This window comes from Leisingera sp. ANG-S5 (assembly GCF_000813925.1).
GTDB lineage: Bacteria > Pseudomonadota > Alphaproteobacteria > Rhodobacterales > Rhodobacteraceae > Leisingera.
In genome coordinates, this window is record NZ_JWLH01000003.1 from 1 (window position 1) to 56,487 (window position 56,487).

At 63.3% G+C, this 56,487-nt stretch carries 55 protein-coding genes (1 of these 55 only partly in view); 39 read left to right on the forward strand and 16 right to left on the reverse strand.

Annotation, left to right across the window (positions count from 1 at the left end):
• Positions 1-280: 280 nt before the first annotated feature.
• Positions 281-1,561, forward strand: a complete 1,281-nt coding sequence (locus tag RA25_RS04695) for a DUF3422 family protein (RefSeq protein ID WP_039170551.1) — start codon at positions 281-283, stop codon at positions 1,559-1,561.
• Positions 1,562-1,636: 75 nt separating this feature from the next.
• On the opposite strand, the gene RA25_RS04700 is transcribed toward RA25_RS04695, so the two are convergent.
• From RA25_RS04700 to RA25_RS04710, 3 genes are all read right to left on the reverse strand, one after another.
• A complete protein-coding gene (locus tag RA25_RS04700) occupies positions 1,637-2,608 on the reverse strand; it encodes an ABC transporter permease (protein WP_019296024.1) in 972 nt (323 codons plus the stop codon).
• On the reverse strand, positions 2,601-3,608 hold the full coding sequence (locus RA25_RS04705; protein WP_019296023.1) for an ABC transporter permease: 1,008 nt from the start codon (positions 3,606-3,608) through the stop codon (positions 2,601-2,603). Before RA25_RS04705 ends, RA25_RS04700 begins: the two co-directional genes overlap by 8 nt.
• Positions 3,609-3,754: 146 nt before the next feature.
• Complete coding sequence (locus tag RA25_RS04710) at positions 3,755-5,458, reverse strand: peptide ABC transporter substrate-binding protein (protein ID WP_039171181.1); 1,704 nt, start codon at positions 5,456-5,458, stop codon at positions 3,755-3,757.
• A 338-nt stretch (positions 5,459-5,796) separates the two neighbouring features.
• On the opposite strand from RA25_RS04710, the gene RA25_RS04715 reads away from it, so the two are divergent.
• The 4 genes from RA25_RS04715 (at position 5,797) to RA25_RS04730 (ending at position 11,373) form a co-directional block, all read left to right on the forward strand.
• Positions 5,797-7,617, forward strand: a complete 1,821-nt coding sequence (locus tag RA25_RS04715) for an ABC transporter ATP-binding protein (protein ID WP_039170552.1) — start codon at positions 5,797-5,799, stop codon at positions 7,615-7,617.
• 2 nt (positions 7,618-7,619) lie between these two features.
• Complete coding sequence (gene argE / locus RA25_RS04720; protein ID WP_039170553.1) at positions 7,620-8,801, forward strand: acetylornithine deacetylase; 1,182 nt, start codon at positions 7,620-7,622, stop codon at positions 8,799-8,801.
• Positions 8,802-9,008: 207 nt separating this feature from the next.
• Complete coding sequence (locus RA25_RS04725; RefSeq protein WP_039170554.1) at positions 9,009-10,175, forward strand: M20 aminoacylase family protein; 1,167 nt, start codon at positions 9,009-9,011, stop codon at positions 10,173-10,175.
• Between the two features lie 34 nt (positions 10,176-10,209).
• On the forward strand, positions 10,210-11,373 hold the full coding sequence (locus RA25_RS04730; RefSeq protein WP_039170555.1) for a M20 aminoacylase family protein: 1,164 nt from the start codon (positions 10,210-10,212) through the stop codon (positions 11,371-11,373).
• A 95-nt stretch (positions 11,374-11,468) separates the two neighbouring features.
• On the opposite strand, the gene RA25_RS04735 is transcribed toward RA25_RS04730, so the two are convergent.
• The 3 genes from RA25_RS04735 to moaA are packed head-to-tail and all read right to left on the reverse strand — an operon-like array spanning position 11,469 to position 14,846.
• Positions 11,469-12,527, reverse strand: a complete 1,059-nt coding sequence (locus RA25_RS04735) for a glycosyltransferase family 4 protein (protein WP_039170556.1) — start codon at positions 12,525-12,527, stop codon at positions 11,469-11,471.
• A complete protein-coding gene (locus RA25_RS04740) occupies positions 12,527-13,834 on the reverse strand; it encodes a 3-deoxy-D-manno-octulosonic acid transferase (protein WP_039170557.1) in 1,308 nt (435 codons plus the stop codon). The genes RA25_RS04735 and RA25_RS04740 overlap by 1 nt, the downstream gene beginning before the upstream one ends.
• 1 nt (position 13,835) lies before the next feature.
• On the reverse strand, positions 13,836-14,846 hold the full coding sequence (moaA, locus tag RA25_RS04745; protein ID WP_039170558.1) for a GTP 3',8-cyclase MoaA: 1,011 nt from the start codon (positions 14,844-14,846) through the stop codon (positions 13,836-13,838).
• 91 nt (positions 14,847-14,937) lie between these two features.
• On the opposite strand from moaA, the gene RA25_RS04750 reads away from it, so the two are divergent.
• Positions 14,938-15,390, forward strand: a complete 453-nt coding sequence (locus RA25_RS04750; RefSeq protein WP_019296014.1) for a hypothetical protein — start codon at positions 14,938-14,940, stop codon at positions 15,388-15,390.
• Positions 15,391-15,474: 84 nt separating this feature from the next.
• Here the strand turns inward: RA25_RS04750 and RA25_RS04755 are convergent, their stop codons facing one another.
• From RA25_RS04755 to glmU, 4 genes are read right to left on the reverse strand one after another with little or no spacing between them, the layout of a single operon-like run.
• Positions 15,475-16,155, reverse strand: coding sequence for a DNA alkylation repair protein (locus tag RA25_RS04755; protein WP_039145383.1), 681 nt, complete (start codon positions 16,153-16,155; stop codon positions 15,475-15,477).
• 21 nt (positions 16,156-16,176) lie between these two features.
• The gene (locus tag RA25_RS04760) at positions 16,177-16,719 is read right to left on the reverse strand and encodes a pyridoxamine 5'-phosphate oxidase family protein (RefSeq protein ID WP_039170559.1); all 543 of its coding nucleotides are present in this window, start codon (positions 16,717-16,719) and stop codon (positions 16,177-16,179) included.
• Positions 16,720-16,722: 3 nt separating this feature from the next.
• The gene (gene glmS / locus RA25_RS04765; protein ID WP_039170560.1) at positions 16,723-18,546 is read right to left on the reverse strand and encodes a glutamine--fructose-6-phosphate transaminase (isomerizing); all 1,824 of its coding nucleotides are present in this window, start codon (positions 18,544-18,546) and stop codon (positions 16,723-16,725) included.
• Positions 18,546-19,901, reverse strand: a complete 1,356-nt coding sequence (glmU, locus tag RA25_RS04770; RefSeq protein WP_039170561.1) for a bifunctional UDP-N-acetylglucosamine diphosphorylase/glucosamine-1-phosphate N-acetyltransferase GlmU — start codon at positions 19,899-19,901, stop codon at positions 18,546-18,548. Before glmU ends, glmS begins: the two co-directional genes overlap by 1 nt.
• A 131-nt stretch (positions 19,902-20,032) precedes the next feature.
• Here glmU and RA25_RS04775 point away from each other — a divergent pair, with 131 nt between their 5' ends.
• Together RA25_RS04775 and RA25_RS04780 are read left to right on the forward strand one after the other, a co-directional pair.
• Positions 20,033-20,695 carry an HAD-IA family hydrolase gene (locus RA25_RS04775; protein ID WP_039170562.1) on the forward strand — a complete coding sequence of 221 codons (663 nt, stop codon included), beginning with the start codon at positions 20,033-20,035 and terminating at the stop codon, positions 20,693-20,695.
• Positions 20,696-20,774: 79 nt separating this feature from the next.
• Positions 20,775-21,968, forward strand: coding sequence for a DegT/DnrJ/EryC1/StrS family aminotransferase (locus tag RA25_RS04780; RefSeq protein ID WP_039170563.1), 1,194 nt, complete (start codon positions 20,775-20,777; stop codon positions 21,966-21,968).
• On the opposite strand, the gene RA25_RS04785 is transcribed toward RA25_RS04780, so the two are convergent.
• Complete coding sequence (locus RA25_RS04785) at positions 21,956-22,414, reverse strand: CreA family protein (RefSeq protein ID WP_039170564.1); 459 nt, start codon at positions 22,412-22,414, stop codon at positions 21,956-21,958. The two genes, RA25_RS04780 and RA25_RS04785, sit on opposite strands and share 13 nt — an antisense overlap.
• Positions 22,415-22,718: 304 nt before the next feature.
• Here RA25_RS04785 and RA25_RS04790 point away from each other — a divergent pair, with 304 nt between their 5' ends.
• The gene (locus tag RA25_RS04790) at positions 22,719-23,879 is read left to right on the forward strand and encodes an isovaleryl-CoA dehydrogenase (RefSeq protein ID WP_019296006.1); all 1,161 of its coding nucleotides are present in this window, start codon (positions 22,719-22,721) and stop codon (positions 23,877-23,879) included.
• 96 nt (positions 23,880-23,975) lie between these two features.
• Here the strand turns inward: RA25_RS04790 and RA25_RS04795 are convergent, their stop codons facing one another.
• The gene (locus RA25_RS04795; protein ID WP_039170565.1) at positions 23,976-24,578 is read right to left on the reverse strand and encodes an OmpW/AlkL family protein; all 603 of its coding nucleotides are present in this window, start codon (positions 24,576-24,578) and stop codon (positions 23,976-23,978) included.
• A gap of 149 nt (positions 24,579-24,727) precedes the next feature.
• Here RA25_RS04795 and RA25_RS04800 point away from each other — a divergent pair, with 149 nt between their 5' ends.
• The 30 genes from RA25_RS04800 to RA25_RS04945 all read left to right on the forward strand — a co-directional run bounded on the left by RA25_RS04800 (position 24,728) and on the right by RA25_RS04945 (position 53,121).
• A complete protein-coding gene (locus RA25_RS04800) occupies positions 24,728-26,254 on the forward strand; it encodes an AMP-binding protein (RefSeq protein ID WP_039171183.1) in 1,527 nt (508 codons plus the stop codon).
• Entirely contained in the window at positions 26,254-26,757 is a 504-nt protein-coding gene (locus RA25_RS04805; protein ID WP_039170566.1) for a hypothetical protein, read from the forward strand. The genes RA25_RS04800 and RA25_RS04805 overlap by 1 nt, the downstream gene beginning before the upstream one ends.
• 100 nt (positions 26,758-26,857) lie before the next feature.
• Positions 26,858-28,462 (forward strand): carboxyl transferase domain-containing protein, encoded by a 1,605-nt coding sequence (locus RA25_RS04810; RefSeq protein WP_039170567.1) that lies wholly within the window; start codon positions 26,858-26,860, stop codon positions 28,460-28,462.
• A gap of 9 nt (positions 28,463-28,471) precedes the next feature.
• The gene (locus RA25_RS04815) at positions 28,472-30,409 is read left to right on the forward strand and encodes an acetyl-CoA carboxylase biotin carboxylase subunit (RefSeq protein ID WP_039170568.1); all 1,938 of its coding nucleotides are present in this window, start codon (positions 28,472-28,474) and stop codon (positions 30,407-30,409) included.
• 78 nt (positions 30,410-30,487) lie between these two features.
• Complete coding sequence (locus RA25_RS04820) at positions 30,488-31,345, forward strand: hydroxymethylglutaryl-CoA lyase (RefSeq protein WP_039145405.1); 858 nt, start codon at positions 30,488-30,490, stop codon at positions 31,343-31,345.
• 20 nt (positions 31,346-31,365) lie between these two features.
• Positions 31,366-32,148: a crotonase/enoyl-CoA hydratase family protein gene (locus tag RA25_RS04825; protein WP_019295999.1), complete on the forward strand. Its 783-nt coding sequence runs from the start codon at positions 31,366-31,368 to the stop codon at positions 32,146-32,148.
• Between the two features lie 233 nt (positions 32,149-32,381).
• Entirely contained in the window at positions 32,382-32,747 is a 366-nt protein-coding gene (locus RA25_RS04830; RefSeq protein ID WP_019295998.1) for an NADH-quinone oxidoreductase subunit A, read from the forward strand.
• The gene (locus RA25_RS04835; protein WP_019295997.1) at positions 32,738-33,271 is read left to right on the forward strand and encodes a NuoB/complex I 20 kDa subunit family protein; all 534 of its coding nucleotides are present in this window, start codon (positions 32,738-32,740) and stop codon (positions 33,269-33,271) included. Before RA25_RS04830 ends, RA25_RS04835 begins: the two co-directional genes overlap by 10 nt.
• Before the next feature lie 18 nt (positions 33,272-33,289).
• On the forward strand, positions 33,290-33,895 hold the full coding sequence (locus RA25_RS04840) for an NADH-quinone oxidoreductase subunit C (RefSeq protein WP_019295996.1): 606 nt from the start codon (positions 33,290-33,292) through the stop codon (positions 33,893-33,895).
• Entirely contained in the window at positions 33,895-35,118 is a 1,224-nt protein-coding gene (locus RA25_RS04845; protein ID WP_193386823.1) for an NADH-quinone oxidoreductase subunit D, read from the forward strand. The genes RA25_RS04840 and RA25_RS04845 overlap by 1 nt, the downstream gene beginning before the upstream one ends.
• A complete protein-coding gene (locus tag RA25_RS04850) occupies positions 35,118-36,299 on the forward strand; it encodes an NADH-quinone oxidoreductase subunit E (protein ID WP_039170569.1) in 1,182 nt (393 codons plus the stop codon). Before RA25_RS04845 ends, RA25_RS04850 begins: the two co-directional genes overlap by 1 nt.
• Before the next feature lie 44 nt (positions 36,300-36,343).
• Positions 36,344-36,571 (forward strand): DUF5337 domain-containing protein, encoded by a 228-nt coding sequence (locus RA25_RS04855; RefSeq protein ID WP_019295993.1) that lies wholly within the window; start codon positions 36,344-36,346, stop codon positions 36,569-36,571.
• A 6-nt stretch (positions 36,572-36,577) separates the two neighbouring features.
• Positions 36,578-37,876 (forward strand): NADH-quinone oxidoreductase subunit NuoF, encoded by a 1,299-nt coding sequence (gene nuoF / locus RA25_RS04860; RefSeq protein WP_039170570.1) that lies wholly within the window; start codon positions 36,578-36,580, stop codon positions 37,874-37,876.
• A gap of 3 nt (positions 37,877-37,879) precedes the next feature.
• Positions 37,880-38,296 carry an MAPEG family protein gene (locus tag RA25_RS04865; RefSeq protein ID WP_039170571.1) on the forward strand — a complete coding sequence of 139 codons (417 nt, stop codon included), beginning with the start codon at positions 37,880-37,882 and terminating at the stop codon, positions 38,294-38,296.
• A gap of 2 nt (positions 38,297-38,298) precedes the next feature.
• Complete coding sequence (locus RA25_RS04870; protein WP_241477361.1) at positions 38,299-38,658, forward strand: hypothetical protein; 360 nt, start codon at positions 38,299-38,301, stop codon at positions 38,656-38,658.
• Between the two features lie 101 nt (positions 38,659-38,759).
• Positions 38,760-39,164, forward strand: a complete 405-nt coding sequence (locus RA25_RS04875) for a DUF5333 domain-containing protein (protein WP_039171186.1) — start codon at positions 38,760-38,762, stop codon at positions 39,162-39,164.
• Positions 39,165-39,167: 3 nt separating this feature from the next.
• Positions 39,168-41,192 (forward strand): NADH-quinone oxidoreductase subunit NuoG, encoded by a 2,025-nt coding sequence (gene nuoG, locus RA25_RS04880; RefSeq protein WP_039170573.1) that lies wholly within the window; start codon positions 39,168-39,170, stop codon positions 41,190-41,192.
• Positions 41,189-41,575 (forward strand): hypothetical protein, encoded by a 387-nt coding sequence (locus RA25_RS04885; protein ID WP_039170574.1) that lies wholly within the window; start codon positions 41,189-41,191, stop codon positions 41,573-41,575. Before nuoG ends, RA25_RS04885 begins: the two co-directional genes overlap by 4 nt.
• Positions 41,576-41,581: 6 nt before the next feature.
• Positions 41,582-42,619, forward strand: coding sequence for an NADH-quinone oxidoreductase subunit NuoH (gene nuoH / locus RA25_RS04890; protein WP_027237100.1), 1,038 nt, complete (start codon positions 41,582-41,584; stop codon positions 42,617-42,619).
• 3 nt (positions 42,620-42,622) lie between these two features.
• Entirely contained in the window at positions 42,623-43,117 is a 495-nt protein-coding gene (nuoI, locus tag RA25_RS04895; RefSeq protein WP_019295985.1) for an NADH-quinone oxidoreductase subunit NuoI, read from the forward strand.
• 12 nt (positions 43,118-43,129) lie between these two features.
• Positions 43,130-43,366, forward strand: coding sequence for a hypothetical protein (locus tag RA25_RS04900; protein WP_039170575.1), 237 nt, complete (start codon positions 43,130-43,132; stop codon positions 43,364-43,366).
• The gene (locus RA25_RS04905; RefSeq protein ID WP_019295984.1) at positions 43,363-43,794 is read left to right on the forward strand and encodes a carboxymuconolactone decarboxylase family protein; all 432 of its coding nucleotides are present in this window, start codon (positions 43,363-43,365) and stop codon (positions 43,792-43,794) included. The genes RA25_RS04900 and RA25_RS04905 overlap by 4 nt, the downstream gene beginning before the upstream one ends.
• Positions 43,791-44,393, forward strand: coding sequence for an NADH-quinone oxidoreductase subunit J (locus tag RA25_RS04910; protein ID WP_039170576.1), 603 nt, complete (start codon positions 43,791-43,793; stop codon positions 44,391-44,393). Before RA25_RS04905 ends, RA25_RS04910 begins: the two co-directional genes overlap by 4 nt.
• Positions 44,394-44,397: 4 nt before the next feature.
• Positions 44,398-44,703 (forward strand): NADH-quinone oxidoreductase subunit NuoK, encoded by a 306-nt coding sequence (nuoK, locus tag RA25_RS04915; protein WP_008553673.1) that lies wholly within the window; start codon positions 44,398-44,400, stop codon positions 44,701-44,703.
• A gap of 6 nt (positions 44,704-44,709) precedes the next feature.
• Positions 44,710-46,842 carry an NADH-quinone oxidoreductase subunit L gene (gene nuoL / locus RA25_RS04920; protein WP_039170577.1) on the forward strand — a complete coding sequence of 711 codons (2,133 nt, stop codon included), beginning with the start codon at positions 44,710-44,712 and terminating at the stop codon, positions 46,840-46,842.
• A complete protein-coding gene (locus RA25_RS04925; protein WP_039170578.1) occupies positions 46,842-48,392 on the forward strand; it encodes an NADH-quinone oxidoreductase subunit M in 1,551 nt (516 codons plus the stop codon). The genes nuoL and RA25_RS04925 overlap by 1 nt, the downstream gene beginning before the upstream one ends.
• A 15-nt stretch (positions 48,393-48,407) precedes the next feature.
• Positions 48,408-49,847 carry an NADH-quinone oxidoreductase subunit NuoN gene (gene nuoN / locus RA25_RS04930; RefSeq protein ID WP_039145425.1) on the forward strand — a complete coding sequence of 480 codons (1,440 nt, stop codon included), beginning with the start codon at positions 48,408-48,410 and terminating at the stop codon, positions 49,845-49,847.
• Between the two features lie 68 nt (positions 49,848-49,915).
• Positions 49,916-50,662: a biotin--[acetyl-CoA-carboxylase] ligase gene (locus RA25_RS04935; protein ID WP_039170579.1), complete on the forward strand. Its 747-nt coding sequence runs from the start codon at positions 49,916-49,918 to the stop codon at positions 50,660-50,662.
• A 12-nt stretch (positions 50,663-50,674) separates the two neighbouring features.
• Complete coding sequence (locus RA25_RS04940) at positions 50,675-51,457, forward strand: type III pantothenate kinase (protein ID WP_019295977.1); 783 nt, start codon at positions 50,675-50,677, stop codon at positions 51,455-51,457.
• Positions 51,454-53,121 carry a ribonuclease J gene (locus RA25_RS04945; protein WP_039170580.1) on the forward strand — a complete coding sequence of 556 codons (1,668 nt, stop codon included), beginning with the start codon at positions 51,454-51,456 and terminating at the stop codon, positions 53,119-53,121. Before RA25_RS04940 ends, RA25_RS04945 begins: the two co-directional genes overlap by 4 nt.
• Before the next feature lie 207 nt (positions 53,122-53,328).
• Here the strand turns inward: RA25_RS04945 and RA25_RS04950 are convergent, their stop codons facing one another.
• The 4 genes from RA25_RS04950 to RA25_RS04965 all read right to left on the reverse strand — a co-directional run.
• The gene (locus RA25_RS04950) at positions 53,329-53,523 is read right to left on the reverse strand and encodes an RSP_7527 family protein (RefSeq protein ID WP_019295975.1); all 195 of its coding nucleotides are present in this window, start codon (positions 53,521-53,523) and stop codon (positions 53,329-53,331) included.
• A 189-nt stretch (positions 53,524-53,712) separates the two neighbouring features.
• The gene (locus tag RA25_RS04955; RefSeq protein ID WP_039171187.1) at positions 53,713-55,125 is read right to left on the reverse strand and encodes a DEAD/DEAH box helicase; all 1,413 of its coding nucleotides are present in this window, start codon (positions 55,123-55,125) and stop codon (positions 53,713-53,715) included.
• Positions 55,126-55,308: 183 nt separating this feature from the next.
• Positions 55,309-56,250, reverse strand: coding sequence for a glycosyltransferase family 2 protein (locus tag RA25_RS04960; RefSeq protein ID WP_039170581.1), 942 nt, complete (start codon positions 56,248-56,250; stop codon positions 55,309-55,311).
• Positions 56,251-56,351: 101 nt separating this feature from the next.
• Positions 56,352-56,487 carry the 3' portion of a peptide chain release factor 3 gene (locus tag RA25_RS04965; protein ID WP_039171189.1) on the reverse strand. The gene runs 1,472 nt beyond the window's last position, so 136 of the gene's 1,608 nt are visible here — the last part of the coding sequence; the start codon falls outside the window, past its right edge; it ends in the stop codon at positions 56,352-56,354.

The following is a 56,487-nucleotide window of genomic DNA, read 5'->3' on the forward strand; positions in this document are numbered from 1 at the left end:
TGTTCTATGGCGATGCAAAGGCCAGTCTCGACACACTGCTGGGCCTGGTTCAGTAAACAGGACATCAAACCAACAGAAAAGGCGCTCCATCCGGGGCGCCTTTTCCTTTGCCGCTTCTTCCTTGTCCCAAGTACCCCGGGGGAGGCCGCAGGCCGGGGGCAGCGCCCCCAGATGGTGCTTGTGTATACCGTTGCATTCAGCTAACGTGTTGAAATAAAACATTTCTGTACATGTTTTCCCGGCTGCAGTATGGTCCGCGGCATTGCCCCGGAGACCAAGAATGCCGCCGATCCAGGATCACCCGCTGCGCTACCAGCTGACCAATGAGCTGCACGCCCGCCCGTTCCCGACCATGACCAGCCCTTGCACGGTGGTCTACCTGGCTGTGAAACAGCCGCAAGAGGCCGTGCACCGCGACCGGATGCAGGACATGCAGCACCTGATCCAGCTGCTGGACCGCCACGGCGCGCCGCATCCCAAACCGGGGGCGACCCACCATACCGCCCAGATCGGGCGGCACATGCTGAAGTGGGAGCAGCACACTGAGTTTGTCAGCTACACCGTCTACAGCGACGGCGTCAGCACGCGTGCCTTCGACCCCGCGGATTTTGATGTCTTCCCGGTCGACTGGCTGGCAGTGGCGCCGGGCCAGCGGATCACCTCGGCGCTGATCCGGGTGGTGCCGCGCGCCGCGCCGGCGGTGCTGAAAACCACCATGCACGACTGGTTCGTGCCGGAAAGCCTGACCGCTTCGCAGGTACTGGACGACAGCGCCGTGGTGGCCGGTGATTTCCGCATCGACCCGGCGGGCCATGTGCGCTTTGCCATCTTCCCAAACACCGATACCGGCGCCCAGCGGGTGGGCCGGATCGTTCAGAGGCTCTGCGAGATCGAGACCTACCGGGCGATGTCGATGCTGGGCTTTTCCCGCGCTCGCGGCCTGTCGCCGGTGATCGGAAAGCTGGACAGCCGTCTCAGCGAGATGATGGCGGAGATGACAAGCGGCACCAAGCCTGCTGAGGAGATCCTGACCCAGCTGCTGGCAGTTTCGGCTGAGCTGGAGGCGATGGCGGCGCAATCCGCCTTCCGCTTCGGGGCGACCGGCGCTTATGACGCGCTGGTCAGCCAGCGCATCAGCCTGCTGCGGGAAGAACGCCACGAGGGGTTCCAGACCTTTGCTGAGTTCATGCTGCGACGGTTTGATCCTGCGATGCGGACGGTGAATTCCACCGAGAAACGGCTGGATACGCTGGCCAGCCGGGCACGCCGGGCAGGGGAGCTGCTCAGGACCCGGGTGGATGTGGAACGCTCCGCCCAGAACCAGGCGCTGCTCGCGAGCATGGACCGCCGCGCCGATATCGCGCTGCGCCTGCAGCACACTGTCGAAGGCCTGTCGGTGGTGGCGGTCAGCTACTACGCGATATCGCTGGTTTCCGACTTCCTGTTCCCGCTGGCCGAACGCTACGGGATGACCAAGAAGGTGCTGATCGCCGCTGTCACTCTGCCGGTCATTGGCCTGGTGTGGCTGGGCATCCAGCGGATCCGGAAGAAGCTGCACTGAGCACTGCCGCAAGAGTGCCAAAGCGAAGGGCCGCCCAGTGGGGCGGCCCTCTTTCGTTTCTGCGGCGCGCTCTGATCAGCGGCCCCGGATCCGCGGGTCCAGCGCGTCGCGCAGACCGTCGCCCAGGTAGTTCACACTCAGCACCGTCAGCGAGATCGCCATGCCGGGCCAGAACACCCGCTCAGGATACTGCTGCAGGTAGTCGGTGGCATCAAACAGCAGCCGTCCCCAGGTCGGGAAGTCCGGCGGGAAGCCGAGGCCAAGGAAAGACAAGGACGACTCGGTGATGATCGCGGTGGCAATGCCCAGGGTGGCCGAGACCATGATCGGCGACAGCACGTTGGGCAGGATGTGCCGTGTGATCAGCCCGCTGTTGGTGGTGCCGATGGAGCGTGCCGCCATCACGAACTCGCGCTCTTTCAGCGCCAGCACATCGCCGCGCACAATCCGTGCGGTGGGCATCCAGCTGGTCACCCCGATGGAGATCACGATCAGGATGAAAATCCCCTGTTCCGGCCCGAAGGCGGCGTTCAGCGGCTCACGGAACAGCAGCATCATGACCAAGAGCAGCGGCAGCAGCGGCAACGCCAGGAACAGGTCGGTCAGGCGCATCAGCGGTCCGTCCAGTTTCTTGAAGAAACCGGCCATCACCCCGATGAAGGAGCCTAGGAACAGCGCCAGCAGCATCGCCGTCAGCCCGACTGAGACCGAGGTTGCGCCGCCTGCCATCATCCGGGCCAGCATGTCGCGGCCCAGCTGGTCGGTGCCGAAGGGATGCGCCCAGCTCGGGCCCTGATTGCGGGCGCGGATGTCGATTTGGGTGGCCTCAAGGTCCCACACCAGCGGACCGGCATAGACCGCCAGGATGATCAGCAGGAACAGCGCCCCGCCCATCAGCGCGCCGCGGTGGGACTTGAACTGGTCCCAGACGTCCAGCCACTGGCTGCGCGGCGGCTGGTGCAGCTCTTCCATCTGCCCGGCGGCCGGAACCGCGGTCGAGGCCGGAGCCATGCCTTCATCCGGCACAAAGCGTTCCTTGTCAGTCATAGCGGATCCTCGGGTCAAGAATGCCGTACAGCACGTCGGCGATCAGGTTGAACAGCACGATCAGCACCGCAAAGATGAAGGTGAGCGTCTGCACCATCGGCAGGTCGTTGGCCTGGATGGCGCCGATCAGCAGCTGGCCGATGCCGTTCACCTTGAACACCTGCTCGGTGATGATGGCGCCGCCAAAGATCGACGGGATCCCCAGCGCAATCACCGTGACCACCGGGATCATCGAATTGCGCAGGACGTGAACCATCACCACCACATATTCGCTGAGGCCCTTGGCGCGGGCGGTGCGGACATAATCCTGATTGAGGTTGTCCAGCATCGAGGCGCGCATGAAGCGGCTTAGCTGCGCGGTGATCTGCAACGCCAGCACCATCACAGGCATGATCATCTGCTTCAGCTGGTAGACAAAGCTGTCCCAGCTGTCGACCACATGGGTGGTGTCATAGATCGACGGGAACCAGCCCAGCTGCACCGAGAAAATCACGATGACCAACACGCCCGAGAAGAACGGCGGCACCGAGAAGCCGACCATCGACACGAAGGTGCCCATCTGGTCGAACCAGCTGTACTGGCGGTAGGCGGAGTAGATGCCGATCGGCAGCGCGATCAGGATCGCAACCACATAGGCAGTGCCAACCACCCACAGGGTCTGCGGGATACGCTGGACCACGATGTCCATCACCGGCGAGCGGGTCTGCCAGGAGATCACCCGCAGCTGGCCTTCGGCGAGGCTGGTGCCGAAGATATTGTCGATCAGCACCTGCGGCTCGATCCAAAAGAATTGCACCAGCCATTTCCAGAACCGGATATGCATCGGCTCGCCCAGGCCCAGGGCCAGGCGCATCTTTTCTTTGACTTCAGCGGGGACGGTCAGGGGAACCTGCGCCATCGGGTCGCCGGGGGCGAGCTCCAGGAGCAGGAAGATCACGAGGCTGATGAACAGCAGTGTCGGAACTGCCAGGATCAGCCGCCGGATTGTAAAGGTCAGCATCTGCTAAGCGCCTTTGCAACTTGTATTGAATTCGGAACAGGCGGGGCGGGGTCCCCGCGTCCAGGCCATGCACAGCAGCCGGTGGCAGCCCCTGCAGATGGCAAGGGCCCCGGCGTCGCGCCGGGGCCCGGAGAAGCAAGCAGTGCTTACTTGATGCGGTACCAGTCAGCTGCGTTCCACAGCTCGCTGTCCCAGACGTTCAGGTCGACACCGCCCAGGGTATTGGAATGCGCCGACAGGCGGCCGCGGTGCACCAGCGGGATCATGCCGCCGTTTTCGACCATGATGTCGTTCAGGCGGCGGCCGATTTCGGCGCGCGCTTCCAGGCCGGCGGTCTTGGCCAGTTCGGCGTGCAGCTGATCGAACTCCTCGTCGCAGAAGCGCGAGATGTTCTCACCCTGCCACTGGGATTCCGGCTTCGGCGCCTTGTCGCACAGGCCGTTGCCCAGATAGGACTGCGGGTCGGTGCCGTCGAAGTTGTTGGCGTACATTTCGACGTCGGCATAGAAACGCTGGAAGGTGTCGGGCGAACCCGGGTCGCCGCCAAAGAAGACGGAGGCGTTGACGTTGCGCAGCTCGGTTTCAATGCCGATCTGGCTCCACCACTCCTTGATCAGCGCCTGGAAGTCCTGGCGCACGGCGTTGGTCGAGGTCTGGTACAGGATCTTCATCGGTTTGCCGTCCGGGGTCTCCCGCACGCCGTCGCCATTGGTGTCCTTGTAGCCTGCCTCTTCCAGCATCGCCTTGGCGCCTTCGATGTCCTGTGTGTCGCACTGGAAGGTATCAGACGCAAAGGCAGCAGGTGCAGGCACCCAGTTGCAGCTGACCTTGCCGGCCTTGCCATAGCCGATTTCCACCAGCAGCGGACGGTCGATGGCCATCGACATCGCCTTGTAGACCGCCGGGTCTTTCAGGAACGGGTGCGGATGCTTGGCTGTGGCGCGCTCGCCTTCCGGCAGCTCCGGCGACGGGTCGGTCTGGTTCAGCATGATGCGTTCCACCAGCGAGCCGAAGCCCGCAACCGGCTTGCCCTTGCCGCCTGCTTCCATCTGCGCGATCACTTCCGGCGCCAGCTGCAGGTTCCAGGCATAGTCGAACTCGCCGGTTTCCATTACGGCGCGGCCGGCCGCGGTTGCGTCCCCGCCGCCCTTGAACAGCACCTTGGCAAAGGCCGGCTTGGCCGGGTCGCGGTAATTCGGGTTGGCGGACATGGTGATCACGTCGTTCGGCTTGAACTCATCCACCACAAACGGGCCGGTGCCGATCGGGCCAAAGTTCGCTTCGGTGCATTCCGGTGCCTTGGCGCCGGTGCAGTTCTCGAACTGGGCCTTTTGCAGGATCGGGCTTTCGCCGCCCACAAACGGGCCGTAGGGGAAGGGGGTCGGCTTGTCGAAGGTGACCTTGACGGTCAGATCGTCCACCACCTCGACACCGGTAACGCCCTGGAACTTGGTCAGCTGGGCACAGCCGCCTTCGGGGTGCATGCAGTAATCGGCGGTGAATTTAACGTCATGGGCGGTGAAGTCGGTGCCGTCGGACCATTTGATGCCCGGTGCAACTTTCCAGGTGATCGAGGTCAGGTCTTCGCTGACGCCGCCGTTTTCCACGGTCGGGATTTCCGACGCCAGATAGGGGATCATGTTGCCCTGCGGGTCATAGCGCGCCAGCGGCTCGATCACCAGCGAGGCCGATTGCACATCCTTGGTGCCGCTCGACAGGAACGGGTTCAGGATCGACGGCGCCTGCCAGTAAATGATGTTGACCTGGCCGTCGGACCCGCGCTCAGCAAAGGCTGCAGGTGCCAGAGAGACCGCGGCAACGGCACCCATCAATAGGGATTTCAATTTCATCACACACTCCTTGTCGGACACGTTTCGTGTCTTTTTGTTGCCCGGGCCCGATCAGGCCCGGAGGGTTGCCGCATTGCTGCGGAAGTGTAGCTCTGGGCCTGCAAGCAAAGGGAAAACCTTGAGACTATAACCTCTTAACACCTTGCCGGACGCACCGGCACGTGACAGCCTGCAGGCAACCACAGGGGTATCGAAACGCTTTTGCCGGGAAATTGCAAATTCCAATTTCGAAGGGGCCATGCATTATTTGCATGAGCATTTTTGTGCAAAGTAGAGTTAACTCCGGAACCTGAGGCCGTCTTTTCAGGCGGGCCAGGCAAGAAAAACAGGGAGCCGTCATGCTGGACAACGCCATTGCATCCATCAGAAATCTGCGGGTGGAGTTTCAGACCAAGGACGGCCCCGTGGTCGGGGTGGAGGATGTCTCCTTTGACGTGAGCCCCGGCGAAACCGTTTGTATCGTTGGCGAATCCGGCTCCGGCAAGTCGGTGTCCTCGCTGTCGCTGATGCGGCTGGTGGAGTTTGGCGGCGGCGAGATCGCCGGCGGCGAGCTGCTGTTCAACCGCCGCGAGGGCGGCGATACCAACCTTGCCACCTCCGAACAGGAGATGATGAAGCAGATTCGCGGCAACGAGATCGGCATGATCTTCCAGGAGCCGATGACCGCGCTCAACCCGGTGTTCACCGTCGGCCGCCAGCTGACCGAGGGCCTGCGCATCCACAAGAAGATGTCGCAGTCCCAGGCAGAGGAGCGGGCGCTGGAGCTCTTGCGCCAGGTCCGCATCCCGGAACCGGAACGCCGCCTGAAGCAGTATCCGCACGAATTGTCGGGCGGCATGCGCCAGCGGGTGGTGATCGCCATGGCGATGGCCTGCGAGCCGCGGCTATTGATTGCAGATGAACCGACCACCGCGCTGGATGTGACCATCCAGGCGGAGATTCTGGCGCTGATGGACCGGCTGAAGCGTGAGACCGGCACCGCGGTGATGTTCATCACCCATGACATGGCGGTGGTGGCCCAAATGGCCGACCGCGTCGTCGTCATGTTCCGCGGCAACAAGGTTGAGGAAGGCACCGTCGAGGAGATTTTCGAAAACCCCAAGCACGACTACACCAAGGCACTGCTGGCGGCGGTGCCGAAGCTGGGCGAGATGCGCGGCAAGCATTACCCCGAACCGATGAAGCTGATGGGCGTCGAGAACCAGAAGATCGAGCCGATCAAGGGCACCGACGAGGTGCTGCTGGATGTAAAGAACCTGACCACGCGCTTCCCGGTCAAGGGCGGCCTGCTGCGCCGCACCATTTCCAACGTGCACGCGGTGGAGGATGTGTCCTTTAAGGTGTTCAAGGGCCAGACCCTGTCGCTGGTCGGCGAATCCGGCTGTGGCAAATCCTCTGCCGGCCGCTCGATCCTGCGCCTGGTGGAGCCGCAATCCGGCCAAGTGAACTTCGAAGGCCGCGATGTGCTGCAGTTCAGCCCGTCCCAGATGCACAAGGCGCGCCAGGACATGCAAATGATCTTCCAGGATCCCTTTGCCTCCCTCAATCCGCAGATGCAGCTGATCGACCAGGTGGCGGAACCGATCCGGAACTATGGCCTCGCCTCCGGCTCCGAGTTGCACGACCGGGTTGCCAGCCTGTTTGACCGCGTCCATCTGCCGCGCAGCTTCATGCGCCGCTACCCGCATGAGATGTCCGGCGGCCAGCGCCAGCGGATCGCCATCGCCCGCGCGCTCGCCCTGAACCCCAAGCTGATCGTCGCGGACGAGGCTGTCTCCGCACTCGACGTCTCGGTGCAGGCGCAGGTCCTCAATCTGATGATGGAGCTGCAGGCGGAACTGGGGCTGTCGTTCCTGTTCATCAGCCACGACATGGCGGTGGTCGAACGGGTCTCCCATCAGGTCGGCGTCATGTACCTGGGCCGCATCGTCGAAATCGGCCCGCGTGAGCGCGTGTTTGAAAACCCGCTGCACGCCTATACCCAGGCGCTGATGAAGGCGGTCCCGATCGCCGATCCGCGCCAGCGCAAGTCTGAGAAGGAACTGAACTTCAAACCGATCCCGTCGCCGATCCACGAGGTCGGCTATCAGCCGGAACCGTCGGAATACCTGGAGCTGGAACCCGGCCATTTCGTGCTGACCACTGACAGCGGCTACTGAGCATGGCGGAAAAACTGACCCCGCTGGAGATCATGGCGCAGCTGGTCTCCTTCCCGACGGTGAGCCGCGACACCAACCTGCCGCTGGTCGATTGGGTGCAGGACTATCTGTCGTCCCACGGCATCGAAAGCCACCGCTGGACAGACCCGGATCAGCCGCATAAGGCCGCCGTCTTTGCCCACGTTGGCCCGTGGGAAGAGGGCGCCGTGGTGCTGTCGGGCCATACTGATGTGGTGCCGGTCGACGGCCAGCCTTGGGAGACTGATCCCTTCACCGTGGTGGAGAAGGACGGCAAATACTTCGGCCGCGGCACCTGCGACATGAAGGGCTTTGACGCTCTCGCCATCTGGGCGCTGGTGGAGGCCCATACCGGGGGTGTCACCCGGCCGCTGCAACTGGCGCTGAGCTTTGACGAGGAGATCGGCTGCACCGGCGCCCCGCCGATGATCGAAGCGATGCAGAAAGTGCTGCCCAAGGGCTCGGCGGTGATCGTGGGTGAGCCTTCGATGATGCAAGCCGTCACCGGCCACAAGGGCGGCACCGGCTACGACACCCATCTGGTGGGCTTTGAGGTGCACTCTTCACTCATGCACACCGGTGTCAGCGCCATTATGCAGGGTGCGAAACTGATCGACTGGGCCAACCAGCAGAACGCCGCGAACATGGCCAGGGAGCCGGGTGAGATGCAGGCGATGTTCACTCCGCCCTGGACCACCTGCCACGTCGGCATGATCGAGGGCGGCACCGCCCACAACATCACCGCCAAGGACTGCCGCTTTCTGATGGATTTCCGGGTGGTGCCGGGCGAGCATGCCAGCGATTGGGAGGCGGCCTATCTGGCCAAGGTGCGCGAGGTCGAGGCGGAAATGCAGGCCATCCACCCGGAGGCCCGCATTGATGTGTCCAAGCACTTCGACGTGCCCGGACTGGTGCCGGAACAGAACGGCGAGGCTGAGGCGCTGGTGCGCCGGGTGACCGGCGACAACGGCTCTCATGTGGTCAGCTACGGCACCGAGGCGGGCCAGTTCCAGCAGGCCGGTTACTCGGCGGTGATCTGCGGTCCCGGCGACATCGCGCAGGCGCATCAGCCCAACGAGTATATCACGGTTGCTCAGTTCGACGCGGGCCACGACTTCATGCGCAAGCTGGTGGAGAAACTGCGCGGCTACTTCCCGCTGCCTTGAAACCGCGCGTTTCGTGCTCAGATTGGTGCTGAAGGTGTATCAGGTGGTGCACAGACGGTGCACAGACGGTGCACAGGGGGTGCACGCATGGCACCCCCGCTCTGGCGCGTTCCGCCACGTCCCGGCGGGGCCGGATACTTGCGAAGCTAAGTTTTTTCGCGGACAGTTTGCCGCAACGGAACCTGAAACAGTAAAGGGGAGGGGAAAATGCCGGCCAAGAACCGCTTTGCCGAGATGCACCAGGAGATCACAGCCTGGCGCCATCACCTGCACGAGAACCCCGAACTGATGTACGAGGTGCATGAAACCGCTGCCTTTGTGGTGGAGCGGCTCAAGGAGTTCGGCATCACCGATATCACCACCGGCGTCGGCCAGACCGGCGTGGTCGCGGTGATCGAAGGCAAGACCAACACCTCAGGCCGCGCCATCGGCCTGCGCGCCGACATGGACGCGCTGCCAATCCCCGAGGCCTCGGGTGTGGACTATGCCTCCAAGACGCCCGGCGTGATGCACGCCTGCGGCCACGACGGCCACACCTCGATCCTGCTGGGCGCGGCTAAGTACCTTGCAGAGACACGGAATTTCGACGGTAAGGCTGTGCTGATCTTCCAGCCGGCCGAAGAAGGCGGCGCCGGCGGCAAGGCGATGTGTGACGACGGCCTGATGGACCGCTGGGGCATCCAGGAGGTCTATGGCCTGCACAACATGCCCGGCCTTCCGGTGGGCGAATTTGCCATCCGTCCGGGTCCATTGATGGCGTCCTCGGATGAATTCATCATCACCGTCACCGGCAAGGGCGGCCACGCCGCCGCCCCGCACGAGGCGATTGATACCACGCTGGTGGCTTCGCAGATCGTGGTCTCGCTGCACTCGATCGTGTCGCGCAACGTGGACCCGATCAAACGCGTGGTGCTGACCGTCGGCACCTTTGAAACCGACAGCACAGCGTCGAACGTGATTGCCCATACCGCCAGGCTGCAGGGCACTGTGCGTACGCTGGATCCCGAGTACCGCACCCAGGCCGAGGAATGGGTGCGCCGGGTTGCCGAAAGCACTGCTGCCGCGTTTGGAGCCACGGCTGATGTCGAATGGGTTCCTGGCTATCCCGTTACAATCAATGATGAAAACGGCACTGCACATGCAGTGGAGGCGGCGCAGGCGGTCTCTGCAAAGGTCGATGCCGAGACCCCGCCGATCATGCCGTCCGAGGATTTCTCCTACATGCTGGAGCAGCGCCCCGGCGCATATATCTTCCTCGGCAACGGCGACACCCAGATGTGCCACCACCCGGCTTATGTCTTTGATGACGAAGCGATCCCGCTGGGATGCAGCTGGTTTGCCGAGCTGGTGGAACGAAGAATGCCCGCGGCCTGAGGCTGCGGGGAACAGATAACCAAAGGAGTGAGAAATGCCGGTCAAGAACCGCTTTGCCGAACTGCAGGATGAAATCACCGCCTGGCGCCGTGACATCCACGAAAACCCGGAAATCCTGTTCGAAACCCACCGCACCAGCGCGCTGGTGGCGGAAAAGCTGCAGGAGTTCGGCTGCGACGAGGTGGTGACCGGCATCGGCCGCACCGGCGTCGTGGGCGTGATCAAGGGCAAGGCGGACACCTCCGGCAAGGTCATTGGCCTGCGCGCCGACATGGACGCGCTGCCGATCCATGAGCAGACCGGTCTGGACTATGCCTCCAAGACCCCCGGCGCGATGCATGCCTGCGGCCATGACGGCCATACCGCGATGCTGCTGGGCGCTGCCAAGTACCTGTCGGAAACCCGCAATTTCGACGGCACCGTGGTGGTGATCTTCCAGCCCGCCGAGGAAGGCGGCGGCGGCGCCAAGGTGATGTGCGACGACGGGCTGATGGACCGCTGGGGCGTGCAGGAGGTTTACGGTCTCCACAACTGGCCGGGCCAGCCGCTGGGCTCCTTTGCCATCCGTCCGGGATCCTTCTTTGCCGCAACCGACCAGTTCGACATCACCTTTGAGGGCCGCGGCGGCCATGCGGCCAAACCGCATGAGACCGTGGACACCACCGTTCTGGCCGCTCAAGCCGTATTGGCGCTGCAGACTATTGCCTCGCGCAACGCCGACCCCGTGCATCAGATTGTGGTCTCGGTGACCTCTTTTGAGACGTCTTCAAAAGCGTTCAACGTGATCCCGCAGAAGGTGCAGATCAAGGGCACCGTGCGCACCATGTCGCGGGAGATGCGCGATCTGGCAGAAAAGCGCATCAACGAGGTGTGTAATGGCATCGCCGCGACCTTCGGCGGCACTGCGGACATCACCTATCACCGCGGCTATCCGGTGATGGTGAACCACGAGGAGCAGACCGAGTTCGCGGCCAAGGTGGCCGCCAGCGTGTCCGGCTCCTGCGGGGATGCGCCGCTGGTGATGGGCGGCGAAGACTTTGCCTTCATGCTGGAAGAGCGCCCCGGCGCCTATATCCTGATGGGCAACGGCGACACCGCGATGGTGCATCACCCGGAGTACAACTTCAACGACGACGCCATTCCTGCAGGCTGCAGCTGGTGGGCGGAGATCGTTGAACAGCGGATGCCGGCTGCCTGAATGATATTGGAGAGGGGGCTGTCTGCCCCCTCTTGAACCTGCGGCTCAATTCACCCCCGAGAATATTTTTGACCAGAAAGAAGCGGCGGCGGGCGTCAGTGCTCCAGCAATTCGCGGTAGATAGTGACGAGCGTTTCCGCTTCTTTCTCCAGCGCGAAGTTGGTCATGGCGTGTTTGCGCGCGGCCTCTGACCAAGCCTGCAGGCGGCCCTCGGTGGAGAGCACCGCGCTGATGGCCTCCACCATCTGGGTGGTTTCGCCCGGATCGATCAGCAGGCCGGTTTCCCCTGGCGCAATCAGTTCCTCAAAAGCACCGACGCGGGTGGCTACCGCAGGCACGCCGCAGGACATCGCTTCGAGCGGGGTGAGGCCGAACCCCTCCCATCGCTGCGGCGCCACGTAGAGGTCCAGCGCCTGATACCAGCGGGACACCTCCCAAACCGGCACTTCCGGCGGGAACCGCAGGCGGTCCGATAGGCCAGAGGCTTCCACCTTGGCGCGCAGTTCCTTCTCGAAGGCAACGTGTTTTTCGGTGGCGCGGCCCATCACGATGCCAACCGCCTTGGGGTGTGCCTTCAGCACTTCCAGCATGGCGTCGACAAAGACGTCAGTGCCCTTCTGCGCCCGGATGCGGCCGTAACAGCCGATCAGGATCGCATCCTCCGGCAGGCCCAGTTCGCGGCGCAGCGCCGCCTTGTCAGCAGGTGGAGCGAACTCTTCGGTGTTGATCCCGTGGTGCACCACCTGCGCAGGTTTCTCCAGGTAGGCTGCGCCCTTGGCGGAGGTGGCGATCACCCGGTCCATCTGCGAGATCAGCCACTTGGTGTAGCCGGAGTGATGGCGCTGCGAGGCGGAAGTGAACAAGAGTTTCAGCCGCTTGCCCAGCAGGTATTTCAGCGCCAGGCCGCCCAGCATTTCCACATTACGCCGGGCGTGCCAGACGCGGGCGCCGGATGGGCCGTTCCGGCGCATCAGGATGAGCTGGGACACCGACAGATGCGGCATGTTCCCCGGCAGGCCGCTGCCCGCGGTGGCAATGGCGATATGCTGGCGCTGCAGCGGCACCAGCCGCACGATAGTGGAGGTGACGCCGGACAGGCGGCGCTTGAAGTTCGGCGCAATGACTTCGATTTTTTTGGCGTCAACTTGTGCCATCACGGCCTCCTATCGGACAGCAGTGCCAGCAGGGCGTCCACCGTCTTGTCCAGTTGATCCGATTGGCGGGATATGAATTGCCCGGCAGCGTCGCGAGCGGCCTGAAAGACCTCCGGCTGCTCCAGCCATTTGGCAACCTGATCTGATAGTTCCGCCGCTGAGCGCACTTCTGCCGCGGCACCTAGGGCGGACAGTTCGGCATAGGTCTCGGCGAAATTGTAGTGTCCCGTGCCGGTGATCACCGCCGCACCTGCCTGCATCGGTTCAAACGGGTTGTGGCCGCCGATTTCGCGCAGGGACCCGCCCAGGAACACCAGCGGGCAGAGCGCGTACCATGTGCCGACCTCGCCCAGCGTGTCTGCCAGATAGACCTGGGTTTGGGTGCCGGGCAGCACGCCCTTGCTGCGCCGTGCGCAGCTGAGGCCCGTGTCCTTGATCAGCGTTTCAACCGCATCGCCGCGTTCCGGGTGGCGGGGGGCGAGCAGCAGGCAGAGGTCCGGGTGCTGTTTCAGCAGCGCCTCATAGGCGTCCAGCACGGTTTCCTCTTCGCCTTCATGAGTCGAGGAGGCGACCCAGACAGGCCGCTCGCCAATGCTGCTGCGCACCTTGGCGAGGGTGTCCTGATCCACCGGCAGCGGCGCGGAAACGGCCTTGAGATTGCTGCCGGGGCGGATGCGCTCCGGTGCGGCGCCCATCGCCTGCAGGTTGGCGGCGGTTTTCTGGTTCTGGGTCACCAGCAGAGTGAACTGGTCGAGGATATACCGCGCGGTATCCGGGCGCTTTGTCCAGCCCTGCACCGATTTGTCCGAGAGGCGCGCGTTCAGCAGCACCAGCGGGCAGCCGGTCTTGCGGGCGCGCACCAGCATCTGCGGCCACAGCTCGCTTTCGACAAATACCCCCAGATCAGGCTTCCAATGGGCCAGGAAGCGGTCCACGGCGGCGGCGGTGTCCAGCGGCGGGAATTGGTGGCGGCAGCGCGGCGGCATCCGCTTGGCGATCAGCTCAGCCGAGGTGGGGGTGCCGGAGGTGATCAGGAACTCCGCATCCGGCATCTGTTCGCCCATCCGGGCAATCAGGGTCAGCACCGACAGGCTTTCGCCGACCGAAGCCGCATGAAACCAGATCAGCTGCCCGGCCGGGCGGGGCAGGGAGGCGTGGCCGAGGCGTTCACGCACCCGTTCCTCTGGCAGGCCGTAGTCGCGCAGCTTGCCCGCGACCTTGCGCCAAGCCAAGGGGGCAATCAGCGCGCTGACGCCGCAGTACAGGGAGTAGAGCAGCGTCCGTTGCGCTGGAGCGGTCCCGGGCATGTCAGCCGCCGGTGTGGCTCATGTGGCGGGACATCTGGCCGCCGGCCTCTTGCCGCGAATAATCAAAATCATGGCCGCGGGGCTTGTCGCCGATGGCGGCGCGGATCGCAGCCTCCAGCACGCCGGCGCCTTCCTCATTGGCGCGCAGGGGCGCCCGCAGGTCGGATTTGCCCTCCTGGCCGAGGCAGGTGTAGATCTCGCCGGTGCAGGTGACCCGAACCCGGTTGCAGCTTTCGCAGAAATTATGGGACAGCGGCGTGATGAAACCGATCTTCTGGCCGGTTTCCTCCAGCCGCACATAACGGGCCGGGCCGCCGGTGCGTTCGGCCAGATCGGTGACAGTGTAGTGGCTTTCGTATTCCTTGCGCACGTCCTTCAGCGACCAGTACTGGCCGATGCGCTCCATGGCGCCGATATCCTCACCCATCGGCATCACCTCGATCCAGGTGAGGTCGAGGCCGCGTCCGGCGCACCATTCGGTGATCCGGGGCAGTTCTTCCTCGTTGAAGCCCTTCAGCGCCACCGCATTGATCTTGACCTTGAGGCCTGCTTTCTGCGCCGCATCGATGCCCTTCATCACTTGCGGCAGGCGGCCCCAGCGGGTGACATCGGCAAACTTCTGTTCGTCCAGCGTGTCGAGCGAGATATTCACCCGGCGCACTCCTGCGGCATAGAGATCATCTGCGTACTTCACCAGCTGCGAGCCATTGGTGGTCAGCGTCAGCTCCTTAAGGGCGCCGGTTTCCAGGTGGCGGCTCATCGACTGGAAGAAGGTCAGGATGCCGCGCCGCACCAGCGGCTCGCCGCCGGTGATCCTCAGCTTCTCGACGCCCAGCCGGATGAAGGTGGAGCAGAGACGGTCCAGTTCCTCCAGCGTCAGCAGATCCTTCTTGGGCAGAAAGGTCATGTTTTCCGACATGCAGTAAACGCAGCGGAAATCGCAGCGGTCGGTGACCGAGACACGCAGGTAAGTGATTGCGCGGGCGAAGGGATCAATAAGCGGAGCCGTCATGCCTCCTAGGTAAAGCGGGGCACCGCCCGCGGCAAGGGGGAGACGGCATTTGTGACTGGCAAAGAGTTTCGCAGCTGGCTAGGGTCGCCTCATGCGTATGACAGTCATTTCCCTTGCTTCGATTTCCCTGCTGGCGGCCTGTAACGGGATCCAGCTGAACTCTTCTATTCTGAACGGTTCCGGCGGACCAGCGGCGGCTGAGCCGCAGGACCCGGTGCTGCAGCCCTCACCTGGCGTTGATGTTGCTCCGGCGGAGCCGCTGGCGCCAACGTCGCCTTCCGCGCCTTCGTTCCTCGGTTCCGCCACCACAGTGGCCTCGCTGGGCGATCCGTCGCTGCCGGGGTTGTGGATGGAAACGCCGCTGGTGGCAGCAGAGCAGCAGGCGCTGATCCGTTCCAACCGAAATACCCAAGTGGTGTTGACGCTGAAACCGATCCCGGGCGAGGCTTCCGGCGGCAGCCGCCTGTCGATTGGCGCAATGCGGGCGCTGGGCCTGCCGCTGACAGAACTGGCTGAGGTGCAGGTGCTGCCCCCCGCAGGTTGAGCCTCTAATCAATAGGGAAAGCGCCCGCTTGCTTCGGCGGGGCGGGCGCTGCCCGGCGGGTGCCGGGCGGGACCTTTTGCTGGCCTAGATATCTTTCAGGTATTTCGCCGCTTCCTTGCGGGCAAACCCCTTCATGTCTTGCCCATGTTCCGCCAGGAACGCGCGGGTGCGGTCTGCGTCGTGCTTACTGAGGTCGCGCAGCCACCAAGCCACTGCTTTCTGCATGAACCAGTCGCGGTCGGGCACATAAGCTGCGGCCCAGCCCAGGATGCGTTCGCGGGCTTGTTGATCAGCGGGCTTCAGATTGTTCATCTTGGCCCAGGGCAGGGTTGCGACCAGCGCCGCGCGGCGGGTCCACATGTGGTCCGATTGGCACCAGCTTTCTACCGCGTCCAGACGCGCCGGATCCGCCAGCAGCCGTTTAGAAATGGCAGAGCAGGCATGGTCGGCAATCGCCCAGCTGTCAAACTGCGGCACCCAGGACTGCAGCAGCTCCCAGACCGCCTGATCCTCCTTGATCCGCGCTTGTGTGAGCAGCTTGCCCGCGGCGATGCGGGCCTCGAAGATGTCGGTGTGCCACAGGGCGCGGGCCAGATCGACGCGCTCCGCCACGCTTAGGGACTGACGCCAGGATTTGGTCAGGTCGTTGGTGGCCGGGTTCGGCACCCCCAGAACTTCGCGCGCCTGCTTGTGATAGGCCGCCATCTGCTCTGCCCGGCCGGGTTCGGCCTGGGCTTTGAGCGCGTCAAGATAGGGATCAATCATGTGTTTCCTTGACCGCGACCGTCACACCGGCACGCCGGTCGGCTTGCCGTCGATGGTGGTCTGGTTCTTCTCTTCCCAATAGGCGCGGATTTCCGCGTCCGACTTCCCGTCCACCCATTTCTGCATGGTGTCGCGGTCGGACTGGTATTCCATGAAAGGCACCGCATAGCCGCAGGAGGTCTGAACCATATCGACCGAAACATCGAAAATCTGACGGGCGCTGCGGTGCGCGGGGAACAGGGCGGCCAGTTCTTCCCAGCCGTCATCACCCGCGTGCAGGACCTTGGCGGTGCCATAGGTGCGCAGGATCATCGGGCGGGTGGTGAAGGAGCACCACATCAGGGTCATCCGGTTCACCTCCATGAGGTGGCCCGCGGTTTCATTGCCGCTGCCGGTCAGGTTCATCCAGACAATCCGGTCCGGCCCCAGTACCCGCAGCGAGTCCATTCCCTTGGGGGAGATGTTCACGCGCCCCTCCGGTCCGGCCGAACCGGTGAAGAACATGTGCTGCTCTTCAATGAACTTGCGGTGGGCGTCGTCGATCTGCGGGAACTGCTTGGCCATGGCTCACTCCACCGTTACTGATTTCGCGAGGTTGCGCGGCTGGTCCACGTCGGTGCCTTTGGCAACTGCGGTGTGATAGGCCAAGAGCTGCGCCGGAATGGCATAGAGGATCGGTGACAGCGCCTCTTTGACCTTTGGCATCCGGATCGCGCACCAGACGTCGTCGCCGGCTTCGTCAATGCCGCCCTGATCGGAGATCATCAGCACCTTGCCCTTGCGGGCCAGTACTTCCTGCATGTTGGACACGGACTTGTCGAACAGCGAGTCCTTGGGCGTCAGCACCACCACCGGCATGTTCTTGTCGATAAGCGCGATGGGGCCGTGCTTCAGCTCGCCGGAGGCATAAGCTTCGGCGTGGATGTAGCTGATTTCCTTCAGCTTCAAGGCGCCTTCCAGCGCCAGCGGGAACATCAGGCCGCGGCCCAGGAACAAGACGTCACGGGCTTCGCTGACCTTCTGCGCCGCTAGGCGGATCGCCTCGTTCTGCTCCAGCGCTGAGGACAGCACATTGGGCAACCCGCGGATTGCGGTGGCGTACTCCGCCATTTCATCGGCAGTCAGATGCCCGCGGTCGCAAGCGGCCTTGAGCGCCAGCGCCAGCAGCACCGTCAGCTGGCAGGTGAACGCCTTGGTGGAGGCGACGCCGATTTCCGGCCCGGCAAAGATCGGCAGCGCCAGATCGCTTTCCCGCGCGATGGAGCTTTCGGGGACGTTCACCACCGACAGGATCTTGTCCGCCTTCTCCTGGCAGTAGCGCAGCGCGGCCAGAGTGTCGGCAGTCTCACCCGATTGCGACACGAACAGCGCCAGCGTTTTGCCGGGGATCGGCGGTTCGCGGTAGCGGAACTCGGAGGCGATATCGACCTCCACCGGCAGGCGGGCGATTTGCTCGAACCAGTATTTGGCGGTCAGGCAGGCATAAAATGCGGTGCCGCAGGCAACCATGGTCAGCCGCTCGACTTGCGAGAAATCCACGCCTTCGCCGGGCAGGCGCACGGCGTTTTCCTCGACCGGCAGGTAATGACGGATCGCCTCGGCAATCACATGCGGCTGCTCGGCGATTTCCTTGGCCATGAAATGCTTGTGGCCGCCCTTGTCGACCTGCGAGGAGTCGATCTGGATGGTCTTGGTTTCGCGGTTCACCAGTTCGCCGTGGGCATTGCGCAATTCCGCACCCGAACGGGTGACAACAGCCCGGTCGCCTTCTTCCAGATAGGTGATCCGGTCGGTCAGCGGCGCCAATGCGATGGCGTCGGAGCCCACGAACATCTCGCCGTCGCCATGGCCGATTGCCAGCGGCGAGCCCTTGCGGGCCGCGACGATCAGGTCCTCTTCGCCATCAAACAGGAAGGCCAGGGCAAAGGCGCCCTCCAGCTGGTCCAGCGTTTTGAAGGCGGCATCGACGGGGGTGTACCCCTCTTTCAAGTAGCGCTCCGTCATCAGGGCGACGGTTTCGGTATCGGTCTCGGTGCGGAACTCCATGCCGCAGTTCAGAAGCTCTGCGCGGAGTTCCTTGTAGTTCTCGATAATGCCGTTGTGCACCACTGCGACGGAACCGGCGCGGTGGGGGTGGGCGTTGCTGACAGACGGCGCGCCATGGGTGGCCCAGCGGGTGTGGCCGATGCCGGCCTTGCCGGCCAGCGGCTCATGCACCAGAAGGTCGGAAAGGTTCACCAGTTTGCCCACTGCACGGCGGCGGCGCAGGGCGCCGTTGTTCACCGTGGCGATCCCAGCGCTGTCATAACCGCGGTACTCCAGCCGTTTCAGCGCCTCGACCAGGATCGGGGCGGCCTCGTGATTGCCCAGTACGCCGACAATTCCGCACATCACTTGGCTCCCTTCTGCAGGCGGGCCTTCTTGGCGCGCAGCATATCCATCAGCTTGCGCGCACGGCCCGGTTTGTTGCTCTGTTCGGCGCGGGCAATGGCCAGGTCGCCGTCTTCCACATTCTTGGTCACCACTGCGCCGGTTGCGGTCATCGCCTCGTTGCCGACCCGGACCGGAGCCACCAGCATGGTGTTCGACCCGATGAAGGCGCGGGCGCCGATCTCGGTGCGGTGCTTCATCACCCCGTCATAGTTGCAGGTAATCGTGCCTGCGCCAATATTCGTGGCCTCGCCGACAGAGGCATCGCCGATGTAGCTGAGGTGATTGACCTTGGCGCCCTCGGCAATCTCGGCGTTCTTGATCTCGACGAAGTTTCCGATGTGGGTGTTTTCCGCCAGCTCCGCACCGGGGCGCAGGCGTGCATACGGCCCGACCTTGGCGCCGCGGCTGACGTGGCAGCCCTCCAGATGCGAAAACGCCCGGATAAGCGCGCCGCTTTCCACGGTGACGCCGGGGCCGAACACCACGTTAGGTTCGATCACGGTGTCGCGGCCGATGAAAGTGTCAAAGGCCAGATAGACGGTTTCCGGCGCCATCAGGGTGACACCCAGCTCCATCAGGTCTTCCCGCGCCTGCGCCTGAAACAGCGCATCCGCCTGCGCCAGCTCGGCGCGCGAGTTGACGCCGAGCGTTTCCGCCTCATCGCAGGACACGGCGGTGACGTTCAGACCCTCGCGCCGGGCCAGTTCCACCAGATCGGTCAGGTAGTATTCGCCCGATGCGTTTTCATTGCCGACCTTGGCAATCAGATCGAACATCGCGCTGGCCTTGCCCGCCATCAGGCCGGAGTTGCAGAAGGAAATCGCGCGCTCTGCCTCAGTGGCGTCCTTGAACTCGACAATCTTCTCCAGGCAGTCGCCGTCCATCACCAGGCGGCCATAGCGGCCCGGGTCGGCGGCCTCGAACCCCAGCACCACCAGGTCGGCACGCTGGCGGGCCTCCACCATGCGCTCCAGTGTTTCGGCGCTGACAAAGGGCGTGTCGCCATAAAGCACAACCACATCGCCCGCGAACCCGTCCAGCGCAGTGCGGGCCTGATCGACCGCATGGGCGGTGCCAAGCTGTTCTTCCTGCAGGACAACTTCGGCCTCTTCGTCGATTTCGGCAACTGCCGCACGCACCTCATCCGCCCTGTGGCCCGCCACGATGATGGTGCGCTCCGGTGCCAGTGTGCGGCCCGCGGCCATCGCGTGCTCCAGCATCGGCGCCTGGGCAATCGGGTGCAGCACTTTCGGAAGATCGGAGTTCATCCGCGTGCCTTTTCCGGCCGCCAGGATGACAAGGGCAATGCTCATAATCGCTTTTCTCTTTGTCTTTTTAGCGCTCCCGTTTTATCCGCTAACAGGCGGGGCGCAAGGGATAGCGCCATCAAACAAGATTGCGGCCTGCAACATGCGGCGGCGGAAAAGTGCCGAAAGGGCAGGACATGCGAACGGTTATCTTCGATCTGGACGGCACGCTGGCGGATACCTCGGGCGACCTTCTGGCGGCGGCCAACGCCTGTTTCCGGCAGATGGGGCTGGGCGATGTTCTGGACCGGCCGGAGGATGCTGCTGTTGCCCTGCGCGGCGGCCGCAACATGCTGGCAACCGGCCTGAAGCGGACAGGCAAGTTCGATCAGGCCACAGTTGATGAGTTCTATCCGGTGCTGCTGGAGGCCTACCGCGACGCCATCGACCACCACACCGTGCTCTATCCAGGCGCCATGGAGGCCGTGGAGATGCTGAAAACTGCAGGCTACGGCGTCGGCATCTGCACCAACAAGCCAGAGGGACTGGCGGACCAGCTGATGCGCAGCCTGGGTGTCAGGGATGCCTTTGCCTCGCTGGTTGGCGCCGACACTTTGCCGGTGCGCAAACCCGATCCGGAGCCGCTGTTTGAGGCTGCCCGCCGCGCAGGCGGCGACCCGGCCCGTACCCTGCTGGTGGGAGACAGCGATACCGACCGCAACACCTCGGCAAATGCCGGTGTGCCGTCGGTGCTGGTCACCTTCGGTCCCTCGGGCGATGATATGGCCGCGCTGAAGCCGGAGGCGCTGCTCGACCGGTTCGAGGACCTTCTGGAGGTCGCAGACCGGCTGATTGCGTGATCCCGCAACTTAGTTTCGGGATATTCATCTGTCCGGCTTCCCCCTTGACCGCTGGCCGCCCGCGGCTCACAAACGCCGCATGAGCGAAAAGTTTACCGGGTCATTCACCCAGCAGGAACCCATCCCCGAAGTCGCCATCGAGGCCGCGCTGGCGGTGCTCCGCAGCGGGCGGCTGCACCGCTATAACGTGGCAGAGGGCGAGGCGGGCGAGACCGCGCTGCTGGAGCAGGAATTCGCGGCGCAGATGGGTGCGAAATACTGTCTGGCTGTAGCCTCTGGCGGCTATGCGCTGGCAACCTCGCTGCGCGCTGTCGGGGTGAAGCCTGGCGACAAGGTGCTGACCAACGCCTTCACCCTGGCGCCGGTGCCGGGATCCATTGCCTCTGTCGGGGCGGAGCCGGTGTTCGTCGAAGTCACCGAAGACCTGACCATCGACCTGGAGGATCTGGCGGCCAAGGCGGATCAGGCCAAGGTGCTGATGCTGTCGCACATGCGCGGGCATCTGTGCGACATGGACCGGCTGATGGAGATCTGCGATGCCGCCGGTATCACCGTGATCGAGGACTGCGCCCATACCATGGGTGCTTCCTGGAACGGGGTGCTGTCGGGCCGCCATGGTGCGGTGGGCTGCTACTCCTGCCAGACCTACAAGCATGTGAACTCGGGCGAGGGCGGGCTGCTCATCACCGATGACGAAGAAATCGCCGCCCGTGCCATCATGATGTCCGGCTCCTACATGCTCTATGGCCGCCACTTGGCTGCGCCGGGACCTGAGGTGTTCGAGCGGGTGAAATACGAGACCCCCAACATCTCGGGCCGGATGGACAACCTGCGCGCCGCCATCCTGCGGCCGCAGCTGCGGGATCTAGACACGCAGGTGCAACGCTGGAACGACCGCTACCGTGCGGTGGAGGAGGGCCTGCGCGGCACGCCGGGCCTGACGGTGGTGGCGCGCCCTGCGCGGGAGGTCTATGTCGGCTCCTCGATCCAGTTCCTGCTTCTGGACTGGTCCGAGGAGGCGGTGCAGGAGGCTGTGCGCCGCTGCTCCGCCCGCGGGGTGGAGCTGAAGTGGTTCGGCACGCCGGAGCCCGTCGCCTTCACTTCCCGTTACGACAGCTGGCGCTACGCGGACACGCCGCGGCTGCCGCAAAGCGACCGCATCCTGGCAGGCATCATCGACATGCGGGTGCCGCTGACCTTTAGCCTGGAGGATTGCGCGCAGATCGCCCGCATCATCCGGGCCGAGGTCTCCGCCGTTTATCAATCCGCCTGAAAGAGCGGCACCGTCGAGATCGAAACCTTGGCGGACCCGTCGGTCAGCTCTGCCGCGTGGGCGGCATAGATCAGGGTCTGGTTGGCCTCGTCGAAGATCCGCTTGACCCGCAGTGACTTCAGGATAATGGAGCGCGATGCGCGGAACACGTCCTCGCCATCGCGGCCGCGGTCGATTTCGCCCACAGTAATGGGACCGGTCTGGCGGCAGGCGATGGAAGCATTTGAGGGATCCTCGAACCAGTTGCCCTTGGACAGCCGGTCAATCAGCCCGCGCTCGAAATAGGCGATGTGGCAGGTTACGCCTTCGACCTTGGGGTCGGCGATGGCCTCGATGATGATATCATTTCCCACCCAGTCGACGCCGATTTTCCCGACCTCCTCGGCGGCAGCTGGCAGGCCAGCTAGGCAGAATGCTGCGGCCAGGACGGGGGTTGCTCGTGTCATTTGAAACTCCTCTGGATTTCTGGCGGGGCAGGATTTCCGCGTCTGTCTGTTAACGCCCGCACGCGGAAAAAGATCCCCACTCACTGAAATGCCAACCGGAATTCTACGAGAATTCCGGCCCGGAAGACACGTATTTTCCGTTCTGTTTTCCGTGCCGGAAAACGGTGCCTCCTCGTTCCGGCCGGTCTTCCGCTTTCGACGCTGCGTCCGGGGCAGCGGGACCGCCATTGACCCGAATCGAAGGCTCCTTTATTGAATTGAACAACTGTTCATATAATCGGCTCTGGCCTGGAGGATCTGCGGGATGTTCAACGCAAGCATGACTTTCGATCTTGGTGAGGACGTGAACGCGCTGCGCGATGTGGTTCACCGCTGGGCGCAGGAGCGCGTCAAGCCGATGGCGCAGGAAATCGACCAGAAGAACGAATTCCCGGCGGAGCTGTGGAAAGAGATGGGTGAGCTGGGTCTCCTGGGAATCACAGTGCCGGAAGAATTCGGCGGCGCCGGCATGTCCTACCTGGCCCATACCGTCGCGATTGAGGAGATCGCCCGTGCCAGCGCGTCCGTGTCGCTGTCCTACGGCGCGCATTCCAACCTCTGCGTCAACCAGATCAAGCTGAACGGCAACGCCGAGCAGAAGGCGAAATACCTGCCGCGGCTGCTGTCCGGCGAACACGTCGGCGCGCTGGCAATGTCCGAGGCGGGCGCGGGCTCCGACGTGGTGTCGATGAGCCTGCGCGCGGAAAAGCGCAACGATCACTTCCGCCTGAACGGCAACAAGTACTGGATCACCAACGGCCCCGACGCCGATACCCTGGTGGTCTACGCCAAGACCGATCCGGAAGCGGGCTCCAAGGGCATCACAGCCTTCCTGATCGAAAAGGAATTCAAGGGCTTCTCCACCTCCAAGCACTTCGACAAGCTGGGTATGCGCGGCTCCAACACGGCTGAGCTGGTGTTCGAGGACGTGGAGGTTCCGTTTGAGAACATCCTGGGTGAAGAGGGCAAGGGCGTGCGCGTGCTGATGTCCGGCTTGGATTACGAACGCGTTGTGCTGGCTGGCATCGGTACCGGCATCATGGCCGCCTGCATGGACGAGATGATGCCCTACATGAAAGAGCGCAAGCAGTTCGGTCAGCCGATCGGGAACTTCCAGCTGATGCAGGCCAAGATCGCTGACATGTACACGGCGATGAACACCGCCCGGGCTTATGTCTATGAGGTTGCCAAGTCCTGCGACAAGGGCACCGTGACCCGTCAGGACGCCGCAGCCTGCTGCCTGTACGCGTCTGAGGTTGCGATGACTCAGGCCCATCAGGCGGTGCAGGCCTTTGGCGGTGCGGGCTACCTGTCCGATAACCCGGTGGGCCGCATCTTCCGCGATGCCAAGTTGATGGAGATCGGTGCGGGCACCAGCGAAATCCGCCGGATGCTGATCGGCCGCGAGCTGATGGGCACCATGTAAAAACAAAAAACCCGCGCATCCCAAGGGGCGCGCGGGGCTGAAACAGGCCCGGCGGCACGAGGCCAGCCGCCAGGCCGTAACCGGACCCTCTAAGGATCAGAAGCGGTGCACGTAAGCGAAGTTCACGACAACCGGGTCAATCTCTGCGGTGCCGATGCTGGCGCCGTTCAGGGTTGCGTCGGTGTCGATGTCCATCCAGCGGACGTTGAACCGCAGCGCGCCATTGTCGGAGATCTGGTAGTCGGCACCGGCGTTCACCGCGACGCCAAAACTGTCGTCCAGCTTGAGCGTGCCAAGCGCGGTCTCTTCCTCGAAGAAAGTGGTGTAGTTCAGGCCAAGGCCGAGAAACGGCTTGATCACACCTTGGGTGGGGAAGTGGTAGTTGACCGACAGGGTCGGCGGCAGCTGCTTGGCCGAGGCCGCGTAGGCGCCGTTCAGGTTGATGTCATGCTCAAACGGCGAGGCTGCCAGCAGCTCGACGCCCCAGTTGTCGCGGAAGAAATACTCAACGGTCAGCGACAGCGCGGTGCCGTCATCGATGTCAGCAAGCGCGCCCGCCAGGGTGCCGTTGCCGGACTTCGGATTCACGTTGGCGATACCAACGCCAACGGTCCAATCGCCACGCTCTTGGGCCAGGGCGGGGGCGGCCATTGCGGCCAGGGCGGAGGTCAGCGCAAGCGCGGAAACCATGCGTTTCATGGGGTGCGTCCCTTTTCTTGTGTTTACCCGGCAGTGATGCACCCGCAGGCGGCCGAAAACTCTGATCTGAGTCAAAACTGTCCGGTGCTACCTGTTGAAATCACAGCAAAATGCCGCATGGCCGCTATGCGTTTCAGGAATGTCTAAATATGCATGTTGAACGTAACATTCTGGGGTTTCGCGCAGACGGCAGCTGGGACATGCCAGAGCATCTCAACATGGCGGCGCAATGCCTGGCGCAGCCAGCCGATGCACTGGCACTGATTGACATGACCGGCCCCGCGCGCCGGGACATTACTTATGGCGAACTGGTGGCAATGACAGACGGGCTGGCGCGCTATCTGCTGACCCGCATCCAGCCGGGCGACCGCGTGGGCGTGCTGCTCAGCCAGTCGCCCTGGTGCGCCGCCGCGCATCTGGCGGTGTGGAAGGCTGGCGGCATTTCGGTGCCGCTGTTCAAGCTGTTCAAACACGATGCGCTGGCCTCGCGCGCCGGCGACGCGGGCGTGCGGTTTGTTTTCACCGATGCCGAGGGCGCGGAGCTGCTGGGGGATCTGGCCGAGGCCGTGATGGCCGACACAGCCGGGATTGACGGCGGCCCGGTGCCTTTCGCCGACACCACCCCGGAAACCCCTGCTGTTCTGATCTACACTTCCGGCACCACCGGCAGCCCCAAAGGCGCGCTGCACGGACACCGGGTGCTGACCGGCCACCTGCCGGGGGTTGCCATCAGCCACGACCATCTTGGCCAGCCCGGCGATGTGCTCTGGACCCCTGCGGACTGGGCCTGGATCGGCGGTCTGTTCGACGTGCTGATGCCGGGTCTGGCGCTGGGCGTACCAGTGGTGGCCGCGCGGCTGGAAAAGTTCACACCCGAAGCCTGCGCGGATCTGATCGCCAAGGCCGGTGTCCGCAACATCTTCTTCCCGCCCACCGCGCTGCGGATGCTCAAGGCGGCGGGGCAGGGGCTCGACGGCCTGCGTTCCGTTGCCAGCGGCGGAGAGCCCCTGGGCGCGGAGATGCTCGCCTGGGGCCGGCGGCGCTTGGGCGTGACCATTAACGAGTTTTACGGCCAGACCGAATGTAACATGGTGGCCTCCTCCTGTGCCGCAGATTTCGAGCCGCGCCCGGGCTGCATCGGCAAGGCGGTGCCGGGGCATGAGCTGGAAGTGATCGACGAAGCGGGCCATCCTACAGAAGGCGAGGGCGACGTCGCCATCCGCCGCGGCTCGGCTTCGATGCTGCTGGAATACTGGAACCGGCCCGAGGAGACGGCGGCCAAGTTCCGCGGGGACTGGCTTATGACCGGCGACCGCGGCATCTGGGAGGGCGAGTACCTGCGCTTTGTCGGCCGCGAGGATGACGTGATCACCTCCGGCGGCTACCGTATCGGCCCGGCAGAGATCGAGGATTGCTTGCTGACCCATCCGGCGGTGGCGACCGTGGGTGTGGTGGGCAAGCCGGATGAGCTGCGCACCGAGATCGTCAAGGCCTATGTGGTGCTGAAACCCGGCGCCGCGGCCTCCGAGAGGGAACTGCAGGACTACGTCAAGGACCGCCTCGCACATTATTCCTACCCGCGCGAAGTGGCGTTCCTGGATGCGCTGCCGATGACGGTGACCGGCAAGGTGATCCGCAAGGAGCTGAAGGCGCAGGCGGCGGGGGAGGTGAGCTGATGAAACAGCCGGTCCTTTCCGTTGTTGCAGCCTGTGCTTGCGCTTTGGGCGCGTCCTTTCCTCTTACTGCGGCAGGTGAGGAGACCCCCGTTTTTGATACAGCCGGTTTTCTGAGCGCTTGCACCAGCTTTGTCCCCGATGTCGGCTTTGCGGTTCCCATGGACACTCAATGCGTCTCGCAGGCCGTCCGCATGTGTAACATGAGCCAAGAAAACAAAGCTTTACAGTACTGCGTTGACAGCGCCGCGGCGTGGTTGGAGGCGGATGGAGCGCGCATCGTTAGCCAGATGCCGGGCTTCGACAAAAGTGTTCTTGATGACAACGGGCCTGCAGGTCTGTCCCTGCCCATGCCTGCTTTGGGTGACGCTCCCGATTGTACCAAGATTTCAGACCCCAATTTGCCTTCCGAAGTAGTGTGCCGCTATTCGGAGGCACTTTCAGAATGGCTCAAACTAAGAGTTCTGATGCGCAGTGAGGATATGACCGGGGAGGCAAGCCAATGACCCCAGGTGTTGCATACCCGGCGTACGCTGCCCCAACCGGAATGAAAGATATTTCCCGTATAACGGGACACAGCCTAACCCCTACAATGGGAGAGTGGACATGAAACTCACATCCAAGGCGATGCCCTCCTCGGACGGCTTCAAGCAGAACCGCGAGGCGCATCTGGACGCGCTTGCGCAGATCAGCGAGGCGGCTGAGGCCGCGCGCATGGGCGGCGGCGAGAAATCCCGCGCCCGCCACGAAAGCCGCGGCAAGATGCTGCCGCGCCGCCGGGTGGCGAACCTGCTGGACCCCGGCTCCCCGTTCCTGGAGATCGGCGCCACCGCGGCGCATGCCATGTATGACGGTGCCGCGCCCGCAGCGGGCGTGATTGCAGGCATCGGCCGGGTGCACGGGCAGGAGGTCATGGTGGTCTGCAATGACGCCACCGTGAAGGGCGGCACCTATTACCCGATGACCGTGAAGAAACACCTGCGCGCGCAGGAGATTGCGGAGGAAAACCGTCTCCCCTGCATCTATCTGGTCGACAGCGGCGGCGCCAACCTGCCCAACCAGGACGAGGTCTTCCCCGACCGCGACCATTTCGGGCGCATTTTCTACAACCAGGCCCGGATGTCGGCCAAGGGCATCCCGCAGATCGCGGTGGTCATGGGCTCCTGCACCGCAGGCGGCGCCTATGTGCCGGCGATGTCGGATGTCACCATCATCGTGAAGGAGCAGGGCACCATCTTCCTGGCCGGCCCGCCGCTGGTGAAGGCCGCCACGGGCGAGGTCGTCAGCGCCGAGGACCTGGGCGGCGGCGATGTGCACACGCGCCTCTCAGGCGTGGCCGACTACCTGGCCGAGGATGACGCCCACGCGCTGGCACTGGCGCGGCGCGCGGTGCAGTCGCTGAACATCACCAAGCCGCTGACTGTGAACTGGGCAAGTCCCGAGGAGCCCGCCTATGACCCTGAGGAAATCCTCGGCGTGGTGCCGGGCGACCTGCGCACGCCTTATGACATCCGCGAGGTGATCGCACGGCTGGTCGACGGTTCCCGCTTTGACGAGTTCAAGCCGCGCTTTGGCGAAACCCTGGTGACCGGCTTTGCCCACCTCAAGGGCTGCCCCATCGGCATCATCGCCAACAACGGGGTGCTGTTCTCCGAAGCCGCCCAGAAAGGCGCGCATTTCGTGGAACTGTGCAGCCAGCGCAAGATCCCGCTGGTGTTCCTGCAGAACATCACTGGCTTCATGGTGGGGCGGAAGTACGAAAACGAGGGCATCGCGCGTCACGGCGCCAAGATGGTGACGGCGGTGGCGACCACCAATGTGCCGAAGGTGACGATGCTGGTCGGCGGCTCCTTCGGTGCCGGCAACTACGGCATGTCGGGCCGCGCCTATTCCCCGCGCTTCCTGTGGACTTGGCCGAACTCCCGCATCTCGGTGATGGGCGGCGAGCAGGCCGCGGGCGTGCTGGCGACCGTGAAACGCGACGCCATTGAACGCCAGGGCGGCAGTTGGAGCGCCGAGGAAGAGGCGGAGTTCAAGCGCCCCACCATCGAGATGTTCGAGGAACAGAGCCACCCGCTCTATGCCTCCGCGCGGCTTTGGGATGATGGCATCATCGACCCGCGCAAATCCCGCGACGTGCTGGCCCTGTCGCTGAGCGCCGCGCTGAACGCCCCGATCGAAGATACGCGCTTCGGCGTCTTCCGGATGTGAGGATCTCCCATGTTTGACAAAATCCTGATTGCCAACCGCGGAGAGATTGCTTGCCGCGTGATGGAAACCGCCCGCGCCATGGGGGTGCGGACCGTGGCCGTTTATTCCGATGCCGATGCAGCTTCGAAACATGTGGCGCTGGCGGATGAGGCCGTGCATATCGGCGGCCCAGCCCCGGCGGACAGCTATTTGAAGGGCGACGAGATCATCCGCGTCGCACAGGAAACCGGCGCCCAGGCGATTCACCCGGGCTACGGCTTCCTGTCGGAAAACCCGAAATTCGTCGAGGCGGTGGAGGCTGCGGGCCTGACCTTTATTGGCCCCTCGGCGGATGCGATCCGCAAGATGGGCCTTAAGGACGCTGCCAAGGCGCTGATGGAGGAGGCCGGCGTGCCGGTGGTGCCGGGCTATCACGGCACCAACCAGGACCCGGAGTTCCTGGCCGGCGAGGCGGAGAAGATCGGCTATCCGGTGCTGATCAAGGCGGTTGCCGGCGGCGGCGGCAAGGGGATGCGGCTGGTTGAAAAGCCTGCCGAATTTGCCGATGCCCTGAAAAGTGCCCAGGGCGAGGCTACCACAGCCTTCGGCAACCCGGATGTCTTGATTGAGAAGTACATCCAGCAGCCGCGCCATATCGAGGTGCAGGTTTTTGGCGACGGCGAAACAGCCGTGCATCTGTTTGAGCGCGACTGCTCCTTGCAGCGCCGCCATCAGAAGGTGATCGAGGAAGCCCCCGCGCCGGGCATGACCGCTGAAATGCGCGAGGCGATGGGCCAGGCCGGCGTGCGCGCGGCTGAGGCCATCGGCTACAAGGGCGCAGGCACGGTAGAGTTCATCGTCGACGGCTCTGACGGGCTGCGCACGGACGGGTTCTGGTTCATGGAAATGAACACCCGCCTGCAGGTGGAGCATCCGGTCACCGAGTTGATCACCGGTGTTGACCTGGTGGAATGGCAGCTGCGGGTGGCCTCGGGCGAGAGCCTGCCTGCCAAGCAGGAAGACCTCACCATCACCGGCCACGCATTTGAGGCGCGGCTTTATGCCGAGGACGTGCCCAAGGGCTTCCTGCCCGCAACCGGCACGCTGACCCATCTGTCCTTCCCGGCAGAGGCCCGCGCCGACAGCGGTGTGCGGGCAGGGGACACCATTAGTCCCTGGTACGACCCGATGATTTCCAAGGTGATCGTGCATGGCTCCACCCGCAAGGTGGCGCTGTCGCGGCTGGCCCGCGCGCTGGAGGAAACGCAAGTTGGCGGAACCGTCACCAACCTGGCCTTCCTTGGCGCACTGGCGGCGCATGAGGGGTTTGCCAATGGCGAGGTAGACACCGGCCTGATTGCTCGCGATCTGGACGCGCTGACCGCGGCGCCGGTGGTGGAGCTGCGCCACAAGGCGGCGGCCGGCATGGTGGCGCTGGATCTGGTGGAGGCCGCAGTGGACACCGGCTTTACCCTTTGGGCGCCATTGCACCGGGCTGTCACCCTGTCCCATGCGGGCGAGGAGTTCACGGCGGATGTGCAGGTGGACGGGCCGGACCGGCAGCTTTGGACCATTGATGGCGAAACTGTCGTGGCCGAACGCAGCCAGGGCCAATGGCGCATTGGTGAGCGCCGGATGCCTGCGGTTTCTCAGTCGGGAACGCTGATCACCGTGCATGATGCCTATGGGCTGGAGTTCACCGCGATAGACCCGCTGGACCGCGATGCGGCCGCGGGCGGCGACAGCAACGTCATCGAGGCCCCGATGCCCGGTCTGGTCAAAGCGGTCTTTGCCGAGGCCAGTCAGGCGGTGAAAGAGGGCGACCGGCTTGCGATTCTGGAAGCGATGAAGATGGAGCACTCGCTTCTGGCGGCCCGCGACGGCGTGGTGGCCGAGGTTCTGGCTGCTGCCGGCGACCAGGTTGAGGCTGGCGCGGCGCTGGTGCGGCTGGAAGAAGAAGACGGCTGACCCGGGTCCGGGGCGGCACGCCTGCCGTCCCCGCTGCGGTTTGAGTATTTTTGGAAAGATGAAGCCGGAGGGCATTCCATGGGTGAATTTGCCGAAATCTTCGAGGTTGGCCCGCGCGACGGGCTGCAGAATGAAAAGCGCGAGATACCGGTTGCGGAAAAGGTGGCGCTGACCGACTGCCTGAGCCGCGCCGGGTTCAAGCGTATCGAAGTGGCCAGCTTCGTCTCGCCCAAATGGGTGCCTCAGATGGCGGGCAGCGCGGAGGTGCTGGCCGGAATAACCCGCGCCCCCGGTGTGCGCTATGCGGCGCTCACTCCCAACATGCGCGGCTACGAGGATGCGGTGGCTGCCAAGGCGGACGAGATTGCGGTCTTTGCCTCCGCTTCCGAAGGATTTTCCAAGGCCAACATCAATGCCACCATCGAGGAAAGCATCACCCGCTTCCTGCCCATTCTTGACGCGGCCAAGGAGATCGGCCTGCCGGTCCGGGGTTATGTCTCCTGCGTGACCGACTGCCCCTATGATGGGGCCACCCCGCCCCAGAAGGTGGCAGAGGTGGCCGAACGGCTGTTCTCGCTTGGCTGTTACGAGATTTCGCTGGGCGACACCATCGGGCAGGGCACACCGGAGGCGATCACTGCGATGCTCAAGGCAGTCACTGCGCGGGTGCCCGCGGCACAGCTGGCAGGCCACTACCACGATACCGCGGGCCGGGCGCTTGACAATATCGAGGCGTCGCTGGCGCAGGGTGTGCGGGTGTTTGATGCGGCCGTGGGCGGCTTGGGCGGCTGCCCCTATGCGCCGGGCGCGGCGGGCAATGTGGCAACGGAAGCGGTGCACAAGCGCCTAACGGAATTGGGCTATAACACTGGGCTGAACGCAGATGTGCTGGAAGAGGCCGCAGCACTCGCCCGGGCCATGCGCGGCCTGCAGTAAGAATTCAGCGGAGACACAAGATGTTCGAGACAATCACCCTGGACACCGACGCCCGCGGCGTCTGCACCCTGACCCTGAACCGGGCCGAGAAGCACAACGCCATGTCCGGCCAGATGCTGCAGGAACTTACCCTGGCGGCAAAGCGGCTGGCCGAGGATGACACGGTCCGGGTGGTGGTGCTGACCGGGGCCGGCAAAAGCTTTTGCGCAGGCGGCGACCTTGCCTGGATGCGGGCGCAGATGGATGCCGATGCCGAAACCCGTGCGCGTGAGGCGCGGGTGCTGGCGGAGATGCTGATGGCGCTCAACACCCTGCCGAAGCCGCTGATCGGCGCGGTGCAGGGCAATGCATTCGGCGGTGGTGTCGGAATGGCGTCGGTTTGCGATGTGGCCATTGGCGCGGATCATCTGAAGATGGGGCTGACCGAGACCAAGCTGGGGCTGATTCCCGCCACCATCGGCCCCTATGTCATCGCCCGCATGGGCGAAGCCAAGGCGCGCCGGGTGTTCATGTCGGCGCGCCTGTTCGGTGCGGCAGAGGCCGTGGAGCTGGGTTTGCTGGCCAAGGCGGTGCCCGCTGAGCAGCTGGGTGAGGCGGTCGAGGCAGAGGTTGCGCCCTATCTGAACTGTGCCCCCGGCGCGGTGGCGGCGGCCAAGAAGCTGGCCCGCGATCTGGGCCCGCGGCTGGATGACAGCGTGATCGACCATACAATCAAGGCGCTTGTGGAGCGCTGGGAAGGGCCGGAGGCAGGAGAGGGGATCGCGGCGTTCTTTGAAAAACGCAAACCGGCATGGCAAAGCTGAAAAGCGGCATATCTGACTCACGTTTTCATGGCGGCTGCAGTTCCCCCTGCGGCCGCTTTTCTTATGAAAACGCTAGGGAATTATCCCTGTGTTGCAACAGTGCTTTTTCTATCCAAACCCCTGTGGATTAACGTCGCTTTAGTTGACGCTCCCCGGGCACGGGGGTATGCACAGTCCAAATCAACACGCCAATTGACGCCGCGCGGAAATCCGCCCGGGGAAAGGAGCTGCTCTTGGAAGAGATGTTGAGGGAATACCTGCCTATTCTGGTCTTCCTGGCCGTCGCGGCAGGTTTGGGGATTGTCCTTATCCTGGCAGCCGTCGTCCTGGCGGTCCGCAACCCGGACCCGGAAAAGGTCAGCGCCTATGAATGCGGTTTCAACGCCTTTGACGATGCCCGCATGAAATTCGATGTCCGGTTCTACCTGGTTTCGATTCTCTTCATCATTTTCGACCTGGAAATCGCTTTCCTGTTCCCTTGGGCTGTCGGTTTCAAGGACATCAGCGACCTCGGCTTCTGGTCGATGATGGTGTTCCTGGGCGTGCTGACCATCGGCTTTGCCTATGAATGGAAGAAAGGGGCCCTGGAATGGCAGTGATGACCGGACCCAACACGGCGGGCGTGGACAAGGAAGTTGTCACCCGGGCCATCAATGCCGAGCTTCAGGACAAGGGTTTCCTGCTCACCTCGGCTGAGGACATCATCAACTGGGCGCGCACCGGCTCCTTGCACTGGATGACCTTTGGTCTCGCCTGCTGCGCAGTTGAGATGATGCACACCTCGATGCCGCGTTATGACGCCGAGCGTTTCGGCATCGCGCCGCGCGCGTCGCCGCGCCAGTCGGACGTGATGATCGTTGCGGGCACCCTCACCAACAAGATGGCGCCGGCCCTGCGCAAGGTCTACGACCAGATGCCCGAGCCGCGCTACGTGATCTCGATGGGTTCCTGCGCCAACGGCGGCGGCTATTACCACTACAGCTACTCCGTGGTGCGAGGCTGCGACCGGGTTGTGCCGGTCGACGTCTATGTGCCCGGCTGCCCGCCGACGGCTGAGGCGCTGTTGTATGGCCTGATGCAGCTGCAGCGCAAGATCCGCCGCACCGGCACCCTGGTGCGCTAAGGAAGGGGCGGAGACAACATGAGCGAAGCACTGAAAGAACTGGGCGCCCAGATCGAAGCCAAACGCCCCGACTGCGTGGTGGCTTGGGATGTGTCCTTTGATGAGCTGAACATTGACGTTACACCCTCGAACATCGCCGGTCTGGTGGAGTTCCTGAAGCTGGACGCCAACTGCAAGTTTTCGACCCTGGTGGACATCACCGCGGTGGATTACCCCGACCGCGCCAAGCGGTTCGACGTGGTCTACCACTTCCTGTCGATGTACCGGAACCAGCGCATCCGCCTGCGCGCCGCGGTGCGCGAGGATGAGATGGTGCCCTCGATCGTGGACGTGCACCCCTCGGCCAACTGGTTTGAGCGCGAGGTCTACGACATGTTCGGCATCCTGTTCTCGGGCCATCCGGACCTGCGGCGCCTGCTGACCGACTATGGCTTCCGCGGCTATCCGCTGCGCAAGGATTTCCCGACCACCGGTTACACCGAGGTCCGCTATGACGAGGCGCAGAAGCGCGTGGTCTATGAGCCGGTGAAGCTGGTGCAGGAATACCGTCAGTTTGATTTCATGTCTCCGTGGGAAGGTGCCGAATACATCCTGCCCGGTGACGAGAAGGAGGGGGCGCAATGATGGACGGCTCCAAATTTGACGACGGCAGCGTTGATGCGCTGAGCGGCGAGCAGAAGATCCGCAACTTCAACATCAACTTCGGCCCGCAGCACCCTGCCGCGCATGGGGTTTTGCGTCTGGTGCTCGAACTCGACGGCGAGATCGTCGAGCGCTGCGACCCGCATATCGGCCTGCTGCACCGCGGCACCGAAAAGCTGATGGAAAGCCGCACCTATCTGCAGAACCTGCCGTATTTCGACCGCCTCGATTACGTGGCGCCGATGAACCAGGAACACGCCTGGTGTCTGGCCATCGAAAAGCTGACCGGCACCGAGGTGCCGCGCCGCGGCCAGCTGATCCGGGTGCTGTATTCGGAAATCGGCCGGGTGCTGAACCACCTCCTCAACGTCACCACGCAGGCGATGGACGTCGGCGCGCTGACCCCGCCGCTGTGGGGCTTTGAAGAGCGTGAAAAGCTGATGATCTTTTACGAGCGGGCCTGCGGCGCGCGCCTGCACGCGGCCTATTTCCGCCCCGGCGGTGTGCATCAGGATCTGCCGGACGAGCTGCTGGACGATATCGACCTTTGGGCGATGGAATTCCCCAAGGTGCTGGACGATATCGACGGCCTGCTGACCGAAAACCGCATCTTCAAGCAGCGCAACTGCGACATTGGTGTGGTGACCGAGAAGGACATCCAGGAATACGGGTTCTCCGGCGTCATGGTGCGCGGCTCCGGCCTCGCCTGGGATCTGCGCCGCGCGCAGCCCTATGAATGCTATGACGAGTTCGAGTTTCAGGTGCCGGTCGGCAAGAACGGCGACTGCTACGACCGTTATCTCTGCCGGATGGAAGAGATGCGCCAGTCGACCTCGATCATCCGCCAGGCGATTGCCAAGCTGCGCGAAGCCACCGGCGACGTGCTGGCCCGCGGCAAGCTGACCCCGCCCAAGCGCGGCGACATGAAGACCTCGATGGAAAGCCTGATCCACCATTTCAAGCTGTACACTGAAGGTTTCCACGTCCCAGCAGGCGAGGTTTACGCCGCCGTCGAAGCGCCCAAGGGCGAGTTCGGCGTCTATCTGGTGGCGGACGGGTCCAACAAACCCTACCGCTCCAAGATCCGCGCGCCGGGCTTTTTGCACCTGCAGGCGATGGACCACGTTGCCAAGGGCCACCAGCTGGCCGACGTCGCCGCCATCATCGGCACCATGGACGTCGTATTTGGAGAGATTGACCGCTAATGCTTCGCCGTCTGCATTCCGAACAACCCGACAGCTTTGCCTTCACCCCGGCCAACCAGGCCTGGGCTGAGGCGCAGATCACAAAATACCCTGAGGGCCGCCAGGCTTCTGCGGTTATTCCGCTTTTGTGGCGTGCGCAGGAGCAGGAAGGCTGGGTCACCAAACCCGCGATTGAAGCCGTGGCAGATATGCTCGGCATGGCTTATATCCGGGTGCTGGAGGTTGCCTCCTTCTACTTCATGTTCCAGCTGCAACCGACCGGTTCCGTTGCCAATATCCAGATCTGTGGCACCACGTCCTGCATGATCTGCGGCGCCGAGGACCTGGTTGCGGTCTGCAAGGAAAAGATTGCCGAGAAGCCGCACACTCTGTCGGCGGACGGCAAGTTCACCTGGGAAGAGGTCGAGTGCCTTGGCGCCTGCACCAACGCCCCGATGGCGCAGATCGGCAAGGATTACTACGAGGACCTGACCGTCGAGAGCTTTACCAGGCTGCTGGACGATCTGGCCGCAGGCAAGGTGGTTGCACCGGGCCCGCAGAACGGCCGCTATGCAGCTGAGCCGAAATCCGGCCTCACCTCGCTGACCGAGTTCGACAGCGGCAAGACGCAGTACAACGCAAGCGCGCAGCTGGCGATGGATATCAAGGATGGCGTCAAGCGCATCCAGGGCGATGAAGTGCCGCTGCTGACGCCGTGGGTCGGCAAGGACGGCGTCGTTGCCGGCCGCGCCGCCGAAGGCCAGCCGCCGAAAGCACCGGAAGCGCCGAAGCCCGCCGTGAAGCAGGCGGAGGAAGCCGCCAAGGCCGCGCCGAAGAAGTCCGCCGCGGCTGAGCCCGCTTCGCCGGAAGGTGCTGCGGCAAAGTCTGAAGACGCTGCGGGAGAGGAAACCAAGCCTCTGGTCTTGAAAGAAGCCCTGGGCGGCCTTCCGGATGACTTGAAGCTGCTGAAGGGTGTTGGCCCCAAGCTGGAAGAGAAGCTCAACAGCCTTGGGTTCTTCCACTTCGAGCAGATCGCCGACTGGACCGAGGCTGAAGTCGCCTGGGTTGATGCGCGGCTCAAGTTCAAGGGCCGCATCACCCGCGACGGCTGGATCGAACAGGCCAAGCGGCTGCAGGTGGGCGATGAGACTGAATTTGCCAAACGCGCCAAGGCGGAAGGCATCTACAAAGACGACGAGTAACGGGCGGCGGCCCGGCGGGGCCGCTTCCTGGCGATAGGGAACAGATGAGCAAGGAACAGGACCAGGCCATTGCAGCAAAGGGTCGGCACATCGCATTGGTGATCGCCGGGACGATTTCGCTGTGGATCGTGGTCTCGCTGTTCATTGGCCCCATGCTGGGGCTGCCGGGGCGCTACGCGCTCTTGTTCGACTTCGCCGCGCTGGCGGGCATGATCTATGCCCTGGTCAACATATTTCAACTCTGGCGCATGCGCCGGGACAGCCAAAGGTAGGCACACATGCTGAAGGATCAGGACCGGATCTTTACCAACCTTTACGGGATGCACGACCGCAACCTGGCGGGCGCCAAGGCGCGCGGCCATTGGGACGGCACGGCCGGCATCATCGAAAAGGGCCGCGACTGGATCGTTCAGACCATGAAGGACAGCGGTTTGCGCGGCCGCGGCGGCGCTGGCTTCCCGACCGGCCTCAAGTGGTCCTTCATGCCCAAGGAAAGCGACGGCCGCCCGGCATATCTGGTGATCAACGCCGATGAATCCGAGCCCGGCACCTGCAAAGACCGCGAGATTATGCGCCACGATCCGCACACGCTGATCGAGGGCGCGCTGATCGCCTCCTTCGCGATGAACGCGCATACCTGCTACATCTACCTGCGCGGCGAATACATCCGCGAGCGCGAGGCGCTGCAGGCGGCGATTGACGAATGCTATGACAAGGGCCTGTTGGGCAAGAACGCCGCTGGCTCCGGCTGGGACTTCGACGTTTTCCTGCACCACGGGGCAGGGGCCTATATCTGCGGCGAGGAAACCGCCCTGATCGAAAGCCTTGAAGGCAAGAAGGGCATGCCCCGGATGAAGCCGCCGTTCCCGGCGGGCGCGGGCCTCTATGGCTGCCCGACCACCGTGAACAACGTGGAATCCATCGCGGTTGTGCCAACCATCCTGCGCCGCGGCGCCGACTGGTTTGCCTCCTTCGGGCGCCAGAACAACGCCGGCACCAAGCTGTTTGCGATCTCCGGTCACGTCAACAACCCCTGCGTGGTTGAAGAGGCGATGTCGATCGGGTTCGAGGAACTGATCGAGAAGCATTGCGGCGGCATCCGCGGCGGCTGGGACAACCTGCTGGCAGTGATCCCCGGCGGCTCCTCTGTTCCTTGTGTGCGTGGCGAGAACATGCGCGACGCAATCATGGACTTCGACTACCTGCGCGGCGAGCTGGGCTCGGGCCTTGGCACCGCGGCGGTCATCGTGATGGACAAGCAAACCGACATCATCAAGGCGATCTGGCGCCTGTCCAAGTTCTACAAGCACGAAAGCTGCGGCCAGTGCACCCCCTGCCGGGAAGGCACCGGCTGGATGATGCGCGTCATGGACCGCCTGGTGAAGGGCGAGGCCGAGCTGGAAGAAATCGACATGCTGTGGGACGTGACCAAACAGGTCGAGGGCCACACCATCTGCGCCCTTGGCGACGCGGCGGCCTGGCCGATCCAGGGTCTGATCAAGAACTTCCGCGAGGAAATCGAGGACCGCATCCGGGCCCAGAAGACCGGGCGCATGGGCGCGATGGCGGCGGAATAACTGATGGACGCCTTTGCCGCATATTCCCACGCTCTGGCCGCGCTGGTGATCTTTACCCTGATCACCCTGGCGCTATCGCCGTTTTCGGCGCTGGCCAAACAAAAGGCGGGTCTCGCACCGGGGGCCACGCCGCGGGAGGACTATGCGGAAAAGGCCTACCGGCTGAACCGGGCCTATCTGAACGGCTGCGAGACGCTGCCGGCCTTTCTGACTGTGACACTGGTGGCAATCCTGACGGGCGCGGCGCCGTTCTGGGTGAACCTGCTGGCCTCGCTGGCGGTGGTGTCCCGGGTCATCATGATTTTCATTCACCTGCAGGGCATCGGCAAACCGCACAGCGGCCCGCGCTCTGTTTTCTACGTTCTCGGCTGGGCCTGCATGGCGGGTCTGGCGATCCTGGCATTGGCGGCAGTATTTTGAGCATGATGAAGACATACCGGATGGCCGTGCCTGCGGCTTGCCTGGCGGCTCTGGCGCTGGTTTCGGCCTGCGGCACCTCCGTCACCAACAAGAACCGCGAATTGTATGACGGCGTGCCCTTCAAGGCGAAGGCCAAGCCGATCGACAAGAAAACCAACCCCGCAGTGTTCCAGATCGACATCAAGGGTGTTGACCGGTCCGTCAAAGGCGCGCGCGAAGCGGCGGCCCACAGCGGCACCAAATACTGCGTGACCACCTATGGCTCGTCTGACATCGAATGGGCTAATGATCCGCGCAATGAGGACGTTCCGCTGACCATCACCGATGGCCGCGCTGTGTTCCAGGGGACTTGCACCCCGTGAGCGGATTTCCGGCATATCAGGGCCTTGCGGCCCGGCTGCTATTGCATAGCAGCAGCGCGCGCCTGCGCATGGGGGCTTCGAAACTGAAGGAGTCCCCTGCCATGCGTGCCCTGATTGCCGCTGTTCTGTCCGCCTTACTTGCCATGCCTGCCGCCGCGCTAGCGAAACCGTCGCTGCGCGACGTGCAGGAAATCGAGGACCCGCTGTTTGCGGTTGCCGTCGCCAAGGAAGTCTCGGACATCTGCGGCGATATTTCCCCGCGCTACCTGAAAGGGCTGGGCGAGTTGCGCCGGCTCAAAGCGCGGGCCAATGCGCTGGGGTACACGGACGCGGAAATCCGCGATTACATCGAATCTGATGCCGAAAAGGCCCGGATGCGCGCCAAGGGAGAGAAGCTCCTGGCGCAGAACGGCGTTGACTACGGCAAACCTGAAACATTCTGCGCCTATGGCCGCGCAGAGATTGAGAAAAACAGCGCGATCGGCGTGTTACTGAGGGCGAAATAGACCATGTCTGACCTCCGCAAGATCAACATTGACGGAACCGAGATCGAGGTGGATGGGGCAATGACCCTGATCCAGGCCTGTGAGGAGGCCGGCGTCGAGATCCCGCGCTTCTGCTACCATGAGCGGCTGTCGATTGCCGGCAACTGCCGCATGTGCCTGGTTGAGGTTGTCGGCGGCCCGCCCAAGCCCGCTGCCTCCTGCGCGATGCAGGTGCGCGACCTGCGCCCCGGTCCCGAGGGTCAAGCACCGCAGGTGAAGACCAATTCGCCGATGGTCAAGAAGGCCCGCGAAGGCGTGATGGAATTCATGCTGATCAACCACCCGCTGGACTGCCCGATCTGCGACCAGGGCGGCGAATGCGACCTGCAGGACCAGGCAATGGCCTACGGCCTGTCGGGAAGCCGCTTCAAGGAAGCCAAGCGCGCGGTGGACGATCTGGACCTCGGCCCGCTGGTTGCCACCACCATGACCCGCTGCATCAGCTGCACCCGCTGCGTGCGCTTCACCACTGAGGTCGCGGGCATCACCCAGATGGGCCAGACCGGCCGCGGCGAGGATGCGGAGATCACCTCCTACCTGAACCAGACGCTTCAATCGAACTTGCAGGGCAACATCATCGACCTGTGCCCGGTGGGCGCGCTGACCTCGAAGCCATATGCGTTCACCGCCCGCCCATGGGAGCTGACCAAGACCGAAACCATCGACGTGATGGATGCGCTTGGCTCGAACATCCGGGTTGACACCAAGGGCCGCGAAGTGATGCGCATCCTGCCGCGCAACCACGACGGTGTGAACGAGGAGTGGATCAGCGACAAGACCCGCTTTGTCTGGGACGGGTTGCGCCGCCAGCGCCTTGACCGCCCTTATGTGCGCGTCGATGGCAAACTGAAGCCCGCCACCTGGGCCGAGGCTCTGTCTGCCGCCGCTACGGCCATGAAGGGTAAGAAGGTTGCAGGCCTGATTGGCGATCTGGCCCCGGTTGAGGCAGCCTTTGCGCTGAAGCAGCTGGTTGAGGGGCTGGGCGGCAAGGTCGAATGCCGCACTGATAATGCCCGCCTGCCGATCGGCAACCGCGCGGGCTATGCCGGCACCGCCACCATCGAAGACCTCGATGACGCGGAAATGATCCTGCTGATCGGCACCAACCCGCGCGACGAGGCGCCGGTGCTGAATGCCCGCATCCGCAAGGCCTGGGCCAACGGCGCCGAAGTGGCGCTGATCGGTCCGGCGGCGGATCTGACTTATGACTACTACCACGCTGGCACCGGTCGCGACGCCCTCAGCGACATGATCGCCAAGGGGGTTTCGGAAGAGACCCGCGACAACAAGAAAACCGTGATCATTGTGGGGCAGGGCGCCCTGCGAGAGGCCGATGGGCTGGCGGTGATGGCGGCGGCCCAGAAGATGGCGGAACTGTCCGGTTCCAAGCTGATGGTGCTGCACACCGCTGCCTCCCGCGTTGGCGCGATGGACATCGGTGCGGTAACCGAAGGCGGCATGGCAGCTGCCATCGACGGGGCAGAGGTGATCTACAACCTCGGTGCTGATGAGGTGGAAATCGACGCCGGTGCATTCGTGATCTACCAGGGCAGCCACGGCGACCGCGGCGCGCACCGCGCTGATGTGATCCTGCCGGGCGCCGCCTATACCGAAGAAAACGGCTTGTTCGTGAACACCGAAGGCCGGCCGCAATTGGCTATGCGTGCTGCATTTGCGCCGGGTGAGGCCAAGGAAAACTGGGCCATTCTGCGCGCGCTCAGCGCCGAAGCAGATGCCAAGCTGGGCTATGACTCGCTGGCGCAGCTGCGTCAGGCCCTGGTCGCGGAAGTACCGCACCTGGCGCAGATCGACGAAGTGGCCGACAAAGACGGCGAGCCGCTGGAGCAGGACAAACTCGGCAACGCCGACTTCCTGCCCGCGATCAAGGATTTCTACCTGACCAACCCGATTGCCCGCGCATCGCAGCTGATGGCAGAGCTGTCGGCAGGTGTGAAGGCCCGCGGAAACGAGGCAATGGCCGCCGAATGATCCGCTTCGCCCTCATAACCCCCTTCCTGCTGGCCGCCTGCGCAATGGCGCCCGGCAGCGAAGGAGAGCGGCCCGCCCCGGTGTACGAAGGGGTGGAAACCAGCCTGCTGGAGGGCGATCTGGTGCAATTTCAGGTCTCCATGCGCGGCGCGGCCGTGCCCGGAGATCTCGACAATTATGCGGAATGCGCCGCCGCGCAATATGCGCTGATCCGGGACTACGGGTTCGCGCGCCATGTGCGCACAACAACGAAACAGGCAGGGGGCAGCCGGACCGCGGACGCGGTCTACCTGATTTCGCCCTCTCTGCCGCGCGGATTGCGCACCATCGACGCCGAAGTCGTGGTCGCGGATTGCGCGGCGAACGGAATACCCACGGTGTGAGGACCTATGGCTGATTTCTTTAACACTCCAGGCGGCATCGCTGTTCTGATCCTGGCGCAAGTGCTTGCAGTTGTTGCCTTTGTGATGATCTCGCTCCTGTTCCTCGTCTACGGGGACCGCAAGATCTGGGCGGCGGTCCAGATGCGCCGGGGCCCGAACGTGGTGGGCGTCTATGGCCTGCTGCAGTCAGTGGCCGACGCACTGAAATACGTGGTCAAGGAAGTGGTGATCCCGGCGGGTGCCGACCGCACCGTCTTTATCCTGGCGCCGATGACCTCTTTCGTGCTGGCGATGATCGCCTGGGCGGTGATCCCCTTCAACGACGGCTGGGTCCTGAGCGATATCAACGTCGCCATCCTCTATGTCTTCGCAGTCTCCTCGCTTGAGGTTTACGGCGTGATCATGGGCGGCTGGGCGTCGAACTCGAAATACCCGTTCCTTGGGAGCTTGCGCTCTGCCGCGCAGATGATCTCCTACGAGGTTTCCATCGGCCTGATCATCATCGGCGTGATCATCTCCACCGGTTCCATGAATTTCGGCGACATCGTGCGCGCGCAGGATGGCGATCTGGGTCTCTTGAACTGGTACTGGATCCCGCATTTCCCGATGGTCTTCCTGTTTTTCATCTCGGCGCTGGCAGAAACCAACCGGCCGCCGTTCGACCTGCCGGAAGCGGAGTCCGAACTGGTCGCGGGCTACCAGGTGGAGTACTCGGCGACCCCGTTCCTGCTGTTCATGGCCGGCGAATACATCGCCATCTTCCTGATGTGCGCGCTGACCACCCTGCTGTTCTTCGGCGGCTGGCTGTCCCCGATTCCGGGCCTGCCCGATGGCGTGCTGTGGATGGTCGGCAAGATGGCGTTCTTCTTCTTCCTCTTCGCAATGGTAAAGGCGATCACCCCGCGCTACCGCTACGACCAGCTGATGCGCCTGGGCTGGAAGGTGTTCCTGCCGTTCTCGCTGGCCTGGGTGGTCTTCGTGTCCTTTGCTGCAAAATTTGACTGGTTCTGGGGCATCTTCGCCCGCTGGACCGTGGGAGGCTAACTGATGGCGAACATCGACTACACCCGCGCCGCCAAATACTTCCTGCTGCAGGACTTCTGGGTCGGCTTCAAATTGGGGCTGAAGTACTTCTTCGCCCCCAAGGCCACCCTGAACTACCCGCACGAGAAAGGCCCGCTGTCGCCCCGCTTCCGCGGCGAGCACGCGCTGCGCCGCTACCCCAACGGCGAGGAGCGCTGCATTGCCTGCAAGCTCTGCGAGGCGGTCTGCCCGGCGCAGGCGATCACCATCGACGCGGAACCGCGCGAGGACGGCAGCCGCCGCACTACGCGCTATGACATCGACATGACCAAATGCATCTACTGCGGTTTCTGCCAGGAAGCCTGCCCGGTGGATGCGATTGTCGAAGGCCCGAACTTCGAGTTCGCCACCGAAACCCGCGAGGAGCTGTTCTACGACAAGGAGAAGCTGCTTTCGAACGGGGAGCGCTGGGAAGCCGAGATCGCCCGCAACCTGGAAATCGACGCGCCGTACCGATAAGGGAGACATCAAATGGATAATGCTTCCGAAGCGGTACAAATGCAGTACCAAGTTACTGGCCTGCCAGCGCTTCTGATCTTCTTTGCAATTGGGTTTGTCGCCTACGGAATTCCGTCGATGAAAATCGCGAAGCGTAGCGGCCACTCGCCTTGGGTTGGGATACTAATGGCGGTGCCAGTTGTGAATATCGTCGTTATTTGGGTTTTCGCGAACTCTAATTGGCCAAGCTTGGACTGGAAAGAACAGTGACCGATCCCAAGAACCCTTTCGAGGCCATGATGGAACAGATGCAGGCTCAGGCCCAGCAGATGGCCAAGGCGTTCAACCCGGCGCTGGAGAACTTCTCGCCCTCCGAGGCGTTCAAGGAGTTCGAGGCGCTGTGGCCCACCATGCCCAAAGAGGTCATGGAAATGATGTTCGGCAACACCGTCAACAAGGACGGGCTGGATGCCAAAACCCGGCTGCTGCTGACTTTGGCCGGGCTGACAATGCAGGGCGCGCAGGCTGATTCAGCCGTACGCCAGACCGTGCGCCACGCCCTCGCGGCCGGCGCCAAGAAACAAGAGATCGTGGAAACGATCGGACAGATGTCGGTGTTTGCCGGCATTCCGGCCATGAACCGGGCGCTGGATCTGGCGCAAGGAGTCATGGACGACAAAAGGGACGATGAGACATGAGCGTTTTTGCCTTCTACCTCTTCGCCATCAGCGCCATCACCGGCGGGCTGTTCACCGTGATCAGCCGCCAGCCGGTGCATTCGGTGCTGTGGCTGATCCTGGCCTTCCTTTCCTCGGCCGGGCTGTTTGTGCTTCTGGGGGCGGAATTCGTCGCCATGCTGCTGGTCATCGTCTACGTGGGCGCAGTCGCGGTGCTGTTCCTGTTTGTGGTGATGATGCTGGATGTGGACTTTGCCGAGCTGAAGGCGGAGATGGCGCGCTACATGCCGTTGGCGCTGCTGATCGGCCTAGTCATCCTGATGCAATTCGTGATGGCCTTCGGCGTCTGGGAAACCGCCCACAAGGCGCCTGAGCTGCTGGCCAATCCGGTGCCTGCGGACCGCCACAACACCGAGGCGCTCGGCCTCATCATCTATGATCAATATTTCCTTCTGTTCCAGCTGGCGGGCCTGATCCTGCTGGTGGCGATGATCGGCGCGATCGTGCTGACCCTGCGCCACCGCACCGACGTCAAGCGCCAGGACGTGGTTGCCCAGATGATGCGCGACCCGGCCACTGCGATGGAACTCAAGGACGTGAAACCGGGGCAGGGGCTGTGATCCAATGATCGGACTTGAACATTATCTGACCGTCGCGGCGACGCTGTTCGTCATCGGCATCTTCGGGCTCTTCCTGAACCGCAAGAACGTGATCATCCTTTTGATGAGCATCGAACTGATGCTCTTGGCGGTGAACATCAACCTGGTCGCCTTCTCCAGCTTCCTGGGCGATCTGGTGGGGCAGGTCTTTACCCTGTTCGTGCTGACCGTGGCCGCGGCTGAGGCCGCCATCGGCCTGGCGATCCTGGTCTGCTTCTTCCGCAACCGCGGCACCATCGCCGTCGAAGACGTCAACGTGATGAAGGGCTAAAGACACATGGAAACCATCCTTCTCTTTGCCCCGCTGGTTGGCGCCATCATCTGCGGCTTCGGCCACAAGATGATCGGCGAGAAAGCCGCCACCGTGACCGCCACGGCGCTGCTGTTCCTGGCGGCGCTGCTGAGCTGGATCACCTACCTGTCGTTTGACGGGGTGACCCAGAACATCGAGATTTTCCGCTGGATCGAAAGCGGCTCGCTGTCGACCTCCTGGGCGATCCGCCTGGACCGGCTGACCGCGATCATGCTGATCGTGATCACCACGGTCTCCTCGCTCGTGCACCTCTATTCCTTCGGCTACATGGACCATGACCCGCAGTGGAAAGAGGGCGAAAGCTACAAGCCGCGCTTCTTTGCCTACCTGTCGTTCTTCACCTTTGCGATGCTGATGCTGGTGACCTCCGACAACCTGGTGCAGATGTTCTTCGGCTGGGAAGGCGTCGGCGTGGCTTCCTACCTGCTGATCGGCTTCTACTACCGCAAACCGTCGGCCAATGCGGCGGCGATGAAGGCCTTCATCGTCAACCGGGTCGGCGACTTCGGCTTTGCGCTGGGGATCTTCGGCCTGTTCTTCCTGACCGACAGCATCAACCTGTCTGACATCTTTGCATCTGCGCCCACGCTGGCGGAGACCCAGGTCTCCTTCCTGTGGACCGAGTGGAACGCGGCCAACCTGCTGGCCTTCCTGCTGTTTGTCGGCGCGATGGGCAAATCGGCGCAGCTGATCCTGCACACCTGGCTGCCGGACGCGATGGAAGGCCCGACCCCGGTGTCGGCGCTGATCCACGCCGCAACCATGGTGACCGCGGGCGTGTTCCTGGTCTGCCGCATGTCGCCGCTGATCGAGTTCGCGCCTGAGGCCGCGGCCTTCATCACCGCTCTTGGTGCGGCAACTGCCTTCTTTGCGGCCACGGTCGGTCTGGTTCAGAACGACATCAAACGCGTGATCGCCTATTCGACCTGCTCTCAGCTGGGCTACATGTTCGTGGCTGCCGGCGTTGGCATGTACTCGGCGGCGATGTTCCACCTGTTCACCCACGCTTTCTTCAAGGCGATGCTGTTCCTTGGCGCCGGTTCGGTGATCCATGCCATGCATCACGAGCAGGACATGCGGAACTATGGCGCGCTGCGCAAGAAGATCCCCTATACCTTCTGGGCGATGATGATCGGCACGCTGGCCATCACCGGCGTTGGCATTCCGCTGAGCGGCTGGGTTGGCTTTGCCGGCTTTGTCTCCAAGGATGCGATTATCGAAAGCGCCTATGCGGGCGGCTCGATGTTCGGCTTCTGGGCGCTGGTGATCGCGGCCTTCATGACCTCCTTCTACTCCTGGCGCCTGATCTTCATGACCTTCTATGGCGAGGCACGCGGCGACAAGCACACCCATGATCACGCCCACGAAAGCCCCTGGACCATGCTAGTGCCGCTGGGCGTGCTGGCCCTCGGCGCGATCTTCTCGGGCATGCTGTGGTACAGCAGCTTCTTCGGCCACGCTGATCAAGTCGGCAAGTTCTATGGCATCCCGGTGGCGGAAGCGTCTGCTGCCGCGCATGGTGAAGAAGCCGGCCACGGCGAAGAGGCCGCGCATGGCGACGACGCTGCGCACGGTGAAGAGGCTGCCCATGGCGAAGACGCCGCACACGGCGGTGAGCACCACTATGTGTTTGCCGGCAAGCCGGGCGAGGGCGCGCTGTATATCGGCAAGGACAACCACATCCTGGAGGATGCCCACGCGGCACCGAAATGGGTGAAACTGTCCCCCTTCGTCGCAATGCTGGGCGGCCTGGTGCTGGCGCTGTGGTTCTACATCTGGAACCCGTCGCTGCCCGCACGCCTGGCCAAGCAGCAGCGCCCGCTGTACCTGTTCCTGCTGAACAAATGGTACTTTGACGAGATCTACAACGTGATCTTCGTCAAGCCGGCCGTCGCGCTCGGCCGCTTCTTCTGGAAGCGCGGCGATGGCAACACTATCGACGGTTTCCTGAACGGTCTGGCCATGGGCGTTGTGCCCTTCTTCACCCGTCTCGCTGGACGCGCACAGTCTGGTTACATCTTCACTTATGCCTTCTGGATGGTGCTGGGCATTGCAGCCCTGGTCACCTGGATGTCGATCGGCGGAGGAGCGCACTGATGGACAATCTCCTTTCTATTGTCACCTTCATCCCGGCGCTTGCGGCGGCCATCCTGGCCCTGTTCCTGCGCGGCGAGGATAAGGCGGCGCAGCGCAACGCCAAGTTTGTTGCGCTCTTTGCCACCACGATCACTTTCCTGGTGAGCCTTGGGATCTATTCCCAGTTCGACCCGGCCAACACCGGATTCCAGTTCGTCGAGGACCGGGCCTGGATCTTCGGGCTCAAGTACAAGATGGGTGTTGACGGCATCTCGGTTCTGTTCGTGATGCTGACCACCTTCATCATGCCGCTGACCATCCTGGCCAGCTGGTCGGTCACCGACCGGGTGAAGGAATACATGATCGCCTTCCTGCTGCTGGAGACCCTGATGCTGGGCGTCTTCATGGCGCTGGACCTGGTGCTGTTCTACCTGTTCTTCGAGGCGGGCCTCATTCCGATGTTCCTGATCATCGGCATCTGGGGCGGCAAGGAGCGGATCTACGCGTCCTTCAAATTCTTCCTCTACACCTTCTTCGGCTCGGTGCTGATGCTGGTGGCGATGGTGTTTATGTATGTGGATGCGGGCACCACCGATATCGAAACCCTGCTGACCCACAGCTTCTCGGCGGCATCGTTCGACGTCTTGGGCATCCATGTGCTGGGCGGCGCCCAGACACTGATGTTCCTCGCCTTCTTTGCCTCCTTCGCGGTGAAGATGCCGATGTGGCCGGTGCACACCTGGCTGCCGGACGCCCACGTGCAGGCGCCGACCGCGGGTTCCGTGGTGCTGGCGGCGATTCTGTTGAAGATGGGCGGCTACGGTTTCCTGCGCTTCTCCCTGCCGATGTTCCCGGTGGGCGCGGACGTGATGACCGATGTGGTCCTGTGGATGTCCGCGATTGCGGTGGTCTACACCTCGCTGGTGGCGATGGTGCAGGAGGACATGAAGAAGCTGATCGCCTATTCTTCGGTTGCGCACATGGGCTTTGTCACCATGGGCATCTTTGCCGCCAACCAGCAGGGCGTCGACGGCGCCATCTTCCAGATGCTGTCGCACGGGTTCATCTCCGCCGCGCTCTTCCTTTGCGTGGGCGTGATCTATGACCGCATGCACACCCGCGACATAGACGCCTACGGCGGATTGGTGATCCGGATGCCGGCTTATGCGCTGGTCTTCATGTTCTTTACTATGGGCAACGTTGGCCTGCCGGGCACCTCGGGCTTTGTCGGCGAGTTCCTGACCCTGATGGGCACCTTCCAGAAGAACACCTGGGTGACCGCCGTGGCGGCAACCGGCGTGATCTTCTCGGCCGGCTACGCATTGTGGCTCTACCGCCGCGTGGTGTTCGGCGACCTGATCAAGGGTAGCCTGATGGGCATCAAGGACATGTCCGCACGCGAGCGTTTCGTCTTTGCGCCGCTGGTCGTCATGACCCTGCTGCTGGGTGTCTATCCGTCGCTGGTCACCGACATCATCAGCCCCTCGACCGAGGCGCTGATTGCAAACTTCAACCAGTCTCTGGCTGCTGCGGACACTGCGCCCGCCGCGACCCAGATTGCTTCGCACTAAGGGAGCATCAGGCAGATGATCCAAGCTGATCTTACTGTAATCCTGCCAGAGATCGTTCTGGCGCTTTACGCCATGGCGGCGCTGATCGGCGCCGTCTACACCGGCAAGGACAAGCTGGCGGTGCCGATGGTCTGGGCCACGGCGGCTTTGCTGGCGCTGGTCGCCTTCTGGATTGCTTCCAGCCCGGAAGGCACCCAGACCGCGTTCAACGGCATGTTCATCGACGACGGCTTCTCGCGCTTTGCCAAAGTGGCGCTGCTCTTGGGCGCCTCCGCCGTGCTGCTGATCGGCCAGGAGTACATGGCGCGCCGTGGCATCCTGCGGTTTGAATACCCGGTCCTGGTGGCGCTGGCCGCTGTCGGCATGATGATGATGGTCTCCGCAGGCGACCTGATGTCCCTCTACATGGGGCTTGAGCTGCAGTCGCTGTCGCTCTACGTCGTGGCCGCCATGCGCCGCGACAGCGTCAGGTCGACCGAGGCGGGCCTCAAGTACTTCGTGCTGGGCGCATTGTCCTCCGGCCTGCTGCTTTATGGCGCCTCGCTGGTCTACGGCTTTGCCGGCACCACCCAGTTCGCGGGCATCATCCAGGTGGCAGAGCAGGGCCATATGTCCATCGGCATGCTGTTCGGCCTGGTCTTCATGATCTCGGGGCTTGCGTTCAAGGTTTCGGCGGTTCCATTCCACATGTGGACCCCGGATGTCTATGAGGGCTCGCCGACGCCTGTGACTGCCTTCTTTGCCACTGCGCCGAAAGTTGCGGCCATGGGCCTCTTTGCCCGGGTGCTGTTTGACGCCTTCGGCGGCGCAATCGCTGACTGGCAGCAGATCATCGTGGTGCTGTCGGTGCTGTCGATGTTCCTGGGCGCCATTGCGGCAATCGGCCAGCGCGACATCAAACGGCTGATGGCCTTCTCCTCCATCGCCCACATGGGCTATGCGATGATCGGTCTGGCAGCAGGCACCGAACAGGGCATCACCGCGATGCTGGTTTACCTGGCGATCTACGTCACCATGAACATCGGCACCTTCTCCTTCATCCTGATGCTGGAGAAGGACGGCAAGCCGGTCACTGACATCCTGGCCCTGAACCAGTTCGCTGCACGCGAGCCGGGCAAGGCGCTGGCGGTGCTGATCCTGATGTTCTCCCTGGCAGGCGTGCCGCCGATGCTGGGCTTCTTTGCCAAGTTCGGCGTGTGGCAGGCGGGTGTTGATGCGGGCCTGATGACGCTGGTCATCGCCTCTGCCGTCGCTTCCGTCATCGGTGCTTTCTACTACCTGCGCATCGTCTTCTACATGTACTTCGGCACTGGCGAAGATGATGTGGAAGCGAAGGGCTCTCCGGTTCTGGGCGTGGCGCTGATGGCTTCTGCGGCGCTGATGCTGGTGGGCGTGGTCTACCAGTTCGGCATCGACGGCGCTGCCGCTGCTGCCGCAGCAACCCTTGTAAATTGATCTGCTTTTCAGGCAGGCTAAAGAGGCCCGGTCTTGCGACCGGGCCTTTCCGCATCTAAGGAGCGCACATGAGCTGGCCAGCAGGATATGGAAAACGGGTGCTTGATGAGGTGGACAGCACCCTGAACGAGGCCGCCCGCATCGCCGGGGAACTGGCAGGTCCTGAATGGATCCTGGCCCTGCGCCAGACGCAAGGGCGGGGCCGCCGCGGCCGCGACTGGAAGGATCCCAAGGGCAACTTTGCAGCCACCTTGGTGATGCGCCCCGAAGGCGCCCCGGATCAGGCGGCGCTGCGCAGCTTTGTCGCTGCCTTGGCGGTCTATGACGCCTGTGTCGCGGTCACTGGCCGCAGTGAGGGCCTGTCCCTGAAATGGCCGAACGATGTGCTGCTGAAGGGCGGCAAACTGGCGGGGATCCTTCTGGAAAGCGCGGGCAACGGCAAAGGCGTGAACCACCTGTTTGTCGGCATCGGCGTCAACCTGGTGGAAACGCCGATGAAGGAATGGCTGGAACCCGGCGCGGTCTGGCCTGTGTCGCTGTTGTCGGAGACCGGCGTGCAGGTCACGCCGGAGGAATTCCTGGAGGCCGTGGCCGAGGCCTTCGCCCGCTATGAGCAGCAGTTCGCAACCTACGGGTTCGAGCCGATCCGCACGGAATGGCTCTCACGTGCGGCCAAGCTGGGCGAGGTGATCACGGCCAAGACTGCGTCGTCAGAGACCGAAGGCACCTTTGAAACGGTGGACGCCAGCGGCAACCTTGTCCTAAACACCGCCAAGGGCCGCGTCAGCATTCCCGCGGCAGACATCTATTTCTAGGAAGGAGCAGCAATGCTTCTGGCAGTTGATTGCGGCAATACCAACACCGTCTTCTCGATCTATGACGGCGAGAAGTTCATCGGTATGTGGCGCACCGCCACCGAATGGCAGCGCACGGCGGACCAGTACTACGTCTGGCTCAGCACGCTGATGCGGCTGCAGGGGATCGAGGCGGATATCACCGACATGATTATCTCCTCCACCGTGCCGCGGGTGGTGTTCAACCTGCGTGTGCTGGCGGACCGCTATTTCAACACACGTCCCCTGGTGGTGGGCAAACCCGAATGCTTGCTGCCCGTTGCGGTGCGGGTGGACGAGGGCACCGCGGTCGGCCCCGACCGGCTGGTCAACACGGTTTCAGGGTTTGACACCTATGGCGGCAACCTGATCGTGGTGGACTTTGGCACCGCCACCACCTTTGACGTGGTGGCAGAAGACGGCGCCTATGTCGGCGGGGTGATCGCGCCCGGCGTGAACCTGAGCCTTGAGGCGCTGCACCAGGCCGCAGCTGCGCTGCCCCATGTGGATATTTCCAAGCCGCAGAATGTGATCGGCACCAATACCGTTGCCTGTATGCAGTCCGGTGTGTTCTGGGGCTATGTCGGCCTCGTGCGCGAGATATGCGAACGCATCAAGGCGGAACGCGCGGTGCCGATGAAAGTAATCTCAACCGGCGGGCTGGCGCCATTGTTCCAGCAATCTGCCGATCTGTTTGACGCATATGAGGATGATCTCACCATGCATGGGCTGCAGATCATCCATAAATACAACAAGGAAAACGGTACTGACGCATGAGCAGTGATAGATTGATCTACCTGCCCCTCGGCGGGGCGGGTGAAATTGGCATGAACGCCTATGTTTACGGCTACGGCCCGCAGGGCAAGGAACGGCTGATCCTGGTCGACCTGGGCGTGACATTCCCGGACATGGACACCACACCGGGCGTCGACCTGATCATGCCCGACATCACCTGGCTGAAGGAGCGCGCCGACCGGCTGGAAGGCATCTTCATCACCCACGGGCACGAGGACCACATCGGCGCCATTGCCCATCTTTACGCGCATCTGAATGTGCCGGTCTATGCCCGCGCCTTCACCGCCAACCTGGCGCGCCGCAAGATGGAAGAAGCAGGCCACGACCCGGCCAATGTGCACACCGTTCAGGCCTGGCCGGAGACAACCAAGCTTGGCCCCTTTACCATCGGCGTTGCGCCGATGAGCCACTCAATCCCCGAAAGCGGCGCGCTGGTGATCGACAGCCCGGCGGGGCGGGTGGTGCACACCGGCGACTTCAAGCTGGATGCAAACCCGCTGGTGGGCGAGCCCTTTGATCCGGAGATGTGGGCGGATATCGCCAAGGACGGCATCCAGGCGCTGGTCTGCGATTCCACCAATGTGTTCTCGCAGCATCCGGGCCGTTCGGAATCTGAACTTCCGGAAGAGATCACCAAGCTGTTCTCCGAGGCCAAGGGGCTGGTCGCCGCCACCACATTCGCCTCCAACGTGGCGCGGGTGAAAACCCTGGCCGAAGCCGGTGTGAAAGCGGGCCGCTCCGTGGTGCTGCTGGGCCGTGCCATGCGCCGGATGATCGAGGCGGCTGTAGAAACCGGCGTGCTGGTGGATTTCCCCAAGGTGATCAGCCCAGAAGATGCCGCCAACGTGCCGCGCGACAACCTGATGCTGATCACCACCGGCAGCCAGGGCGAGCGCCGTGCCGCCACCGCGCAGCTGGCGCGCGGCAAGTACCGCGGGCTGGAGCTGAAAGAGGGCGACCTGTTCCTGTTCTCCTCCAAGACCATCCCGGGCAACGAGAAGGGCGTCATCCGCATCATCAACCAGTTCTCCGAAATGGGTGTGGATGTGGTCGATGACAGCTCCGGCCTCTACCACGTCTCCGGCCACGCCAACGGTCCGGACCTGGAGGCGGTTCACACTCTGCTGAAGCCCAAGATGCTGATCCCGATGCACGGTGAGCACCGCCACCTGCGCCAGCACGCCCGCCTGGGCGAGGAGAAGGGCATCGCCAGCGCCGTGGTGGTGAACGGCATGATGATGGACCTGACCGGCGATGCGCCCAAGGTGACCGAGTGGATCGAGACCGGCCGCACCTATCTGGACGGTTCTGTCAAATACGGCGCGCTGGATGGCATCGTGCGCGACCGCATCCGCATGGCGCTGAATGGCCATGTGCTGGTGACGGTGATCCTCGATGAAGAAGACGAACCGCTGGGCGAGCCCTGGTGCGATCTCAAGGGGCTGCCCGAGACCGGCACCTCCAACGCGGCGCTGGTCGAGGTGCTGGAGGAGGACCTGAACCAGTTCCTGATGCGCGCCGGCGCCAAGACCCTGCGCGATGACGACAGGCTGGAGCAGGAGCTGCGCCGCATCACCCGCCAGACCGCGCAGGCCGAGATCGGCAAGAAACCCGAGGTGACAGTGGTGGTCAGCCGCATGCGCTGATTCTGCCGGCAGGGCAGGGCGGATCTCCCGCCCGGCCCATGCGGCATCAAGGATGCAGCAGGCCCCGTTGGGCCTGGCACCGCAGCCCCTGACGGGCCTGCGGCGCGGGCGCGGGCTGGTAAGGCTTAAAAAACAGAAACGCCGCGGCCCCTGGGGCACGCGGCGTTTTCAATTCAGGGTGCAGCTTCGCAAGAAGCCGTGACAACCTCAGCCGTGCAGCGGACGGGCGCAGCTGGGGCAGGAGACCACTTTGCGCGGAGCGCTGAACAGGGCGCCGAACAGGCGGCGCACCATGGCGGCAAAGGCTTGCGCGCGCAGCTCATGCGCGCGGGCCTCAATGGCCTGGAACTGGGAAATGGTCAGAGTTTTGGTGTCGTTGGTTTTCATGGCGTAGCCCATCATCAATGGCGCGTTTCGTGTTGATGGATGCAATACGCCGGTTTGAGCGGATTGACGCCACACAAGATCGAAGACCCGTTATGCTGCAAGCGCAAAGGTAACCATGCTGCAGGTGCATTGCGGGCAGGCCTGAATGCCAAAAAAAAAGGCCGCCCCGGGGGCGGCCTGATCTTTCTGCCTGCTGCTGAGGTATCAGCTGGCGCGGCGCTCGGCAAAGCTGAGCGCGATAAAGCTCGGCAGGTGGTCGCCCATGCCAACCACAGCCTTGTCGTCACGCTTGCCGTGTTTGCCGCCGCGGCCAGAGGAACGCTCCTGCTTCTGCGCGGGTTTTTCATCCCTGCGGCGCTCGCGGCTCTCGTCCTTGCGGCTTTCGCGGGTATCCGCGTCTGCCTTGTCTGCCTTTTCTGCCTTTTCTGCTTTGGCAGGGCGGGCAGGCTTTTCTTTCTTGGGCTCCGGCTTGACCGGGTTCTCCAGCCGCGGAATTTCCTTCTGGATCAGGCCTTCCACTGCCGCCAGCGCCTTGTCGTCGCGCGGGATGCAGATGGTGATCGCCTTGCCCTCGCGGCCGGCACGGCCGGTGCGGCCGATGCGATGGACGTAGTCCTCTGCGTGGCCAGGAACGTCAAAGTTGAACACATGGCTGACGCTCGGCACGTCCAGACCGCGTGCAGCCACATCAGAGGCTACCAGAATGCGCAGGTTGCCTTCGCGGAAGGCGTCCAAGGTCTTGGTGCGCTGGCTTTGATCCAGGTCACCGTGGATGGCAGCCGCGTCATAGCCGTATTTCTTGAGCGATTTCGCGCAGATATCCACATCCGTCTTGCGGTTGCAGAAGATGATGCCATTGGTCAGCTTGTCGCCCTCAGCGTCGATCAGGGCGCGCAGCACCTTGCGTTTCTCGCTGCCCTCGCGGTCACGGCGCGACGCCTTGAACTGCACCACGGCCTGCTCGATGGTTTCCGACGCGGTGGCCTGGCGGGCCACTTCGATACGGGCCGGACCGGACAGGAATGTGTTGGTGATCCGTTCGATCTCCGGTGCCATGGTGGCGGAGAAGAACAGGGTCTGGCGGGTAAACGGCGTCAGCGAGAAGATGCGCTCGATATCCGGGATGAAGCCCATGTCGAGCATCCGGTCGGCCTCGTCCACCACCATGATCTGCACACCGGTGAGCAGCAGCTTGCCGCGCTCGAAATGGTCCAGCAGACGGCCCGGGGTGGCGATCAGCACGTCGACACCCTTGTCGATCAGCGCGTCCTGCTCCTTGAAGGAGACCCCGCCGATCAGCAGCGCCTTGGTGAGCTTCACATGCTTGGCATAGGTGTCGAAGTTTTCCGCCACCTGGGCAGCCAGCTCGCGGGTGGGGCACAGCACCAGGCTGCGCGGCATCCGGGCGCGGGCGCGGCCGCGGGCCAGAAGCGTGATCATCGGCAGCGTGAACGACGCGGTCTTGCCGGTGCCGGTCTGGGCGATTCCCAGAACATCGCGTCCCTCCAGCGCCGGCGGGATGGCCCCTGCCTGAATCGGGGTGGGGGTTTCGTACCCGGCTTCCTCAATAGCTTTGAGGACCTTGGGATTAAGGTTCAGATCGGTGAATTTTGTCATATGCATCCGTCATTGCGGACACTGACCTGGCCCGCGCGTGTGTGTTGCAGCCGGCTCCGCAAAAGGTCATGCGGTGTGGCAGCTGCCGGCTCGTGGCGGGGCATAGCAAAATCCCATGCTGAGGTCAATTAATGCCGGATTTTGCAAGGTTTTCGTTGCCAGGATCGGCAAAATGGAAACAAATCAGCCGAAACCAGGGAAGTGTTTTTGCCGTTTCTCCTCCAGGCCGAGGGGGCGATTCCTCAAAAGGCCGCGCTCCTGCAGCTTGCGGTAGACCGCCGGGTCCTTGGCGCTGATTTCGTCAAAGAAACTGCGCAGGCCGTTTTCACCGTGTTCCTCCTCGATCAGCGACAGCAGCTCATGCGTGTTGAGCCCGCCCATGATCCGGGCATAACCCGGACCAAGCTCTGGCCGGTAGGAGCCGCGTTCCAGGCGGTACCGGTAGACGGATTGCCAATGCTCCCAGCTGGCCGCATGGCAATGGCACAGGTCGGCCTGAACCAGTTCGTGGCTTTCAGCAAGGGTCCCACCCTCCTGAAACAGGTTATGAATCCGCAGTTCAGCGTTGGGCAGGCCTGTTCTTGCTATGACCTTGCCCGCGGTATGGCTCAGGAAACCGCCTTTGAGAAAACCGCCAAAGGCCGGGTAAACCGCCCGGACTTCCGCCTCCCGCTCCGGTCCCTTGGGGATCATCGCCTTGAATTCGCCCTCGCGTCCCGCCAAGGCCTCCAGCGGACGCACCCGGGCGCTTAGGACGCCCTGCGGCAGTGCAGCCAGCATCTGCCCCAGATCGAAGGACGGCCACAGGAATTCATCCACGTCAATATGTGCGATCCATTCCGTCTGGATTCGCTCATAAGCGTGGGTTGCATTCAGTGTCTGGCGGACCTGGTGCTTGACCGGACGGTGCTTCTTGAGCCGCTTCCAATGGCTGGCGTCACAGGTGGTGACCCTGACCTTGGGATGCTGTTTCAGGTGCGTATAGGCCTCCGGGTTCGGCTCATCCAGATAGATGTGCAGCCGGTGGGCGCCCAGGTCGAGGTGATAGGCGGCAAAATCCAGAATGGCCCTGGTGTCAGCCTTGATGGTGCTGACAATGCCCCATTTGACATCCCGGTCCGCCATTGCCTGCCTCTTGCGCTGCTGATTTTCACAACCTTTTCCGCGGACAAGGAAAAGTGCAAGCCCAGCAAAGAAAAACGCCCGGGGTGTTCCGGGCGTTTCGGTTACACCATCATTTCCTTGGTCGCGGTCAGATTCAAGTCCGGATAATCGCGCACCACCCGGTCGATGTCCCATTGCAGGCGGGTCAGATAGACGATGTCGCCGTCGTGGTCGTGGGCGATGTGCTGCTTGTTGGCG

Coding starts and splice junctions, on each gene's coding strand:
- RA25_RS04695 (WP_039170551.1), top strand. CDS start 281: ATGCCGCCGATCCAGGATCACCCGCTGCGCTACCAGCTGACCAATGAG.
- RA25_RS04700 (WP_019296024.1), bottom strand. CDS start 2,608: ATGACTGACAAGGAACGCTTTGTGCCGGATGAAGGCATGGCTCCGGCC.
- RA25_RS04705 (WP_019296023.1), bottom strand. CDS start 3,608: ATGCTGACCTTTACAATCCGGCGGCTGATCCTGGCAGTTCCGACACTG.
- RA25_RS04710 (WP_039171181.1), bottom strand. CDS start 5,458: ATGAAATTGAAATCCCTATTGATGGGTGCCGTTGCCGCGGTCTCTCTG.
- RA25_RS04715 (WP_039170552.1), top strand. CDS start 5,797: ATGCTGGACAACGCCATTGCATCCATCAGAAATCTGCGGGTGGAGTTT.
- argE (WP_039170553.1), top strand. CDS start 7,620: ATGGCGGAAAAACTGACCCCGCTGGAGATCATGGCGCAGCTGGTCTCC.
- RA25_RS04725 (WP_039170554.1), top strand. CDS start 9,009: ATGCCGGCCAAGAACCGCTTTGCCGAGATGCACCAGGAGATCACAGCC.
- RA25_RS04730 (WP_039170555.1), top strand. CDS start 10,210: ATGCCGGTCAAGAACCGCTTTGCCGAACTGCAGGATGAAATCACCGCC.
- RA25_RS04735 (WP_039170556.1), bottom strand. CDS start 12,527: ATGGCACAAGTTGACGCCAAAAAAATCGAAGTCATTGCGCCGAACTTC.
- RA25_RS04740 (WP_039170557.1), bottom strand. CDS start 13,834: ATGCCCGGGACCGCTCCAGCGCAACGGACGCTGCTCTACTCCCTGTAC.
- moaA (WP_039170558.1), bottom strand. CDS start 14,846: ATGACGGCTCCGCTTATTGATCCCTTCGCCCGCGCAATCACTTACCTG.
- RA25_RS04750 (WP_019296014.1), top strand. CDS start 14,938: ATGCGTATGACAGTCATTTCCCTTGCTTCGATTTCCCTGCTGGCGGCC.
- RA25_RS04755 (WP_039145383.1), bottom strand. CDS start 16,155: ATGATTGATCCCTATCTTGACGCGCTCAAAGCCCAGGCCGAACCCGGC.
- RA25_RS04760 (WP_039170559.1), bottom strand. CDS start 16,719: ATGGCCAAGCAGTTCCCGCAGATCGACGACGCCCACCGCAAGTTCATT.
- glmS (WP_039170560.1), bottom strand. CDS start 18,546: ATGTGCGGAATTGTCGGCGTACTGGGCAATCACGAGGCCGCCCCGATC.
- glmU (WP_039170561.1), bottom strand. CDS start 19,901: ATGAGCATTGCCCTTGTCATCCTGGCGGCCGGAAAAGGCACGCGGATG.
- RA25_RS04775 (WP_039170562.1), top strand. CDS start 20,033: ATGCGAACGGTTATCTTCGATCTGGACGGCACGCTGGCGGATACCTCG.
- RA25_RS04780 (WP_039170563.1), top strand. CDS start 20,775: ATGAGCGAAAAGTTTACCGGGTCATTCACCCAGCAGGAACCCATCCCC.
- RA25_RS04785 (WP_039170564.1), bottom strand. CDS start 22,414: ATGACACGAGCAACCCCCGTCCTGGCCGCAGCATTCTGCCTAGCTGGC.
- RA25_RS04790 (WP_019296006.1), top strand. CDS start 22,719: ATGTTCAACGCAAGCATGACTTTCGATCTTGGTGAGGACGTGAACGCG.
- RA25_RS04795 (WP_039170565.1), bottom strand. CDS start 24,578: ATGAAACGCATGGTTTCCGCGCTTGCGCTGACCTCCGCCCTGGCCGCA.
- RA25_RS04800 (WP_039171183.1), top strand. CDS start 24,728: ATGCATGTTGAACGTAACATTCTGGGGTTTCGCGCAGACGGCAGCTGG.
- RA25_RS04805 (WP_039170566.1), top strand. CDS start 26,254: ATGAAACAGCCGGTCCTTTCCGTTGTTGCAGCCTGTGCTTGCGCTTTG.
- RA25_RS04810 (WP_039170567.1), top strand. CDS start 26,858: ATGAAACTCACATCCAAGGCGATGCCCTCCTCGGACGGCTTCAAGCAG.
- RA25_RS04815 (WP_039170568.1), top strand. CDS start 28,472: ATGTTTGACAAAATCCTGATTGCCAACCGCGGAGAGATTGCTTGCCGC.
- RA25_RS04820 (WP_039145405.1), top strand. CDS start 30,488: ATGGGTGAATTTGCCGAAATCTTCGAGGTTGGCCCGCGCGACGGGCTG.
- RA25_RS04825 (WP_019295999.1), top strand. CDS start 31,366: ATGTTCGAGACAATCACCCTGGACACCGACGCCCGCGGCGTCTGCACC.
- RA25_RS04835 (WP_019295997.1), top strand. CDS start 32,738: ATGGCAGTGATGACCGGACCCAACACGGCGGGCGTGGACAAGGAAGTT.
- RA25_RS04840 (WP_019295996.1), top strand. CDS start 33,290: ATGAGCGAAGCACTGAAAGAACTGGGCGCCCAGATCGAAGCCAAACGC.
- RA25_RS04845 (WP_193386823.1), top strand. CDS start 33,895: ATGGACGGCTCCAAATTTGACGACGGCAGCGTTGATGCGCTGAGCGGC.
- RA25_RS04850 (WP_039170569.1), top strand. CDS start 35,118: ATGCTTCGCCGTCTGCATTCCGAACAACCCGACAGCTTTGCCTTCACC.
- RA25_RS04855 (WP_019295993.1), top strand. CDS start 36,344: ATGAGCAAGGAACAGGACCAGGCCATTGCAGCAAAGGGTCGGCACATC.
- nuoF (WP_039170570.1), top strand. CDS start 36,578: ATGCTGAAGGATCAGGACCGGATCTTTACCAACCTTTACGGGATGCAC.
- RA25_RS04865 (WP_039170571.1), top strand. CDS start 37,880: ATGGACGCCTTTGCCGCATATTCCCACGCTCTGGCCGCGCTGGTGATC.
- RA25_RS04870 (WP_241477361.1), top strand. CDS start 38,299: ATGATGAAGACATACCGGATGGCCGTGCCTGCGGCTTGCCTGGCGGCT.
- RA25_RS04875 (WP_039171186.1), top strand. CDS start 38,760: ATGCGTGCCCTGATTGCCGCTGTTCTGTCCGCCTTACTTGCCATGCCT.
- nuoG (WP_039170573.1), top strand. CDS start 39,168: ATGTCTGACCTCCGCAAGATCAACATTGACGGAACCGAGATCGAGGTG.
- RA25_RS04885 (WP_039170574.1), top strand. CDS start 41,189: ATGATCCGCTTCGCCCTCATAACCCCCTTCCTGCTGGCCGCCTGCGCA.
- nuoH (WP_027237100.1), top strand. CDS start 41,582: ATGGCTGATTTCTTTAACACTCCAGGCGGCATCGCTGTTCTGATCCTG.
- nuoI (WP_019295985.1), top strand. CDS start 42,623: ATGGCGAACATCGACTACACCCGCGCCGCCAAATACTTCCTGCTGCAG.
- RA25_RS04900 (WP_039170575.1), top strand. CDS start 43,130: ATGGATAATGCTTCCGAAGCGGTACAAATGCAGTACCAAGTTACTGGC.
- RA25_RS04910 (WP_039170576.1), top strand. CDS start 43,791: ATGAGCGTTTTTGCCTTCTACCTCTTCGCCATCAGCGCCATCACCGGC.
- nuoK (WP_008553673.1), top strand. CDS start 44,398: ATGATCGGACTTGAACATTATCTGACCGTCGCGGCGACGCTGTTCGTC.
- nuoL (WP_039170577.1), top strand. CDS start 44,710: ATGGAAACCATCCTTCTCTTTGCCCCGCTGGTTGGCGCCATCATCTGC.
- RA25_RS04925 (WP_039170578.1), top strand. CDS start 46,842: ATGGACAATCTCCTTTCTATTGTCACCTTCATCCCGGCGCTTGCGGCG.
- nuoN (WP_039145425.1), top strand. CDS start 48,408: ATGATCCAAGCTGATCTTACTGTAATCCTGCCAGAGATCGTTCTGGCG.
- RA25_RS04935 (WP_039170579.1), top strand. CDS start 49,916: ATGAGCTGGCCAGCAGGATATGGAAAACGGGTGCTTGATGAGGTGGAC.
- RA25_RS04940 (WP_019295977.1), top strand. CDS start 50,675: ATGCTTCTGGCAGTTGATTGCGGCAATACCAACACCGTCTTCTCGATC.
- RA25_RS04945 (WP_039170580.1), top strand. CDS start 51,454: ATGAGCAGTGATAGATTGATCTACCTGCCCCTCGGCGGGGCGGGTGAA.
- RA25_RS04950 (WP_019295975.1), bottom strand. CDS start 53,523: ATGATGGGCTACGCCATGAAAACCAACGACACCAAAACTCTGACCATT.
- RA25_RS04955 (WP_039171187.1), bottom strand. CDS start 55,125: ATGACAAAATTCACCGATCTGAACCTTAATCCCAAGGTCCTCAAAGCT.
- RA25_RS04960 (WP_039170581.1), bottom strand. CDS start 56,250: ATGGCGGACCGGGATGTCAAATGGGGCATTGTCAGCACCATCAAGGCT.